General features: G+C 72.2%; 48 protein-coding genes (1 of these 48 only partly in view). 29 read left to right on the top strand and 19 right to left on the bottom strand.

What is annotated here, in order from left to right; genetic code table 11:
- Nucleotides 1–131: 131 nt before the first annotated feature.
- A complete protein-coding gene (locus WMF42_RS33930) occupies nucleotides 132–392 on the bottom strand; it encodes a hypothetical protein (protein WP_437687076.1) in 261 nt (86 codons plus the stop codon).
- The gene (locus WMF42_RS33935; protein WP_437687078.1) at nucleotides 367–933 is read right to left on the bottom strand and encodes a penicillin-insensitive murein endopeptidase; all 567 of its coding nucleotides are present in this window, start codon (nucleotides 931–933) and stop codon (nucleotides 367–369) included. The genes WMF42_RS33930 and WMF42_RS33935 overlap by 26 nt, the downstream gene beginning before the upstream one ends.
- Before the next feature lie 791 nt (nucleotides 934–1,724).
- Here WMF42_RS33935 and WMF42_RS33940 point away from each other — a divergent pair.
- Both WMF42_RS33940 and WMF42_RS33945 read left to right on the top strand, forming a co-directional pair.
- The gene (locus WMF42_RS33940; RefSeq protein ID WP_437687080.1) at nucleotides 1,725–2,582 is read left to right on the top strand and encodes a CvfB family protein; all 858 of its coding nucleotides are present in this window, start codon (nucleotides 1,725–1,727) and stop codon (nucleotides 2,580–2,582) included.
- 143 nt (nucleotides 2,583–2,725) lie between these two features.
- A complete protein-coding gene (locus WMF42_RS33945; RefSeq protein ID WP_437687082.1) occupies nucleotides 2,726–4,165 on the top strand; it encodes an ATP-binding response regulator in 1,440 nt (479 codons plus the stop codon).
- Nucleotides 4,166–4,195: 30 nt separating this feature from the next.
- Here the strand turns inward: WMF42_RS33945 and WMF42_RS33950 are convergent, their stop codons facing one another.
- A complete protein-coding gene (locus WMF42_RS33950; protein WP_437687084.1) occupies nucleotides 4,196–4,663 on the bottom strand; it encodes a Dps family protein in 468 nt (155 codons plus the stop codon).
- Nucleotides 4,664–4,787: 124 nt separating this feature from the next.
- Nucleotides 4,788–5,384 (bottom strand): YqgE/AlgH family protein, encoded by a 597-nt coding sequence (locus WMF42_RS33955; RefSeq protein WP_061606068.1) that lies wholly within the window; start codon nucleotides 5,382–5,384, stop codon nucleotides 4,788–4,790.
- 162 nt (nucleotides 5,385–5,546) lie between these two features.
- Between WMF42_RS33955 and WMF42_RS33960 the strand changes: the two genes are divergently transcribed.
- Genes WMF42_RS33960 through WMF42_RS33970 form a run of 3 tightly spaced genes read left to right on the top strand, consistent with a single transcriptional unit; the run spans nucleotide 5,547 to nucleotide 8,700 of the window.
- Nucleotides 5,547–5,957: a 6-pyruvoyl trahydropterin synthase family protein gene (locus WMF42_RS33960; protein ID WP_061606067.1), complete on the top strand. Its 411-nt coding sequence runs from the start codon at nucleotides 5,547–5,549 to the stop codon at nucleotides 5,955–5,957.
- Nucleotides 5,958–6,011: 54 nt separating this feature from the next.
- Complete coding sequence (locus WMF42_RS33965) at nucleotides 6,012–7,487, top strand: DEAD/DEAH box helicase family protein (RefSeq protein ID WP_061606066.1); 1,476 nt, start codon at nucleotides 6,012–6,014, stop codon at nucleotides 7,485–7,487.
- Nucleotides 7,474–8,700, top strand: a complete 1,227-nt coding sequence (locus WMF42_RS33970) for a DUF790 family protein (RefSeq protein ID WP_434042761.1) — start codon at nucleotides 7,474–7,476, stop codon at nucleotides 8,698–8,700. The genes WMF42_RS33965 and WMF42_RS33970 overlap by 14 nt, the downstream gene beginning before the upstream one ends.
- Before the next feature lie 115 nt (nucleotides 8,701–8,815).
- Here the strand turns inward: WMF42_RS33970 and WMF42_RS33975 are convergent, their stop codons facing one another.
- The 5 genes from WMF42_RS33975 to corA form a co-directional block, all read right to left on the bottom strand.
- Complete coding sequence (locus WMF42_RS33975; RefSeq protein WP_155798045.1) at nucleotides 8,816–9,175, bottom strand: hypothetical protein; 360 nt, start codon at nucleotides 9,173–9,175, stop codon at nucleotides 8,816–8,818.
- 43 nt (nucleotides 9,176–9,218) lie between these two features.
- Entirely contained in the window at nucleotides 9,219–9,425 is a 207-nt protein-coding gene (locus tag WMF42_RS33980) for a hypothetical protein (protein ID WP_437687088.1), read from the bottom strand.
- A gap of 54 nt (nucleotides 9,426–9,479) precedes the next feature.
- Nucleotides 9,480–10,529 (bottom strand): PEGA domain-containing protein, encoded by a 1,050-nt coding sequence (locus WMF42_RS33985; protein WP_437687090.1) that lies wholly within the window; start codon nucleotides 10,527–10,529, stop codon nucleotides 9,480–9,482.
- 91 nt (nucleotides 10,530–10,620) lie between these two features.
- Nucleotides 10,621–11,700, bottom strand: coding sequence for a CehA/McbA family metallohydrolase (locus WMF42_RS33990; RefSeq protein WP_437687091.1), 1,080 nt, complete (start codon nucleotides 11,698–11,700; stop codon nucleotides 10,621–10,623).
- A 228-nt stretch (nucleotides 11,701–11,928) separates the two neighbouring features.
- The gene (gene corA / locus WMF42_RS33995) at nucleotides 11,929–13,131 is read right to left on the bottom strand and encodes a magnesium/cobalt transporter CorA (RefSeq protein ID WP_437687093.1); all 1,203 of its coding nucleotides are present in this window, start codon (nucleotides 13,129–13,131) and stop codon (nucleotides 11,929–11,931) included.
- 203 nt (nucleotides 13,132–13,334) lie between these two features.
- Between corA and WMF42_RS34000 the strand changes: the two genes are divergently transcribed.
- Entirely contained in the window at nucleotides 13,335–14,729 is a 1,395-nt protein-coding gene (locus WMF42_RS34000) for a hypothetical protein (protein ID WP_437687095.1), read from the top strand.
- Between the two features lie 42 nt (nucleotides 14,730–14,771).
- On the opposite strand, the gene WMF42_RS34005 is transcribed toward WMF42_RS34000, so the two are convergent.
- Both WMF42_RS34005 and WMF42_RS34010 read right to left on the bottom strand, forming a co-directional pair.
- Nucleotides 14,772–18,731: a protein kinase domain-containing protein gene (locus WMF42_RS34005; RefSeq protein ID WP_437687097.1), complete on the bottom strand. Its 3,960-nt coding sequence runs from the start codon at nucleotides 18,729–18,731 to the stop codon at nucleotides 14,772–14,774.
- Between the two features lie 276 nt (nucleotides 18,732–19,007).
- A complete protein-coding gene (locus tag WMF42_RS34010; protein ID WP_061607605.1) occupies nucleotides 19,008–19,352 on the bottom strand; it encodes a DUF2934 domain-containing protein in 345 nt (114 codons plus the stop codon).
- 553 nt (nucleotides 19,353–19,905) lie between these two features.
- Here WMF42_RS34010 and WMF42_RS34015 point away from each other — a divergent pair.
- Together WMF42_RS34015 and WMF42_RS34020 are read left to right on the top strand one after the other, a co-directional pair.
- Entirely contained in the window at nucleotides 19,906–20,928 is a 1,023-nt protein-coding gene (locus tag WMF42_RS34015; RefSeq protein WP_233561358.1) for a sigma 54-interacting transcriptional regulator, read from the top strand.
- A 121-nt stretch (nucleotides 20,929–21,049) separates the two neighbouring features.
- Nucleotides 21,050–23,371, top strand: a complete 2,322-nt coding sequence (locus WMF42_RS34020) for an alpha-amylase family glycosyl hydrolase (protein ID WP_437687100.1) — start codon at nucleotides 21,050–21,052, stop codon at nucleotides 23,369–23,371.
- A 223-nt stretch (nucleotides 23,372–23,594) separates the two neighbouring features.
- Here WMF42_RS34020 and WMF42_RS34025 read toward each other — a convergent pair whose 3' ends face one another.
- The gene (locus WMF42_RS34025; RefSeq protein ID WP_434042782.1) at nucleotides 23,595–24,617 is read right to left on the bottom strand and encodes an NADP-dependent oxidoreductase; all 1,023 of its coding nucleotides are present in this window, start codon (nucleotides 24,615–24,617) and stop codon (nucleotides 23,595–23,597) included.
- 174 nt (nucleotides 24,618–24,791) lie between these two features.
- Between WMF42_RS34025 and WMF42_RS34030 the strand changes: the two genes are divergently transcribed.
- Both WMF42_RS34030 and WMF42_RS34035 read left to right on the top strand, forming a co-directional pair.
- Entirely contained in the window at nucleotides 24,792–25,277 is a 486-nt protein-coding gene (locus WMF42_RS34030) for a hypothetical protein (RefSeq protein ID WP_061607609.1), read from the top strand.
- A 107-nt stretch (nucleotides 25,278–25,384) separates the two neighbouring features.
- Nucleotides 25,385–29,485 carry a kelch repeat-containing protein gene (locus WMF42_RS34035; protein WP_437687103.1) on the top strand — a complete coding sequence of 1,367 codons (4,101 nt, stop codon included), beginning with the start codon at nucleotides 25,385–25,387 and terminating at the stop codon, nucleotides 29,483–29,485.
- Nucleotides 29,486–29,580: 95 nt separating this feature from the next.
- Here WMF42_RS34035 and WMF42_RS34040 read toward each other — a convergent pair whose 3' ends face one another.
- On the bottom strand, nucleotides 29,581–30,618 hold the full coding sequence (locus WMF42_RS34040; protein WP_061612775.1) for a D-alanine--D-alanine ligase: 1,038 nt from the start codon (nucleotides 30,616–30,618) through the stop codon (nucleotides 29,581–29,583).
- Nucleotides 30,619–31,594: 976 nt separating this feature from the next.
- Between WMF42_RS34040 and WMF42_RS34045 the strand changes: the two genes are divergently transcribed.
- The 4 genes from WMF42_RS34045 (at nucleotide 31,595) to WMF42_RS34060 (ending at nucleotide 35,878) form a co-directional block, all read left to right on the top strand.
- Nucleotides 31,595–33,247 (top strand): ATP-dependent DNA ligase, encoded by a 1,653-nt coding sequence (locus WMF42_RS34045; protein WP_437687105.1) that lies wholly within the window; start codon nucleotides 31,595–31,597, stop codon nucleotides 33,245–33,247.
- A 291-nt stretch (nucleotides 33,248–33,538) separates the two neighbouring features.
- Nucleotides 33,539–34,216 (top strand): hypothetical protein, encoded by a 678-nt coding sequence (locus tag WMF42_RS34050; protein WP_061612773.1) that lies wholly within the window; start codon nucleotides 33,539–33,541, stop codon nucleotides 34,214–34,216.
- A 551-nt stretch (nucleotides 34,217–34,767) separates the two neighbouring features.
- Complete coding sequence (locus tag WMF42_RS34055) at nucleotides 34,768–35,331, top strand: hypothetical protein (protein WP_233562611.1); 564 nt, start codon at nucleotides 34,768–34,770, stop codon at nucleotides 35,329–35,331.
- Nucleotides 35,306–35,878: a hypothetical protein gene (locus WMF42_RS34060; RefSeq protein ID WP_437687108.1), complete on the top strand. Its 573-nt coding sequence runs from the start codon at nucleotides 35,306–35,308 to the stop codon at nucleotides 35,876–35,878. Before WMF42_RS34055 ends, WMF42_RS34060 begins: the two co-directional genes overlap by 26 nt.
- A 25-nt stretch (nucleotides 35,879–35,903) precedes the next feature.
- On the opposite strand, the gene WMF42_RS34065 is transcribed toward WMF42_RS34060, so the two are convergent.
- The 3 genes from WMF42_RS34065 to WMF42_RS34075 are packed head-to-tail and all read right to left on the bottom strand — an operon-like array spanning nucleotide 35,904 to nucleotide 38,193.
- Nucleotides 35,904–36,395, bottom strand: a complete 492-nt coding sequence (locus tag WMF42_RS34065) for a hypothetical protein (protein ID WP_437687110.1) — start codon at nucleotides 36,393–36,395, stop codon at nucleotides 35,904–35,906.
- A complete protein-coding gene (locus tag WMF42_RS34070) occupies nucleotides 36,392–36,817 on the bottom strand; it encodes a hypothetical protein (protein ID WP_155799045.1) in 426 nt (141 codons plus the stop codon). Before WMF42_RS34070 ends, WMF42_RS34065 begins: the two co-directional genes overlap by 4 nt.
- A gap of 14 nt (nucleotides 36,818–36,831) precedes the next feature.
- A complete protein-coding gene (locus tag WMF42_RS34075) occupies nucleotides 36,832–38,193 on the bottom strand; it encodes a serine/threonine protein kinase (RefSeq protein WP_437687112.1) in 1,362 nt (453 codons plus the stop codon).
- Nucleotides 38,194–38,854: 661 nt separating this feature from the next.
- Here WMF42_RS34075 and WMF42_RS34080 point away from each other — a divergent pair.
- Nucleotides 38,855–39,679, top strand: coding sequence for a hypothetical protein (locus WMF42_RS34080; protein WP_437687114.1), 825 nt, complete (start codon nucleotides 38,855–38,857; stop codon nucleotides 39,677–39,679).
- 390 nt (nucleotides 39,680–40,069) lie between these two features.
- Here the strand turns inward: WMF42_RS34080 and WMF42_RS34085 are convergent, their stop codons facing one another.
- A complete protein-coding gene (locus tag WMF42_RS34085; RefSeq protein ID WP_434042797.1) occupies nucleotides 40,070–40,348 on the bottom strand; it encodes a cupin domain-containing protein in 279 nt (92 codons plus the stop codon).
- 72 nt (nucleotides 40,349–40,420) lie between these two features.
- Nucleotides 40,421–41,323: a nucleotidyltransferase domain-containing protein gene (locus WMF42_RS34090; protein WP_061612767.1), complete on the bottom strand. Its 903-nt coding sequence runs from the start codon at nucleotides 41,321–41,323 to the stop codon at nucleotides 40,421–40,423.
- Between the two features lie 111 nt (nucleotides 41,324–41,434).
- Between WMF42_RS34090 and aroA the strand changes: the two genes are divergently transcribed.
- The 11 genes from aroA to WMF42_RS34145 all read left to right on the top strand — a co-directional run bounded on the left by aroA (nucleotide 41,435) and on the right by WMF42_RS34145 (nucleotide 53,474).
- Nucleotides 41,435–42,808: a 3-phosphoshikimate 1-carboxyvinyltransferase gene (gene aroA, locus WMF42_RS34095; RefSeq protein ID WP_061612766.1), complete on the top strand. Its 1,374-nt coding sequence runs from the start codon at nucleotides 41,435–41,437 to the stop codon at nucleotides 42,806–42,808.
- Nucleotides 42,809–42,840: 32 nt separating this feature from the next.
- Nucleotides 42,841–43,659 carry a (d)CMP kinase gene (cmk, locus tag WMF42_RS34100; protein WP_081427049.1) on the top strand — a complete coding sequence of 273 codons (819 nt, stop codon included), beginning with the start codon at nucleotides 42,841–42,843 and terminating at the stop codon, nucleotides 43,657–43,659.
- Nucleotides 43,643–44,605 carry a hypothetical protein gene (locus WMF42_RS34105; protein ID WP_437687117.1) on the top strand — a complete coding sequence of 321 codons (963 nt, stop codon included), beginning with the start codon at nucleotides 43,643–43,645 and terminating at the stop codon, nucleotides 44,603–44,605. Before cmk ends, WMF42_RS34105 begins: the two co-directional genes overlap by 17 nt.
- 85 nt (nucleotides 44,606–44,690) lie before the next feature.
- Nucleotides 44,691–45,845 (top strand): hypothetical protein, encoded by a 1,155-nt coding sequence (locus WMF42_RS34110; RefSeq protein ID WP_437687119.1) that lies wholly within the window; start codon nucleotides 44,691–44,693, stop codon nucleotides 45,843–45,845.
- 129 nt (nucleotides 45,846–45,974) lie between these two features.
- The gene (locus WMF42_RS34115) at nucleotides 45,975–47,822 is read left to right on the top strand and encodes a 30S ribosomal protein S1 (RefSeq protein ID WP_267888159.1); all 1,848 of its coding nucleotides are present in this window, start codon (nucleotides 45,975–45,977) and stop codon (nucleotides 47,820–47,822) included.
- A 196-nt stretch (nucleotides 47,823–48,018) separates the two neighbouring features.
- On the top strand, nucleotides 48,019–48,537 hold the full coding sequence (locus WMF42_RS34120) for a hypothetical protein (RefSeq protein ID WP_437687121.1): 519 nt from the start codon (nucleotides 48,019–48,021) through the stop codon (nucleotides 48,535–48,537).
- Between the two features lie 195 nt (nucleotides 48,538–48,732).
- Nucleotides 48,733–49,284 (top strand): HIT family protein, encoded by a 552-nt coding sequence (locus WMF42_RS34125; protein ID WP_061613449.1) that lies wholly within the window; start codon nucleotides 48,733–48,735, stop codon nucleotides 49,282–49,284.
- Complete coding sequence (locus WMF42_RS34130; RefSeq protein ID WP_061613450.1) at nucleotides 49,281–50,750, top strand: AI-2E family transporter; 1,470 nt, start codon at nucleotides 49,281–49,283, stop codon at nucleotides 50,748–50,750. Before WMF42_RS34125 ends, WMF42_RS34130 begins: the two co-directional genes overlap by 4 nt.
- Before the next feature lie 144 nt (nucleotides 50,751–50,894).
- Nucleotides 50,895–51,842, top strand: coding sequence for a hypothetical protein (locus tag WMF42_RS34135; protein WP_437687124.1), 948 nt, complete (start codon nucleotides 50,895–50,897; stop codon nucleotides 51,840–51,842).
- A gap of 124 nt (nucleotides 51,843–51,966) precedes the next feature.
- Nucleotides 51,967–52,908, top strand: a complete 942-nt coding sequence (locus WMF42_RS34140) for a hypothetical protein (RefSeq protein ID WP_233562731.1) — start codon at nucleotides 51,967–51,969, stop codon at nucleotides 52,906–52,908.
- 140 nt (nucleotides 52,909–53,048) lie between these two features.
- Complete coding sequence (locus WMF42_RS34145; RefSeq protein WP_061613453.1) at nucleotides 53,049–53,474, top strand: HIT family protein; 426 nt, start codon at nucleotides 53,049–53,051, stop codon at nucleotides 53,472–53,474.
- A gap of 215 nt (nucleotides 53,475–53,689) precedes the next feature.
- Here the strand turns inward: WMF42_RS34145 and WMF42_RS34150 are convergent, their stop codons facing one another.
- Nucleotides 53,690–54,085, bottom strand: a complete 396-nt coding sequence (locus tag WMF42_RS34150) for a hypothetical protein (RefSeq protein WP_437687126.1) — start codon at nucleotides 54,083–54,085, stop codon at nucleotides 53,690–53,692.
- A 47-nt stretch (nucleotides 54,086–54,132) separates the two neighbouring features.
- On the opposite strand from WMF42_RS34150, the gene WMF42_RS34155 reads away from it, so the two are divergent.
- The 3 genes from WMF42_RS34155 to WMF42_RS34165 form a co-directional block, all read left to right on the top strand.
- Entirely contained in the window at nucleotides 54,133–54,801 is a 669-nt protein-coding gene (locus WMF42_RS34155) for a carbonic anhydrase (protein ID WP_437687128.1), read from the top strand.
- Nucleotides 54,802–54,851: 50 nt separating this feature from the next.
- Entirely contained in the window at nucleotides 54,852–56,471 is a 1,620-nt protein-coding gene (locus tag WMF42_RS34160; protein ID WP_437687130.1) for a SulP family inorganic anion transporter, read from the top strand.
- Nucleotides 56,472–56,607: 136 nt separating this feature from the next.
- Nucleotides 56,608–57,511 carry the 5' portion of an FAD-binding oxidoreductase gene (locus WMF42_RS34165; protein ID WP_437687131.1) on the top strand. It continues 701 nt past the right edge of the window, so 904 of the gene's 1,605 nt are visible here — the first part of the coding sequence; the start codon lies at nucleotides 56,608–56,610; the stop codon falls past the right edge of the window.

A 57,511-nucleotide genomic window follows, 5' to 3' on the forward strand; every position in this document is an offset into this window, starting at 1 on the left:
CGATCCACGCCCCGCCGGAAGCGCCACTTCCTCGCGCTGCGCTCCGGCTTGATTTGCCTACGCGTGGCGCGCTCGAAGGCGCGGTGGAGGTCCGGCACCGTCGCTGCCACGCCCGCGCCGGCTTGATTTACCTACGCGCGGCGCGCTCGAAGGCGCGGTGGAGGTCCGGCACCGCCGCTGATGCCGCGCTCGTCCATCACGGCTTTGTTGCGCGCCTCGCTCTTCGCGTACGCCGGGCGGGCTCTGACCCGCTCGGCATATCCGGTGAAGCTCGGGCGCGGCTCGAGCATCTTGAAGTCGAGCATGTACGCGATGGTGCCGCCGAAGATGACGTCGGCCATCGAGAACTGCTTGCCGAGGACGAAGTCACGGCCAGAGATGGCCGATTCCATCGTCGCGATCATGTCGTCGTAGCTGCCCCAACCGGCGGAGCCGGCGCGGAACTCCCAGCTGCCGGCCTTGGCCATCGAGCCGGGCTCGATGACCGAGGGAGCGAAGAGCGACCAGCGAAAACACGTCCTCGGGCCGCCCCGCGCCGTCGCGCAGCGGGACGAAGATGTCCACGCTCAGCCCGTTCTGGTGCGTGCGATGCGGCCAGAACGGGCCGCCCCGGCGGTGGCCCGTCTCGCCCACGACGAAGCGGCGCCCGAGCCTCGCTGCCGCGACCGCGGCGAACGCGTCGAGCAGCGCGTCGCGCACCGCGCCGTGCACGTACTGGCGCCCGAGGCTCGCTCCCAGGTACGAATACGTCACGTGGCCCGGCCCCGTGGGCGGGAGCGGGTGCCCGTGCACCAGGCGGCCCTGCGCCGGGCTGCCGGCGCTCTCCGAGGGCGCCGCGCCGTCGAGCCAGACGCGGCCGTGCGCCACGACGACGGGCCCGACGAAGAGGAGACCGGCGGCGAGCGCGAGGCGCTTCAGCGAGGGGCGGCGCATCGCAGGAGCGGCCCCACCGTTCCTTGATTCACGGATCCCTCGCGCACCGCGCGCCGATGCCGTAGTAGCGGCCGGCGGGGTCGCCGGGGAGTCGATAGCTCGTGCGGATCTGCCTCTCTGGATCTTCGAAGGACCCGCCGCGCATGCCCCGGTCCCCTGTGTCGGTCAGGTTCGCGCAGTCGTCCGTTCCATCCGGAGCGCCACCCGCTCTCGGGGAGCGCCGGGTGGTCTCCTGCGTTGTCCTCCGGCGGATCCGCCTGCGTCCGTTTCCCCGCCTCGACGAACTCGAGGAACCGACCGACCGTGATCTCGTAGGTATCCAGCCGGAAGCTGCTCACGACCGCCCGGCGCGCATTGGCAGGCTCCGATACGCCCTCGTAGCTCCTGTCGTAAGCGCCGCCGTCCACCGGCTTGCTGTCACAGCAGCTCGTCCTGGCCGGGCCGCACCGCACGTCCAGCGTGGCGCAGCTCGGGGGGACGGACGTGCCGTTGCCCCCCTCTCCGCCCGTTCCGGCGGCGGCGCCGCCTTGGCCGCCATCTCCGCCGCCGCCCGCGCGCGCATAGCTTTCCCAGTCCGCGCCGAGGAGGTCCGCGCAGCCGGCGCCGAGGGCGACCGCACCGAGGGCGCCGATCCACCCGATCTTCGCCCAGCTCCCGCTCCCCATGGCGCAGCAGGCTCATGCTTCTGCGCCGCCGCTGTCAACCCATTCCGCGAGCGATGCCCCCGCTGCCGCGCCGCCGCAGAGCGACAGCGACGACGCTCCGCCCGGCCTGTGCAAGACTGGCCGCCGATGCCCTACGACGACCTCCTCGGACGCGTGGTGACCTTGCCGATACGGCGGTTCGGCCCGCCCGGCGCCTTCCTCTCGCCCGATCCGAACGACTTGCGCCCGAACGCGCCGGTGCTCCTCCTGCCGGGCGGCGAGGTGCCCGAGGGCGCGCTGGAGGGAGACGCGATCGAGGTGTTCGTGCACCTCGACTCGGAGGATCGCCCCATCGCGACAACGCGCCGGCCGAGGCTCACGCTCGGCGAGGTCGCCTTTCTCGAGGTGACCGACGTGGCGCCGTTCGGCGCGTTCCTCGACTGGGGATTGCCGAAAGAGCTGCTCGTGCCGCGGGCGGAGCAGACCCGCGACCTGCGGGTCGGCCAGCGGCACCCGGTGGGGCTCCTCGTGGACAGGACCGGGCGCCTCGCCGGGACGATGCGCGTGACCGAGATGCTGCGCGACAGCGGCGATTTCGAGCTGGACGAGTGGGTCGAGGGCGAGGCGTGGCGCAACGAGCCGGATCTCGGCCTCTTCGTCATCATCGAGCGCCAGTTCGTCGGCCTCGTCCCCGCGGACGAGCCGCACCCGCTCTCGCGCGGCGAGGCGGCGCGGTTCCGCGTGACCAGCGTGCTGCCCGACGGGAAGATCGAGCTGTCGCTGCGCGGCCACGCGCACGAGGAGCTCGAGAACGACGCGCAGAAGATCCTGGCGCGGCTCTCGCGCCCGGGCGCGCCGAGGGTCGGCGACCGCTCGAGCCCCGAGGAGATCCGGGCGCTCTTCGGCCTCAGCAAGAAGGCGTTCAAGCGCGCCGTCGGCCGCCTCCTGAAGGAGCGCGCTGTCGCGATCGATCGCGACGGCTTCCTCGTGCACTCCCGGCGCTGATCCGGCGCTCTGTCCTTCGCCCTCGCGCGACACCTGCTGTGTCCGTCCGGTCATGAACGCTCGCGCGCGAGCCCACACGAAGGGCTCAACGCATCTGGGGCAGATTGACGCTACCCACCTTCACCTACTAGGATTGCCGCCGAATGAGCCTCCGTCCCGCGCGACGCCGCGTCTGGGTGGTCGACGACAGCCCTCTCGACGCCGAGCGGGCGCGTCGCGTGCTCGCCGGCGAGCACGACGTGGAGGTGCTCCTCGACGGGTCCACGGCGCTCGAGCGATTTTCCTCCTGCGCGGCGCCGGACGTGATGATCCTCGACTGGATCATGCCGGGCGTGAGCGGCCTCGAGGTCTGCCGATTCCTGCGCTCCGAGCATGTCGGGGCTCAGAAGCTCGGTATCCTGCTGCTCACCGCGCACCGCCACACCGATCAGATCGTCGAGGGGCTCTCCGCGGGCGCCAACGACTACCTCGCGAAGCCTTACGAGGACGAGGAGCTGCGCGCGCGCGTCGCGTCCCTGCTCCGCGCGCGGGCGCTGCTCGAGCGCGCGGAGCAGGCCGAGGCGGCGAATCGGAGGCTGCTCGAGACGGCCCCCGACCCGCTGCTCGTCATCGACGCGCGGGGGTGCCTGAGCTTCGTGAACGACGAGGCCGTCATCGCGCTCGGCGTCGCGCCTGACGCCGTGATCGGGAGGTCGATCTCGGAGCTGATCCCCAGCCTCCCCGTGAACGAGCCGGAGCTGTTCAGCGGCGAGTCCACATTTCCCATTCCCGACGTGGCGATCCGCGGCCGGGTCTTCTCACCGACCTTGCGGGTGCTCCCGGGGGGGGCCGCCTCGAGCACGATCGTCTCGCTGCGCGACGTCACCGAGCGGCGCCTGCTCGACGAGCGGCGGCTCGATTTCTACTCGATGATCGCGCACGACCTGCGCACGCCGCTGAACGCGATGACGCTGCGGATCGCCAACATGCTCGACTGCGAGGATCTCGCGAGGTCCCCTTCCCTGCACGAGGACGTCGAGAAGCTCGACGGGCGACTGCGATCGCTTGTGTTCATGATCAACGATTTCCTGGAGCTCGCGAGCCTCGAGGACGCGAAGCACCGCATGGAACGCAAGGAGGTCGACGTGGTGCGCCTGATCGCGGACACTGTCGAGGACTTCCGCCCGCTGCTCGAGAAGAAGGGCCACACCTTCTCCGGGCCGTCCCGCTGCGAGGGCGCCGCGGTGCTCGGCGATCGGCGGCGCATCGCCCAGGTGCTCTCCAACCTTGTCGGCAACGCCATCAAGTTCACGCCCCCGGGCGGCGCGATCGCCGCGCGTGTCGAGGTGGCGCAGCACCACGTGGAGGTCTCGCTCGAGGACACGGGCGTCGGCGTCGCGCCGCATGTCGCGGACACGCTGTTCCAGCGCTACCGGCGCGCCGACCACACCGTCGGCGGGACGGGGCTGGGGCTGATGATCGTGCGGGAGATCGTCGAGGCCCACGGCGGCGAGGTCGGCGTCGAGAGCCACCCCGGGCGGGGCAGCCGCTTCTGGTTCCGCCTGCCGCGCAACCCCCCGGCGGCGCGCTCCGCGCCTGGCTGAGCGCGCCGCGCGGTCGCCGCGGGGTGGGGGTTACTCGAGCAGGCTGCGCAGCATCCACGCTGTCTTCTCGTGGATCTGGAGCCGCTGGGTGAGCAGATCGCAGGTCGGCTCATCGTTGGCGCCCGCGGCCACGGGGAAGATCTCGCGCGCTGTGCGCGCCACGGTCTCGTGCCCCTCGACGAGGCGCCTGATCATGTCGGTCGCCTTGGGGATCCCGTCCTCTTCCTTGATGGATGAGAGCGCCACGAACTGCTTGTACGTGCCCGGCGCCGGGAGGCCGAGGGCGCGGATGCGCTCGGCGATGAGGTCCACGGCGAGCGCCAGCTCGTTGTACTGCTGCTCGAACATGAGGTGCAGCGTCTGGAACATGGGCCCCGTCACGTTCCAGTGGAAGTTGTGCGTCTTGAGGTACAGCGTATAGGTGTCGGCGAGCACACGGCCCAGCCCCGTCCCGATCTGCTCGCGGTTCTTGGCGTCGATGCCGATGTTGATCTCCATGATGTTTCCTCTCGGTTCGTGAGCTGGCCAGATGGGCCGGCGGCGGCGAAGCCCCGCGCGGCCCTCTGCGTGTCCTTGACGCGCTCCGCAAGGTTCGTCCTTGCGTCCCCCGCGTCAATCCGCCTCACGCCTCGCCGATGGTACGCATCGTCATGACCTCTATCGGGCGCAGCCCGAGCAGCGCATACGCCTGTTCCCACCGCCTGTCCGCGGCCACGTCGAACAGGACCCCCTCGTCCAGGGGCACCGGCAGCCACGCGCCGGCGGCGATCTCCCGCTCGAGCTGCCCGGGCCCCCACCCGCTGTAGCCGAGGAGCACCGTCCTGTGCCGCGGATCCGCGGCGACCGCGCCGCGCACCGCGTCGGCCGCGAGCGCGTCGAACGCGCTCCGCGACGACGTGACGCGCACCCGGGAGCCCACCGGGATCACGCCCGACTCGTCGCCCCCGAGCGCCGGATCGAGGCACAGGATCCACCCCGAGCTCGGCTGGACCGGCCCGCCGAGGTAAACCGGCGCCGGATCCTTCAGGTCGTTGCCATAGCCCGCGAACGACAGGAGCTCCCCGAGGGTCATCGGCGCCGGCCGGTTCACAACGAACCCCAGCGCCCCGCCCTCGCTGTGCACCGCCAGCAGCACGACCGTCTTGTCGAAGTTCGGATCGCCCAGGGGCGGCGACGCGATGAGGAACCCTGGGGCCAGCACGCTCGCTTCGCTGTTCATCCGCGATCCTCCCTCTCAACGGCCAACCGGTCACTGCGTCCCGCACGGACCCGCCCGCCCCGGCAGTGGGCTGATGGGGGACCGTCCGCACCTTACTCCCGCGCGCTGCGACAGGCGATTGGGATCTCCCTCCGGCGCCGTGACGACGAGTATAGTGCGGGCATGTACACGGTAGGCGTCCGCGATCACATCATGGTGGCCCACAGCCTGAAGGGGGAGCAGTTCGGCCCCGCGCAGCGCCTGCACGGCGCGACCTACACTGTCACCGCCGAGGTGGACCGCGAGGAGCTCTCGCCCCTCGGCCAGGTCCTCGAGACGAGCGTGCTGCGAGACTGCCTGCGCGGCGTGCTCGCCGAGATCGATTACCGCAACCTCGACGAGCACCCCGCGTTCGAGGGGAAGCGCTCGACGCCGGAGCTCATCGCGCGCCACATCCACCGCGAGCTCGGCCGCAAGCTCCCGGTGAACGCCGGCACCGCCCTCTCGGTCACCCTGCACGAGTCCCCCCTCGTGTGGGTACGTTACCGCGCGCCGATCCGCGGCGCCTCGATCATGCCGGCCGAGCTGGCCTGATCGCCGCTCTCTCCGCTTGGCACGCCGCCCCGCTCGCGGCAAAAGAGCGCGCCGATGACCGAGCCGGTCCGCACAGCGCCCATCGTCCTGACCTTCCAGGGCGGCACCCTCCGCATCGAAGGCATCGCCCCGCGGCCGGCGCTGGAGCCGGCCGCCTCCGATCTCGACGCGCGCCTCGAGGAGGAGGCCGACGGAGGCGGCGCGGGCTCGTCCGCCGAGGGCGCGCCGCTCGACCCAGCGTGCTTCCCGGCGTCGTGCCGCTGGGACGCGCGCGAGCGCGTCTACCGCGTGCCCGCGATCGACTACGCCGAGCTCGTCCTGAGGCTCCGCGCCCGCGGCGTCCCCTTCACCGACGCCGCGCGCAGGTACGAGGCGCTCCCGCTCACGCCCCTCGCCAAGCACGATCCGTTTCCCTACCAGCGCGAGGCGCTCGAGGCGTGGGCCGCGCGCCGCAGCCGCGGGGTCGTCGTGCTCCCCACGGGCGCGGGCAAGACGTTCGTCGCGACGCTCGCGATCGCCGCGCGGCAGCGCAGCACGCTCGTCGTCGTCCCGACGCTCGATCTCCTGAACCAGTGGTACGACGGGCTCTCGGCCGCGTTCGGCGTCCCGATCGGCCTGCTCGGCGGCGGTTACCACGACGTCCTCGACCTGACGGTGACCACGTACGACTCGGCGCACCTGCACATGGACCGGCTCGGCGCGCGCTTCGGCCTCGTGATCTTCGACGAGTGCCACCACCTGCCGAGCCCCTCGTACGCGCTCGCCGCGAAGATGTGCCTCGCGCCCTTCCGCCTCGGCCTCACGGCCACCCCCGAGCGCACCGACGGCCGCGGTTACGACGACCTCATCGGCCCGATCGTCTTCCGGCGGGAGATCACCGAGCTCTCCGGGCAGTACCTGGCGGCCTACGATGTCGTCCGGCTCGAGGTGCCGCTCTCGGACGGCGAGCGCGCCGCGTACGAGGCCGACCGCGCCGTGTACATCGGCTTTCTGCGCGCGAACGGCATCCGCATGCCCGAGGGGTGGGGGCAGTTCATCCTGCTGAGCTCCCAGTCCGACGCGGGCCGCCGCGCCTTCGAGGCGTACAGGCGCCAGCGGAGCCTCGCCCTGTGCGCGCCCGGCAAGATCGACGTCCTCGCCCGGCTGCTCCACGCGCACCGAGCCGACCGCACGCTCGTCTTCACCGAGGACAACGCCACGGTCTACCAGATCTCGCGGCAGTTCCTGCTGCCGGCGATCACGCACCAGACCAAGGTGAAGGAGCGCAGCGCGATCCTCGAGGCGTTCAACCGCGGCGCGCTGTCGGCGGTTGTCACGTCGAAGGTGCTGAACGAGGGGGTGAACGTGCCCGAGGCCAACGTCGCGATCGTCCTGTCGGGCAGCGGCTCGGTGCGGGAGCACGTGCAGCGGCTCGGCCGCATCCTGCGCCGGAGCGAGAACAAGACGGCGATCCTCTACGAGCTCGTGGCGCTCGGCACGGGCGAGCAGCGGGTGAGCGACAAGCGCCGGGAGCACGTTGCTTACCAGTGACCTCGTCCGGGTCCGCCGCCGGGGCGGGCTGGTCGTGCCGCAGTACCTCCGCGGCGCGGCGGCCGAGCGCCTGCTCCCTGTCGCGCGCGCGTACCTCGACATCCTGTCGCAGCGGGTGGGCGAGAGCCGCGACGAGGTGGAGGCCGCGCTCGACGCCGTGGAGGTGCCCGCGCGGGATCGCGTCGCCGCGCTCGGGCTGAGGAAGGTGCTCGAGGACGGCTGCGAGTACGAGGTGCAGGAGGGCGTCGACCCCGAGGCGCTGCGGCGCGCGCTGTTCCACGCGGCCGCGGCGGCGCACCGCGCGCTCGACGTGCGCGCCCGCTTCGATCGGGCGGCCGTGCTCGACGAGGTGGCCGCCCGGCTCGGCACGACGCCGGCGGCGATCGAGGCGGGGCTCTATGCCGACCTGCGCGGCGCCGAGATCCTCCGGCGCGCGGCGGCGGACCTGCCCGAGATCCTGCTGGATCGGTACAACCTGGCGCTGGCGCAGTCGATCTTGCTGCGGGCGACGCAGGTGACGATCCGCGTCGACGGGGAGAGCGCCGCGCGGTACCGGAAGATCTTCCGGGCGGCCCGGTTTCACGGGTTGATCCACGTGGTGCAGGGCGATCCGGGCTCGGGCTACACGATCTCGCTCGACGGCCCGTTCAGCCTGTTCGACGCGGTCCAGCGCTACGGCCTGCGGCTCGCGATGTTCCTGCCGTCGGTGCTCTCGTGCGCCTCCTTCCGGCTGCGCGCCGACCTGCGCTGGGGGCGCGACAAGGAGCCGTTCGCCGTCGAGATCGGCCCGGCGGACGGGCTCGTGTACCACGGGCGCGAGCTCGCGGAGACGACGCCCGAGCTCACGGCGTTCTGCGAGGGGTTCAGGAAGCTCGGGTCTCCCTGGACCGTGGCGCAGAACGAGCGGCTGTTCGCGCTGCCCGGAGAGGTGGTGTGCGCCCCGGACCTCGTGTTCCAGAACGCGGAGACCGGGGAGGAGGTCTATCTGGAGGCGTTCGGCTTCTGGAGCCGAGCCGCTGTGTGGCGGCGCGTCGAGCTGATCCGGAAGGGGTTCCCGGCGAGGATCCTGCTGGCGGTCGGCAAGCAGCTCCGCGTGAGCGAGGAGGTCCTGGGGGAGGACGACGCGGGGGAGATCTACGTGTACCGGGCGACGATGTCGCCGCGGGCGGTGCTGGCGCGGCTGGATGGCAAGCGCGGGGGGAGTGAGGGCTGAGGAGGCCTCTCGCACTCCACCCGACGCACGGGCGATGCCACCACGACGCGCTGAGGCTGCTCTGCGTCACCGGTGCGAACCCGCAGGCGCGCTTCAGGAGGAGCGACGTGAGGCATCACGTTCGTGCATTCTCTTCCAGCATGGCCTGAAGTTCCGGATGGGAGAGGAGCAGGGCCAGCAAGTTGGCTCGTCCCCCAGCAGCAGCGTACAGGAAGTACTCGCATGCGTCCGAGGGTTCCTCATGCCATGTGGTCACGACTTCCAGGGCGCTTCTAGCCTCGATGATGGTGTCGAGCGCATCATGAAGCTGTTCGGCTTCGTGCCCCACGCAGCAGAGCTCTACGCACCCGAGATCGATCAAGTCCTTCGTTATCGCCTCCGCTTGCTGCCGCTCCGGTGGGTTAAAGGCGGGCAGGAGCGTTACGAAAGGTCGCTGGATCGAGTGGTCGGCAGATGCTCCCAGCGAGCTGATCACCAGCTTCCGGTTACCTGCGAGGGTGGTACTACGCGCTGCCATATCAATCGCCCACTTTGAGCTTCTCGATGTTCTCCCCGAACGTCTGGATCTCCTTTTCGAGGTGCCTGATGCGCGACTGCTTATCAGAATCGGATCTACACCGTATTTTGTGGTGAAGATACGCTTTGAAGAAGCGCCGCAAGGTCTTCAGCACATTGAAGTGGAGCCCCGCCGGGCCGAAGCGGAAGCTGCCGCTGCCAGGCACCACGTGACGACCTCCGGCGCGCAGCGGGCCAGCGTCGCTAAGACACGACGTGCCTTGTCACCACGTGCCCTGAAGGAAGACCCCCGCCCGCTCTGCCGTCATCACCGGCACGACACGGACGCTCTGGCGGGCCGGCTCGCTCGCCCGGTACGACAGATCCGCGAGGAACGCGGCCGCCGTCACGGCCGCGAAGACGCCGCCCGCCGCCAGCGTCCCCACCCCGAGCTTGCGGAACAGGTCCCGCGCCTCGGCCGTGTCGCGGAGCTCGGCGCAGGCCGGCGGCGCGTCCGCACCCCCACACGCGGACGGGTCCCACGCCCCGCGGCGGAGCACGGCCTCCTGCGCGGCGAGGTCGTCGCGGAGGACGCCGGACCGCAGGAGGAAGACCGTGCCGGCCGCCACCGCCGCCGTCGTGAGCGCCACCCCACCGACGCGCAGCTCCGCCAGCGGGAAGGTCGACCCCGCCGGAGGCGCAGCCGGAGCCGCCGAAGGCGGCGCAGCAGCGGCCGCCTCCGGCGCGCGCGCGACGCGCTCCGGAAGGCGCCGCAGCTTGAGGACGATCGGGTGCGTCATGCCAGCCTCGGCGGTGAACGAGCTCACCGCCTCCTCGTGCCCCTCGAGCCGCGCCCGCGCTGTGTGCTCCCCCGGCTCCACGAACGCCTCCTGGACCGGCTCCGGCGGGTAGAGCGCCTGCCCGTCGATCAGGACCTCGGCGCCCGGCGGGTTGGTCGTCACGTAGACCGTCGCCACGCGCTTCGCGGCGCGCTGCAGGCCATCATCGACCCGGCCGCGGAGCCATCCGCTGATCACGCCCCGGTGCTGGAGGCACTGCGCCAGGTGGCTCGCCGCGTCCCGATGCCGCCCCAGCGCGAGCTCGACAAGCCCGAGCTCCCCGGCGATCGTCGCCCGCTCCGCGTCGGTCGTCCACGCCCCCTGCGCCGCCTCCAGCGCCCGCTCGTAGGTCGCCGCGGCCGCCACCAGCCGCCCGTCCGCCTGCGCCTGCCTGGCGCGGCGCAGCAGCCCCGCCGTCATCGACGCCGCGCGCGCGTCCGGATCGGCGTAAGGCTCATCCGCGCTCGCCGCATTCCCGACACCGGCGACGGACATCGCGAGAGCGCACGGCAACAGCCAGGAGATCAAGAGACGCACGCACTCTGAGATACTTGCTGAGGCGATCCCAAGTCAATTGGCAGCTTCGTCACTCCACCGCCGCGTACGCCTGCGTCCACGCCCGCTTCCCGTCCGGCCGCGTGATCCGCGCCCGCACGTAGCGCTCTCCGCCGCGCAGCCGGTACATCGCCCGCCCCGCCACGGGCCGCTGCTTCTCCAGCACGCGCCCGCCGGCCCCGATGAACTCGACCTCCGCGTCCGGCGCCTTCGGCCACACAGAGAACGCGTCGTCGGCGACCGCGATCCTCCGGAGCCTCGCGCCCGTCGACGCATAGAGCCGGCCCCAGGCGAGCGCGCTGCAGATCGCGGCGCTCGACACCTCGCGAGAGAACACCTCGATGAAGCCGCGGCCGGGCCCCGACTGCGGGGCGCTCGATCCGGGCACGAGCTGGTGCAGGTCGTCCACCGCGACCCCCGCGATCGCCCCCCCGGCGACCCCCCTCGCCGTCAGCACCGTATCCCACAGCGCCTCGTGCGACGGCCGCTTCGCGTCGCCGTCCGTGTGCACGTACGGGTGCCCGCTGTGGATCTCCAGCAGCTCCGCCGCGGGCGCCCCCAGGAGGTCGGCCGCCGAGAGCGCCCAGTCGAAATTCGGATGGTTGATCAGCGCCACGCCGCCCTCGGCCCGCACGCGCTCGATCGCCCACCGGAGCGCATCGCCCTTGGTGGGAAAATTCCCACCGCCGATCGTCGCCTGCGCGCAGAGCGCATTCACGTGCACAGGCCGCCCCTCGGCCGTCATCGTGATCTCCTCGCCCGGGATGACGACGAAATTCGATGACGCTTGCAGGCCCTGGAACATCGCAGGATCGACCCGGTGGTTGTGGTCCGTCAGGGCCACGAACGCATACCCGTTCCGGCGGTACCAGCGGACGACATCGCGCGGCTCGCTGTCACCGTCGCTCAGCGACGTGTGTGTGTGAATGTTCCCGCGCTGGAACACCGACACGTCGAGCGATTTCTCGAAGCGCAGGCGGCCCGGCGGCCCTTCCAGGCCGGCGGCGGCGGCGTCGGAGGCGGCGGAGAGGCTCCCCTTCCAGCAGGCGAAGCCGAGGAGCGCCGCTCCACCGACGAGCAGGCAAGCGATCCAGCGTTGGCGAATCCTCATCTCGATAACCGAGAGAGTATACCGCCGCCAGCGGGCGCGACCAATTCAATGCGACGCATTTCCGCGGGCGCAACGCGCGTGTCCCCTCCGGTGCGCCTTCCGTGGGCCCCCTCCCCTTTCCACGCCTGCCCCGTCCACCCCAGCCGCCTTCCGGGCCTTCCGGCCGTCCCCCCGCCGCGGCCGCGACGCAGCGCAGCGGCCGACGCGCCCCCCTGCCGCTGCCGCAGCTCAGCGGCTGTCGCCGTCCTTCCCGAGCCAGCCCTTGCGGCGGTAGTACACGAGCAGGCCGATGACGCTCGCCAGCATCAGGCACCAGACGAGCGGATAGCCGTAATACCAGTCGAGCTCCGGCATGTTGTACGGCGAGCTCTCGTGGTGGAAGTTCATCCCGTAGATGCCCGCGATCGCGGTGACCGGAAGGAAGATCGTCGAGATGATCGTCAGCACCTTCATGATCTCGTTCATCCGGTTCGACATCCCGGAGAGGTGGAGATCCATGAGGCCCGAGCTCAGCTCGCGGTAGGTCTCGACCATGTCCATGAGCTGCACCGCGTGATCGTACGTGTCGCGCAGGTAGAGCCGCGTGTCCTTGGCGATCATCGGGTTGTCCTCGCGGAGCAGCACGTTGACGAGGTCGCGCTGCGGCCAGATGGCGCGCCGCAGCGTGAGCAGGTCCCGCTTCAGGTCGTGGATCGGCTTCGACATCGAGCGCTTCGCGTCAAGGACCTCGACCTCCAGGTCCTCGATGCGCTCGCCGAGCCGCTCGAGCACCGGGAAGAAGCCGTCGACCACCGCGTCGAGCAGCGCGTACGCCAGGTAGTCGGCGCCCCGCTGCCGCACCGCGCTCCGGCCGACGCGGATGCGCTCCCGCACGACCTCCATCACGTCCCAGTCGGCCTCTTCCTGCACGGTCAGGACGAAGCTCTTGCCGACGAGGATCGCGAGCTGCTCGGTGCGCAGCTCGCAACGCTCGGTGACCTGCGCCATGCGCGAGATGATGAGGACGTGCTCGCCCCCGTAGACGTCCGCCTTCGGCCGCTGGGGCACGTTGACCATGTCCTCCAGCGCGAGCGGGTGGACCCGGAATATCTCGCCCAGCCGCTCGAAGGTCGGCTTGTGTCCGAGCCCTCGGACATCGACCCACGTGATCGAGGGCCGATCGTCCGTGAGGTACGGGATGCACTCGTCCAGGGACTGGACCTCCTTCTCGGACACGACGTCGGCGTCATAATCGATGACGAAGACCTTCGGCCGCCGCGTGTCGTGGATGACGAGCGTGCCGGGCGGCGAGGCCGGCGGCGGCTCGTGCATGAGCCGGTCGCGCCTGGGTCGCTGCGTCCGGTCGAGGTCGGCCCTCTCCTGCGCCCAGGAGGTGCGCATCGGCGGCTCGCTGTTGCTCTGCGACTCGGGGGGTGGCGTGGTGCTCGTCACGGGGGCGGGATGGTAGACCAAGATCCCGGGGCATCGAGCGCGCTCGCCCCGAAACGCCGCGTGGCGTATGCTGATCTGCTGCGGAGGGGGGGCGGGCGCTCGCAAGGCCATCTCTTCCTCCCTGTCCCGCAGGCCGGGGGAGCGCCGCGAGGCGCGCCGGCCTGCGCCGCGCGCCGCCGCGCGCCTTGCCCTGCCGGCTGCCCATGGGAACGACCCTCGACATCGCGATCGGCCTCGTCAGCGTCTTCTTCCTGCTCAGCGTCCTCTGCTCGGCCATCCACGAGGCGCTCGCCGGCGTCTTCCGGCTGCGCGCGCTGAACCTGGCGCAGAGCATCGAGATCATGCTGGCCGACCACGCGCTCGACCCGCACGTGCTCCGGTCGCTCGCCGCCCGCGACGCCGCCGCCCGCGACGCCTCCGCCCGCGGCGTCGCCCCGAGCGAGCCCGTGATGAAGCGCCTGATCCGCGGCGCCGCCGATCACGTGCGCACCCGGCTGATGCCGGGGCCGCCCCCGAGCCCGCTCGCGGCGGCGTTCCGGCAACACCCGCTGATCAAGGATCTCAAGTACGGCTGGGTGGGGCCGTCCTACATCCCATCGCACACGTTCGTGGCCGCGCTCATGGACACGCTGCGGCACATCGACTGGTCCAGGAGCGGCGCGCCGTCGCTCCCGCAGGCCGGCGCCGCGGCGGCGGCCCCTCCCCCGACCGCCGCGGGCTCCGCGCCCCTCTCCGCGGTCTCCGCCCCCGCGCCGCCCGCGAGCGCCGCGGATCCCCCGCCCCCGCCGGCCAGCGCCGTCCCCCCGCCGGCCAGCGCCGCCCCCCCGCCGGCCAGCGCCGCCCCCCCGCCCCCGCCGGCCGGCTCCGCCGCGCCGCCGAGCTGCGACGACGCGCCGCTCGGCGAGCTGCGGAGCATCATCGAGCGCATGCCCGGGGAGAGCGACCTCCGGCGCGCCCTCTCCACGATCGTCGACAGCACGGTCAGGGACATGCGCGAGGCCAACATCCGGCTGGAGCGGTGGTTCAACGACGCCATGGACCGGGCGGCCGGGCGCTACAAGCGCCGCGCGCAGCTCATCATCACCGCGACGGCGCTCGTCCTCTGCATCGGGTTCAACGCCGACAGCATCAAGCTCGCGGGCGCCCTCTCGCGCGACGCCGTGGTGCGCGCCGCCATGATCGCCGCGGCGCAGGAGATGGCGAAGACGCCGCCCCGCGCCGCGCCGCTCGACGGCGGCATGGGAGAGGACGAGGACGTCATGGCCGCGCTCGCCCAGGGCGGGGGCGCGCACAAGCAGCTCACCGGGCTCGACCTCAAGATCACCTGGGGCGTGCAGGCCCCCGAGCAGATGAGCTTCCCCACGCTCTGGAAGTCGCTCGCGGCGATCCTCGGCCAGGGCATCGTCGCCTGGATCCGCGGGGTGCTCGACCGGCTGGTGAGCCCCGGCATCCTCATCACCACCGCCGCCGCGTCCCTCGGCGCGCCCTTCTGGTTCGACCTGCTCAACAAGCTCGTGAACCTCAGGGCCGCCGGCAAGAGCCCCGAGCCCTACGAGCCCCCGAAGGGCGCCGGCCCCGACGCCAGCGTGAACCGCTGACCGGCGCGGCCGCCGCGCCTCACCGCGCGGCGCGGCCGCGCCTCACCGCTCGGCGCGGTCGAGCCACGCGCGCGCGTCCTTCTCCAGCAGCGGATCCCCGAGCCGCACCGACAGCTCGAGCAGGTCCTCGAACTCGCGCCGCGCGAGCGCGTCGTTGCGCGCGTTCTTCAGCAGCATCGCCGCCGCCCAGCGGCCCTGCAGCACGTCGTGCCAGTAGCCCTGCTCCTCCGCCCGCGCGATGAGCTCCTTCAGCCGCTCGCGCGCGTCCCCCGCCCCCTGCACGCCGTCGAGGTACGCGATGTACATCCGGTTCGAGGCCGCCACCCGCTCGTACCCCGCCTCGTCCGCCCGCTCCAGCGACTCCGCGAAGAGCGCCCGCGCCCGCTCGTTGTCGCCCAGCCGGACGCACGCGTACGCGAGGTTGTGCAGGTTCGCCACCCCGTCGAAGCGGAGCCCGAGCGCCCGATCCAGCTCGAGCGCGCGCTCGCACGCCAGCACCGCGGCCCTGAAATCGCCGGTGTAGAGCTCGATCATCACGAGCAGCTTCGCCCGCACCGCCTCCGCTGTCCGGTCGCCCGGATCCGACATGAACTCCGAGCGCACGAGCGCCTCCATCGCGCCGGGCCGATCCCCCGACGTCGCCCGCGCCAGGGCGACCGACAGCAGCGCCCGCGGGTCGTCGATGGGCCCGAGCGCGTCGAGGTCCAGCGCCGCGCGGCGCGCGCGCGCGAACTGCCCCTGGAGGCACGCGACCTCCAGGTCCACCCTCAGCGCCTCGCGCAAGAGCTCGCGGTCCCCGAGCGCCATCTCGAAGACGCCGTCGAGCAGGTCGTGCGACATCCGGAACAGGTTGGTCGCGCCGAGCGCGCGGGCGAGCTCGATGCGCGACTTCACCCGCAGCTCCAGCGGCGAGACAGCGTCGACGCGCGACAGGATGCGGTCCGAGGCCACCGCCAGCGACGGCGCGCGCCGCGCGTGGCCCACCGCCTTCGAGAGGGTCTCCACCCACCGGCCGAGCTCCGCCGGATCGCGCCGCGACACGTCCGCCAGCTCGAACGCCCGCGTCATCGCGCCGACCGCCCCGTCGAACTGGCCGGCCCGCGCGCGGATCGCCGCCGCGCGCGCGAGGTGCCCCGCCGCGGCGTCGGTGTTCCCGAGCGCGATCGCCTCCTCCGCCGCGCGGCCGAGGTGCTGGTCCAGGAGCGCGAGCGCCGCCGGATCGTCCCCGCCCACGCGCTCCAGCCAGTCGGCCGCGAGCCAGTGCCCGAGCGCGCGGTCCGCGTCGGTCAGCATCTCGTAGGCCGCGTCGCGCACGAGCCCGTGGCGGAACGCGTACTCCGCCTCCCCGCGGAGCGTCGCCTCGGGCCGCGGCACGATGAGCTCGCGCTTCTCCAGCGTGAGCAGCCACGACTCGAGCTGCGGCACCTGCCCGCCCCCGCCGAGCAGCGCCTCCAGCCCCCCTCGCCAGAACACCTCGCCGAGCACAGCGGCCGCGCGGAGCACCCGCCGCGCCTCGGGCTCGAGCGCCGCGAGCCGCGACTGCATCATCGCGAGCACCGTCTCCGGCACCCCCCGCGGCCGCTTCTCCACCGTCGCGCGCACGAGCTCCTCGAGGAAGAACGCGTTGCCCGCCGACCGGTCCACGATCGCCGCGAGCTCGGCCGCCGGCACCGCCTCGCCGAGCACCTCGCGCGCGATCCGCTCGCACGCCCGGCGCGACAGCTCGCCGAGCCGCATCTCCGTCGCCTCGCGCTCTTCCCAGAGATCCGGGAACGCCTCGCGCACCCCGGGGCGCGCCAGCGCCAGCACCAGCAGCGGCTGGTGCCGCAGCATCCGGAGCGCCGCGTCGATGTACTCCACCGTGCTCCGGTCGCCGAAGTGCAGGTCCTCCAGCACGATCAGCACCGGCTGCGCGTCGCACTCGGCCCGGAGGAAGTCGAGCCACGCCCGCCGCGTCTGCTCGTCCATCACCGCCCGGTCCTGCCGGGCCGCGCGCAGGCCCGGGCTCTCCGGGAACGGCGCCCCGACCACCTCGCCGAGGAGCTCCGTGACCCGCGCCCGCGCTGCCTCGCCGACGTGCCGCGCGACGCGCGCCGCGAGCTTCTCCTGCCGCGCCTCGAGCGGCTCGCCGTCCGCGATCCCCGCCGCGCGCCGCACGATCTGCGCGAGCAGCCCGAGCGACGCCCCCGCGCGCATCGGATCGCCGTGCGCGCGCCACACCTCGACCGGCTCGCTCCGCGCCTCGACCCGCCGGACGAGCTCGTAGCCGAGGCGCGACTTGCCGACGCCGGCCCCGGCCGTGACCAGCACAACGCGCGCGACCCCCTCGGTGGCGCACTCGTCGAGCAGGTCCTCGAGCGCCCGGAGCTCGCGCTCGCGGCCCACGAAGGTCGTCGGCTTTCCGAGCACCTTGCGCCCGCCCTCCTGCGGCTCGCGCGCGCCGAGCAGCGTGGGCCCCTGGCTGCCCGCCGCTGTCTCGAACCGATCGCCGAGGAGCGCGGCCGTCATCTGGTCGATGAGCACCGGCCGGCCCGAGGACGGATCCTCCGAGGCGTGGCGGACGCGCGCGTCGAGCAGCGCCCCGGCGCGGTCGATGACCTGCCCGACCGCCTGCGTCCCGGCGATGACGTCCCAGCCCGTGGCCAGCGCCACCCACGCGCCCGGCAGCAGCGCGTGGATCGAGAGCGCGCAGCGGGCGGCGTTGCCGGCGAGGTCGGTCGGCGAGCCCGCGCCGGCGACGACCGCGGCGACCGAGCCGTCGGCGAGCACCTCGAGGACGGCGCCGTGCGACTGCGCGGCCTGCCGGACCTCGTGGAACGGCGCTGTCGGCGGCGGGGCGGGCCGCGCCCGCACCGACGGCGCGGGCGCGAGGAGGTCGCCCGCGAGCGCGCCCTTGCTGCCGGACACGACGGTGGGGTCGTGGCCCGACAGCATCGTGTCGTTCACCCGCGCCGGGGTCTCCATCGCCTGCGGCCGGGCCGACGGCGGGCCGCGCTTGCCCGCGCTCATCTCGGCCGCGAGCACGACGCTGACGAGCCGCCGCTCGCTCTTCGTCAGCGCGGGCGTCGGCAGGCCGTTGCCGCTCGACATGTTGCCCTCGACGACGCTCAGCATCCGGAGCTCGGCGGCGATCTCGCCCGCGTCCGCCGGGCGCTCCGCGGGGTTCTTCGCGAGCAGCCGGGTCACGAGCAGATCGAGCGACGGCGGGATGTTGGGGCAGAAGGTGCTCGGGCGCGGCGCGGCCTCGAAGAGCACCTTCGCGAGCACGGACAGCGGGTGCTGGGCGACGAACGGCGATCGCCCGGTGATGCACTCGAACAGGAGGCACCCGATCGAGTAGAGGTCGGCGCGCGCGTCGACGTCGAGATCGCCGCGGACGCGCTCCGGCGCCATGTAGGCGGGCGTGCCGATGGCCGAGCCCGTCAGGGTGAGCTCGTACGTCGCGTCGGCCTGGCGCGCGATGCCGAAATCGATGAGCTTGGCGCTGCCGATGTCGCCGCCCGGCAGGAACACGTTGGTCGGCTTGAGGTCGCGGTGGACGATGCCGCGCGCGTGGACGGCGGCGAGCGCCTCGGCGACGCGGCCGACGAGCATCAGGCTGTGCTCGATCCCGAGCGGCCCGCGCGACAGCCTGGCGCCGAGGTCCTCGCCCTCGAGCCACTCCATGGCGAGGTAGTAGAGCCCGTCGGCGGTGACGCCGTGGTCGATGTAGCGGGCGACCACGGGGTGCTCGAGCTCCGCGAGCAGGCGCGCCTCCCGCTGGAAGCGCACGACGTGCTCCCGGCCCTGGTTGAAGATCACCTTGAGCGCGACCACCTGGCCGCTCTGCCGGTCGAGCGCCCGCCACACCGCGCCCATCCCGCCGGAGCCCGCGAGGCGCTCCAGCAGGAAGCGGTTGGCGATGACGTGGCCTGAATGCATGGAGAGCTTCCGGGTACGGACCTTCGCGGGCCAGGCGACGCGCGGCGACGACGACGACGAGACGGCGAGCCGTGGGCTCATCGCCCACGTCCCATCACGAGGATACCCATCCCGCGGCGCGGCTACGAGCCTCGAAGACGCCCGGCGGCGCGCTCGGGCCGCGGGGCGAGGCGGCCGGGCGTCGTCGAGGCTCGCCGCGCGGGAGCGGCTGGTCGTGTGGGAATCGTGGGCAGATGCAGGGGCTGGGCGGCGTCGCGCGGCCCTCCCCTTCCTTCCGCGGACACCTTTGACACCTTCGCTGGATCTCGCGCCAGCGCGCCTGTCGCGCGGGCGGCGCTGGCGCCGCCGCGGGAGGCCTCAGCTCGCGAGGCGCTCGAGCCGCGCGTCGACCTCGCGCTCGGCGTTGAGCCAGTCGTCAACGGGGTTGCTCCGGAAGCCGGCCCTCTCGGCATATCCATAGGCCACCTTGGCGATGAGGCGGTGCCGCTCATCGCGCGAGGGCCGCGGGGGCGTCGGCGCGGCCTTCGGCGCCTCGACGCGCGCGCGCCCGGCGGCGAGCTCCGCGGACGCAGACGGCATCTCGACAGCGGCGGGGGCAGAGGACGCGCCCTTCGGCTGCACGGCGCTCGGCTTCTCCGAGGCGACCGGGGTCGGGACCTTCGTGGTCTTCGTGCGGGCCGGGGTCTTGCGCTTCGAGCTCATCTCGTCGTGTCTCCTTTCGGGTGCACGGGTCGACTAACCCAGGTCCGCGCTCACGCACAAATTTCGAGCACGTAGTTTCTCGCCGCCCGGCCCCGTCCCGTGGGGATCTCCCTTCCACGAGAGCGCCGTTCGCGGTAAAGTGGATGTGGCTGGCCGGAGGACAACTTCCGGCATCTGTCCACCGCCGTCCTCGTGGTCACTCCGCCGGTCGCGGGCCGTCCGCCGCCGTCGCTCGTCGGGGTCCACCCCTGGTGACGGCCTGCGCCGGGTACAGCACGGCATGTAGAAAATGGCAGACACGGCGCTCGCCGTCTGCCCACGAATGAAAATGGCAGACACGGCGCTCGCCGTCTGCCCACGAATGAAAATGGCAGACACGGCGCTCGCCGTCTGCCCACGAATGAAAATGGCAGACACGGCGCTCGCCGTCTGCCCACGAATGAAAATGGCAGACACGGCGCTCGCCGTCTGCCCACGAATCAGGAGATGCGATGTGGAAGACAGCGCAGCCCTTTCCTGGCGCACGGAACACCTCCGCTCCCTCGGCGGCGGGATGATGACGCGCGTCCTCTGGGTCGAGGATGACAGCGAGGTGCGCCTCGTCGGCGCCTCGGAGCGCTGGACGCGCGCGATGGACGAGCTGCGGCGGCTCACCGCGCACGAGCGCGCGCCGCTGCTCATCACGGGCGAGCCTGGCACGGGCAAGGAGCTCTGCGCGCGGTACCTGCACGGGGCGAGCCCGCGCGCGGGCGGCCCGTTCGTGGCCGTGAGCGCGGCGCGCCTCCCGGCCGAGCGCCTCGGGGACGAGCTGTTCGGCGTGGAGGCGCGGGCGGACGGCCGCCCCGCGGCGCGCCCCGGGCTGATCGAGCTCGCCCAGGGAGGCACGCTGTTCCTCGACGAGATCGGCGCGCTCCCGCTCGATCTCCAGCAGCGGCTCGTGGGCGTGCTCGACGGCGAGCCGCTCTGCCGGATCGGCGGCGAGGGCTCGCAGGTCGCGGACGTGCGGGTCATCGCCGCGACGAGCCGCGACCTCCGCGCGCAGGTCATCGAGCGGTCGTTCCACCCCGATCTTCACCAGCGCGTCGGCGCGCTCGGGCTCTCGCTCCCGCCGCTGCGCGAGCGCGACGGCGACGTCCGCCGGCTGGTCGAGCACTTCCTGGAGCGCCAGCGCGGCGCGACGGGGCTCGCTGGCGGCGTCTCCCCGGGCGCGCTCGCGCAGCTCGAGGCGTATCCCTGGCCGGGGAACGTCCGCGAGCTCCGGAGCGTCGTCGAGCGCGCGTTCCTCCTCGCGCACGGCGCGCCGCTCGACCTGGAGCACCTGCCGCCCGAGATCGGCGCGCCCTCGCTGGCGAGCGCGCCGCCGCGGCCGGGCACGCTGCGGCCGTCCCCTCCGGCGCGCGGCAGCGCCTCGCTCGGGGAGGCCGTGCGCCGCCACATCCTCGCGGTCTACGCCGCCCAGGGCGGCAACGTGACCCGCACAGCGAGCGCGCTCGGGATCACGCGCGTCTCGCTCCGCCGGCACCTGCGCCAGTACCTCGCCGCGGAGGCGCGCGGCAAGGAGCCGCTCAGCGACTGAGCTGCTCCTGTTGGCGGCGCGACAGCGTGGGCGGAGCCTCGCTGTTCTCCGCGGTTCGCGCGGGGATTCCTGGCGATGCGCGCGCTGACAGGCCTCTCGCGATCGGATACTGCTCGAGGCCATGTCGCGCCGCCGATTTGCATTCCTGATCACATGGGTCTCCACCGCCGTGCTCCTCGCGATGCCGCTCGCGTGTGGAAACGATCACGAGCTCGACGGGGGTCACGGAAAGGGCACCGGCGCGGCCGGCGCGGCCGGCGGCGGTGGCGGTGGCGGCGGACAGGCCGCCGTGCTTTGCCCGGCGTCGTTCACGTTCGCCGCGCCCCCCGGGGCGACGGATGTCCGTGTCCCTGGCGAGTGGAACGGCTTCGATCTCGACTCTGCCCCTCCGATGGTCGAGGGCGACGCGCCGGGCGAGCTCGTGGCCACGGTCGACCTGCCGCCGGGGCTCCACGGCTACAAGATCGCGGTTGGGTCCGGCAGCGAGGTCTCGTGGGTGTTCGACCCTGCGGAGGGGCGCCGCAAAGTTGTCGGCGGCGTCGAGAACTCGGCGATCAAGGTCCCTGACTGCCGTCTTCCGTCGTTCTCGATCGCCTCGAGCCAGGTGACCTGGGCCGCGGACGGCGAGGGCGCCTACGAGGCGCGGCTCGTGTATCAGGACGGCATCGAGGGCGCGGGGCCCGAGGCGTCCGCGTTCGAGGCGGTGCTGCAGGACCCGGAGGGCGAGGCGCGCCCGCTCACCGAGCAGGAGATCTCGGTCGACGCGCGCGGCGACGTGCGCATCGACCTCGGGGGCCTCGCCGACGGCAAGTACCGGGTGACCCTGCGCGGCGCGACCCGGAGCGGCCGGGTCGGCGAGCCGCTCCGGCTGGTCTTCTGGGTCGAGGAGGAGCCGTTTTCCTGGGAGGATGCGCTCATTTACATGGTCGTCACCGACCGTTACCGCGACGGCGATCCCGACCTGAACGCGCCGCCCACGCCGGGCGCCGATCCGCGGGGCGACTGGCTCGGCGGCGACCTCGAGGGGCTGCGGCGGTCGATCGAGGACGGCACGCTCGACGAGCTCGGCGTGCGGGCCATCTGGCTCACGCCGTTCCAGGAGAACCCGGCCGGCGCGTACCCTGCGAGCGATGGAGTCCACCAGGTGACCGGCTATCACGGTTACTGGCCGATCAAGGCGCGCGAGGTGGATCCTCGGCTCGGCGGCGCCGACGCGCTCCGCGCGGTGGTGGCCGAGGCGCACCGCCACGGGATCCGCGTGCTCCAGGACTTCGTGGTGAACCACGTCCACGAAGATCACGAGTATGTCGCGTCGCACCCGGGCTGGTTCAGGACGGGGTGTGTCTGCGGCACGGACGGGTGCGACTGGACATCGCACGCGCTCGACTGCATGTTTGCGGGGTATCTCCCCGACGTCGACCACACGGTGCCCGAGGCCAACGCCGCGTTCGTGGACGACGCGATCTACTGGCTCGACGAGTTCGATCTCGACGGGCTCCGGGTGGACGCCGTGAAGCACGTCGAGGAGATCGCGACGCGCAACCTCGCCGCGGAGGTCCGGGCGGCGTTCGAGCCTGCGGGCACCCGTTACTTCCTGATGGGCGAGACGGCGATGGGCTGGAGCGACTGCGGGCAGGGCGCGTCGTGCAACGACGAGAATTACGGGACGATCGCGAAGTACATCGGTCCGCACGGGCTGGACGGCCAGTTCGATTTCGTCCTTTATCATGGCGTCTCGTACCGCACGTTCGCCTGGGGTGACGAGGGCATGCTGCACGCCGCTTATTGGGTCGAGGACGGGCAGCGGCGGTGGCCCGAGGGCGCGATCATGACGCCGTACCTCGGCAGCCACGACACGTCCCGGTTCGCGACGCTCGCGGACTACAGCGACGCGGAGGGGGCTCGCAACCGCGATGTCCCGAACCGCCAGTGGACGGACACCGCGTCGGAGCCGGCGTCCGCCGACGTCTATGCGCGGGTGCGGCTCGGGATGGCGTGGTTGCTCGGGCTGCCCGGGGCGCCCTTGCTCTATTACGGAGACGAGTACGGCGAGTGGGGCGGCGTCGACCCGAACAACCGCAGCCTGTGGCGACCGGAGGCGGAGCTCACGCCGGAGGAGGGCGAGACCCTCGATTTCGTGCGCGCGCTCGGCGCTGCGCGCCGGGACATCCCTGCGCTCCGCCGCGGCGCCTACGTGAACCTGACAGCCACGGAGGACACGCTCGTCTTCGGCCGCCGCCTCGCCGAGGGGAGATCGGCGGTCGTGGCGCTGACGCGGGCGGGCGCGGCGCAGAGCATCTCGGTCGAGGTCGCGCAGGCGCTCGGCCTCCCGGCCGGCACGGAGCTCACCGACGCGCTCAGCGGAGAGACAGCGGCGGTCTCCGCGGCCGGCATGCTCTCGATGACGATCCCGCCGGGCGGCGCGGTGATCCTCGCGCCGTGATCCCTTGAGCCATCACCGGCTCCGTGATGATGAAGAATTGAACCACAGAGGCACAGAGGGCACAGAGGTAGAGAGAAAGAACAGGGAACAGAGACAGAGATATAGAGCACAGACACAGAGAGACAGACCGCAATCCCTCCCTTCTCTTCTCTCCTCTGTGCCCTCTGTGCCTCTGTGGTTCAATCTCTTCTCATGAAACCTCGTGCCCCCTGACAACCGCCGCTCAGGACGCGACGCGCACCACCAGCTTGCCGAAGTTCTCTCCCTTGAGCAGACCGATGAACGCCTCGGGCGCCTTCTCCAGCCCCTCGACGACGTCCTCGCGGTACTTGACGCGCCCCTCGCGGATCCAGCGGCTCGTCTCCTCCAGGAACTCGCCGCGCTGCTCGGCGAAGTCGCCGACGATGAAGCCGCGCAGCATCAACCGCTTCGAGAGCACCTGTCTCATCAGGTCTGGCAGGCGGTCCGGCCCGGGGGGCGGCGCGACGTCGTTGTAGTGGGCGATCAGGCCGCAGACCGGCACGCGGGCAAAGGGGTTCAACAGCGGCAGCACCGCCTCGAACACGGCGCCGCCGACGTTCTCGAAATACACGTCGATCCCGTCCGGGCAGGCCGCCTTCAGGCGGTCGGCCATGTCGGGGCCGCGGTGGTCGACGCAGGCGTCGAAGCCGAGCTCGTTCACCACGTGATCGCACTTGCGCGGCCCGCCCGCAACGCCGACCGCCCGGCAGCCCTTGATCTTGGCGATCTGCCCCACGAGCGAGCCCACCGCCCCGGAGGCCGCCGCGACAACCACGGTCTCGCCCGGCTTCGGCTGGCCGAGGTTGAGCAGCCCGGTGTAGGCCGTCATCCCCGGCATCCCCAGCACGCCGAGCGCCGTCGAGACAGGGCCGAGCGCGGGATCCACCTTGCGCAGGCCGCTCCCGTCGGTGATCGCGTACGCCTGCCAGCCCGTCCGCCCCTCGACGATGTCGCCCGGCGACAGGCCGGCGACGCCCGACCGGACCACCTCGCTCACCGCGCCGCCGACCATCACGTCGCCGATCTCGACAGGCGGCGCGTACGACTTGCCGGCGTTCATGCGCCCTCGCATGTAGGGGTCGAGCGACAGGTACAGCGTGCGCAGCAGCGCGCGGCCCTCGCCGGGCTCGGGGATCTCCTCCTCGATCAGCTTGAAATCGGACGCCTTGGGCTCGCCGGCCGGCCGCGCGGCGAGGACGAATTTGCGGTTGCGCAGGGGGGTCATGGTCCAGCGATCCTGCTCGACCCGCCCGAGATTTCCAGCGGATAAGACCCGCGCGCAGCGGCCCAGGCGAGCTGAGCGAGCGCGCGCTTCCGCGGGGCCAGGCAGCGAAAGGCGGTTGAGCCCGCGCTGCACGGTTGAGCTCCGCGGCCGTCGAGGTTATGCCGGGACGGCACGATGGCGTCCCACAGCGCGACCCAGTTGCCCGAAGAGCTCCGCGAGCCGCCCCCGCGCCCCTGGGCGGCCCTGCGGCACGCTCGGCACCAGATCGCGGGCGTGGGGTACGCGCTGCTCGTCTGGGCGGGGATCCTCGCCGTCGGCTGGTATTACCGGGACAGCGATCTCGCGTCGATGGTGGTCGCCTTCTCGTATGTCGTCATGCCCCTCGTGCTCCTGTATCAGGCGCTGGGCAGCTACACGGCCTGTCGCCTGGCGCTGCGCGGCGCGCCGTCGCCCGCGCAGATCTACGAGGGTGTCGTCGTGACCCGGTTCGGGACGGTGAACATCTGGCACGTCGTCGTCGCGGGCGAGCACGTGCGGATTCGCGCGGATGCGCCGCTCGTCAAGAGCATGGTGGTGCTCGTGACGCCCGAGACCCGGAGAGGGAAGCGCAGGGTCGGCGTCTATCATCCCAAGATCGGTATCTCCACGTCGCTCGTGTGAGCTGCACCGCGCCGCGCGGCGCGGGCGGCAGCGCGCTCGCGGCGCTGTTGTGACTGGCGGACCGGCGTGAGACATTCGACGCCATGCGAGCTGGGTCGGCTTTTCGCGTGCTGGCCGTGGTCATCCTGGTGACCGTGGCGGGGTGGATGAGCGCGCTCGGGTGCGCGACGGGGCACGACCGCGCCGCGGCGGCCGCAGCGGCAGCGCAGGTGCAGCGCCGGTTCCCAGCGCAGGCCGCCGAGGTGCTGGGCGGCAGCGCGCACGACGCGCCGTCGGCGACGGAGGGCGGCTTCGCGCTGGGCGCGGCGGGCCCGGCCGGGCGCGGGCGGCGGCTCCAGGCCGAGCTGCCGCGCGACGGCGGCGGCTGGGTGCGGCTCTCGGGCCCGGGCGGCTTCGAGGTGCGGGTGCGGGAGACAGGCGCCTCCGGCCCGGGGGCGATCGTGGACGGCGCGGTGATCTACGGCCGCGCCGGCGGCGCGTCGTTCTGGAGGGCCGCCGCCGGCGGCATCGAGGAATGGCTCACCGTGGAGCCCGGCGCCGCGCCGGCCGGCGCCCCCGCGGCCGTCTGGGAGGTCGACGGCGCGGCGCTGCGGCAGCGCGGCGAGGCCGTCGAGGTGGTGGACGCCGCGGGGACACCGCGGCTGCGCGTCACCGCGCCGCGAGCGTTCGCGGAGGGTGGACGGCCGATCGCGGTGCGCCTCGAGGCGCGCGGGTCGGAGATCGCGCTGCTGGCCGAGGCGTCGGGGGAGTTCCTGCTCGTGGATCCGCTGTGGCGCCCCGTCGGGGCGCCGGCCGAGGGGCGGGACGGGGGGCACACGGCCACGGGGCTCGGCGGTGACGATGGGCGGGTTCTTGTCGCGGGCGGCAGGCGCGGCGACATGTATCTCGCGAGCGCGGAGCTGTACGACCCGGCGGACGACGGCTGGGCGCCGGCGCAGCCGATGAGCGGCCCGCGCTACGATCACGCCGCCCTGCTGCTGGACAGCGGGCGAGTCCTGGTCGTGGGCGGCTCCGGCGCCTCGGGCGCGCTGGCGAGCGCGGAGCTGTACGACCCGGCGGAGGACCGCTGGACACCGGCGCGGCCGATGAGCGCCGCGCGCGAGCGCCCCACGGCGACGCGGCTCGACAGCGGGTCGATCCTCGTCGTGGGCGGCTGGAGTGACGGCGCCCATCTCGCGAGCGCCGAGCTGTACGACCCACGGGAGGGCACCTGGACCGCGGCGGCGCCCATGAGCACCGGACGCTACGGGCACACGGCGACGCTGCTCGGCGACGGGCGGGTCCTTGTCACGGGCGGCTACGACGGCCTGGACGCGCTGGAGAGCGCGGAGCTGTACGACCCGGCGGCGAACCGCTGGACGCCGGTGCGGCCGATGAGCTCGGCGCGCCAGCGGCACGCGGCGACGCTGCTCGATGACGGGCGCGTCCTGGTCACGGGCGGCGCCGAGATCTACCGGGGAGAGGAAGAAGAGGAGGAGGAAGAAGAGCGCGAGTTCGCGAGCGCGGAGATCTATGATCCGGTGAGCGGTAGCTGGGCGCTGACCGCGCCGATGACCATCGGGCGCTCTCAGCACACGGCGACGTTGCTGGTGGACGGGCGGGTCCTCGTCGCGGGCGGGTCCGCTGTCGAGGGCGAGTCCGATCGGTCCCGGTACCTCGCGGACGCGGAGATCTACGACCCGACGGCGGGGTCGTGGTCGGATGCACCGGCGATGGCCGTGGGCCGCACCGGTCATACAGCGACGCGGCTCACGAACGGCGACGTGCTCGTGATGGGCGGCAATCGGGGCGTCTATGCGACCGCTGAGGTCTACGACCTGTCGGGCGCAAGCCCGTGGTCGAAAGCAGCGCCGATGATGGACTCGCGCCAGTTGCATACGGCAACGCTGCTGGCCGACGGGCGGGTCCTTGTCGCTGGCGGCTACGGGGCCGGCTACTTCCCCCTCGCGGGCGCGGAGATCTTCAGCCCGGCGGATGGAACCTGGACCGCGGCGGAGGGGATGCTCGACGCGCGCTACGAACACACGGCGACGCTCCTCGACGATGGGCGGGTCCTTGTCGCCGGCGGCTACGGGGCCAGCTACTTCCCCCTCGCGAGCGCGGAGATCTTCGACCCCATGACGGGCAGATGGACGGCGGAAGCACCGATGCTCACCGCGCGCGACATGCCCACGGCGACCCTGCTGAACGACGGGCGGGTCCTCGTCGCCGGCGGCTACGGGGCCGACTACGTCCCCCTCGCGAGCGCGGAGATCTTCGACCCCGTGGCGCGCAGCTGGACGGCGGCAGGACCGATGATCACCGCGCGCCAGAGGCACACGGCGACGCTGCTGAACGACGGGCGGGTCCTTGTCGCCGGGGGCGAAGGAACCGACTACGTCCCCCTCGCGAGCGCGGAGATCTTCGACCCCATGACGGGCAGATGGACGGCGGCAGAACCGATGGTCATCGCGCGCTACATGCACACGACGACCCTGCTCGACGACGGGCAAGCCCTTGTCGTGGGCGGCTACGGGCCCGACTACGTCGACCTCTCGAGCGCAGAGGTGTACGACCCGGCGACCCACCGCTGGACGGCGCGGGCCCCCATGAGCACCACGCGCTACCTGCACAGGGCAACGCGGCTCCTGGACGGGCGGGTCCTTGTCGAGGGCAAGGCCGCCTCCGCGGGCCTTGGCGCCGCGAGCGCCGAGGTCTACGACCGGGCCACGGACAGCTGGTCTCCGGCAGCGACGATGTACTCCGAGCGATCTGGCCACGCAGCGACGCTGCTGCGCCATGGCAAGGTCCTGGTCACCGGCGGCGATGGCCCCGGCGGCGCCCTCGCCACCGCCGAGCTCTACTCCCCCGTGCTCCCCGGCGCTCCCTGCGCCGCCGACGCGGACTGCGCCGGCGACTCCTGCGTCGACGGCGTCTGCTGCGACGCTCCTTGCGCGGGCGCCTGCATGGCCTGCTCCGCCGCGAAGAAGGGCGCCGGCCCCGACGGCAGGTGCGGGCCCATCCAGGCCGGCGCCGATCCGGACGGCGACTGCGCCGCGGAGCCGGCCCCCACCTGCGGCGCCACCGGCTTCTGCGACGGCCGCGGCTCCTGCCAGCTCCGGGCGCCGGGCACCCCCTGCGGCGCGGCCTCGTGCAACGGCGCCACCGAGCTCGTCGAGGCCCCCCTCTGCGACGGGCTCGGCGTCTGCGCCGACGGGGACACGCGCTCCTGCGGCGATCACCGCTGCGTCGCGGGCGCCTGTCTCGCGGGCTGCGCCTTCGACACCCAGTGCGCCGACACCGCCTATTGCGCGACGACCGGCGGCGACTGCCTGCCGAAGAAGCCCGTCGGCGCCGCGTGCGCGCTCCCGAACGAGTGCCTCAGCGGGCTATGCCTGGCCGGCGTCTGCACGCTCGACAGCGACGCTGACGGGATCGCCGACCACGAGGACAACTGCCCTTCGGTCCCGAACACGTCCCAGGCCAACACCGATGGAGGCCTGTCCGGGGGCGACCCGCTCGGCGACGCCTGCGACGACGACGACGACGCCGACGGCCATGGCGACGCGGCGGACAACTGCCCGCTCATCGCGAACCCCGACCAGGCCGACGCCAACGGCGACGGGATCGGCGACGCCTGCGATTGCGCGAGCCCGCGCAAGGCCGACGGCAGCCCCTGCGACGACGGCAACGCCTGCACGCAGACCGATACCTGCCAGAACGGCGCCTGCGTGGGCAGCAATCCCTTCCTCTGCCCGCAGCCCGACGCCGCCGTCTGCCGGGTCGCCGTCTGCGAGCGGGCCACCGGCAACTGCGGACAGCGCTACAAGCTCGACCGCGCGCCCTGTCCGGGCGGCGAGTGCATCGCCGGGGGCTGCTTGCTCGCGGAGGCCACCGACGGCTCTGGCGGCGGCGCTGGCGGCGACGGCGGCTCCGGCGGCGCCGCCGCGTCGACCGGCTCTGGCGGCGCCGGAGGCTCTGGCGGCGACGGCGGCTCTGGCGGCGACGGCGGCGCGCCGCCCAGGCCCGCCCCGGAGGGGAGCGGCCCGCCGCACCTGCGCGGAAACGGCTGCGCCGCCGCGCCCGACGCCGGCCCTGGCCCCGTCGGCTCGGCCGCGCCCTGGCTGCTCGCCGCAGCCCTGGCCGCCGCGCGGTGCCGGCGCCCTGGCCGCAGTCGACGCGCGGCGCGGCCCCCTGCTACCGGGCCTGCGATCCAGACTTCGCGCTGATCTGCCCCCGAGGGCAGCGAGGTGGGCTTCTTACCCGGTGCTGCGGGGCGCCCCGTGCGGGCGCCCGCGTTCAGCCCCGTGCCGGGCGCCGGCGCTCAGACCGCCGACTTGACGAGCCGCAGCCGGCTCGGGGACTGTCCCCGCTCGTTGAGGCGGAGCTCCGAGGCGGCGGGGGCGCGGCGCCGCACCGGCTGGTGCAGCCGGGCGCTCGCCAGGATGGCCTCGCAGAGGTCGCCGAACTCGTAGCCTGCCGCCGCCGCGATCTTCGGCAGGAGGCTCGTCTGGGTCATGCCCGGCAGGGTGTTCACCTCGAGCACGTACTCGTTCTCTCCGCCGGTCACGAGCAGGTCCACGCGCACGGCGCCGGTGCACCCGAGCGCCTGGGCCGCCCGCTCCGCCAGGTTGAGGACCCCGCGGTAGCGGGTCGGCGGGAGGCGCGCCGGCATGTGGTACTCGGTCATACCGGGTGTGTACTTGGCCTCGTAGTCATAAAGCCCCTTCTTCGGGACGATCTCGATCGCGCCAAGGACCTTCCCGTCCAGGATCCCCACGTTGACCTCGGTCCCGGCCACGAACCGCTCCACGATGGCCGCGTCGTCGAACTCGAACGCCAGCGCGAGCGCCGCCTGGAGCTCCTCGAGCGACCCTGCCTTGGCCACGCCGAGGCTCGACCCCTCGCCGCGCGGCTTCACGATGACAGGGAACCCGAACGAGCCGTGAATCGCGTCGAGCTCTTCGAGGTCCTGGTGAGCACCCACAGTGTAGTAGGGAGGCGTCGGCACGTTGTGCAGCCGGAACATCTCCTTGGCCTTCAGCTTGTCCATCGCGAGGGCGCTCGCGAGCACGCTCGACCCTGTATACGGGACCTGGGCGAGCTCCAGGACGCCTTGCACGCACCCGTCCTCACCGAGCCGTCCGTGCAGGGCCAGGAACGCCGCGTCGAGCTGCGCGCGCTGCAGCGTGGCGCAGAGCTCCGCGCCGAACCGGTCACCGAGCGTGATCCGGACGACATCGTACCCGCGCGCCTCGAGCGCCTCGGCGACGGCCGCGCCCGAGCGAAGGGACACCTCGCGCTCACCCGACGAGCCGCCCATCACGACGCCGACCCGCTTCCGGACTTGCCGCTCCACCATCGAAGAACCTCCGTCGCCTTCCCGTGCGGACACCAACACAACGCCAGCCTCTTCCGGTACAGTCAGACTGCCGGAGAGACACTGCGCAAAAACCAAGCCAGCGGCTCCCAAGGCCCGATCATGGCGGCCTTGCAGCGAATGGGCGGTATTCCTGAGCTGTGGTTGAGGAAAACTGCGCCCGCCCGCCGTGTTCACCTGCCCACGACGCGCTGACCGCCAACCCGGTATCAAGGCCAGCGGCGGAGGTCAACTAAACGGAGCGATCGCGCCGTCGGGGGAGGCGGGCGCGGCGGAGGGCCTCTCGCGGGGTGTTCGGCGCCGCGGGGCGAGGAGATCGGCCCCTCGCGCGGTGCCCGTTCCGGGGCGCACCGCAGGCGCGTCATGCCGTTCGCGCCCCTGCATCGCACGAGCGGCGCGCGAGCGCGTCGAGGCGTGTGCGAGGCGCTCTTTCACCATCTCGCTGCACCCCGCGCCGACCGGCCGGCCGCAGGGGCTGATCGGCGCCGGAGCGCTCGACTCGGAAGGGAGGAGAACGACGTGAAAGGAGGTGCGCCGGACTCCCCTCCTCGGCGAGGCGCTGGAGAGCGCCCGATCGCCGCGCCGCTGCGAGGCGACGCGGCCGACGCGACGAAGGACGCTCGATCCGTCGGCCAGGCGGCTGGAGCCAGGGTATCTGCTGCTGTGTTTCCGGCGATGAAGGGGAGTCGCGAGAGATAACGTGATAATTCCTCTGCGCTCCCCGTAAATGGCCGCACTTGGACGTGGCGACAATCCGGCCCGAAAGCGCTCTTTTCTGCCCCGCACTCTACCACCCTTTGGTAGTCTCCCGCTCAGCCCATGCGGAGAACACTTGGCGCCTGTGGGTCAGGTCCGATCCTGCGGAGTTCCTCGGCTCGGTTGTAGAGGACACATCGCGGCGGCCTCATCACTGACCCGTCGAGCGTGCGCTCGAGAGGTGCCAGGGTAGGATACTTGCGTGCTCGTCTCCGATCTCGTCGCCACTTCCGAGCGTGTCGCCACGACGTCCAGCCGTCTCGAGAAGATCGCCGCCCTCGCCGACCTCCTGCGCCGCCTCTCGCCCGAGGAGGTGGAGATCGGCGTGGACTGGCTCGCCGGCCGGCTGCGCCAGGGCCGCATCGGCCTCGGGCCGTCGATCGTCACCGAGGCGCGCCGCGCGGGCCCTGCCGCGGCCGAGCCCGCGCTCACGCTCGGGGAGACCGACGCTGTCTTCACGGAGATCGCGCGCACAACGGGATCTGGCTCTGCGGGTCAGCGCCGCGCTGCGCTCGGCCGGCTCTTTGCCCGGGCGACAGGGGCCGAGCGCGACTTCTTCGCGCGGCTCCTTGTCGGCGAGCTCCGCCAGGGCGCGCTCGAGGCGGTGATGATCGAGGCGGTGGCGCGCGCCGCCGGGCTGCCGCCGGCCTCGCTGCGGCGGGCTGTCATGCTGGCCGGCGACGCGGCCGAGGTCGCCAAGACGGCGCTCCTCGAGGGGGCGGTCGGCCTCCAGCGCTTCTCGCTGCAGCTCCTCCGCCCGGTGCAGCCGATGCTGGCGCAGGCCGCCGACGACGTCACGGCGGCGCTCGGCGAGCTCCGCGCGATGGCGCTGGAGTGGAAGCTCGACGGCGCGCGCGTGCAGGTGCACAAGGCCGGCGACGAGGTGCGCGTCTTCAGCCGCAGCCTCAACCCCGTCACGAAGGCGGTCCCGGAGATCGTCGAGGCGGTGCGGGCGCTCCCGGCCCGCTCGCTCGTGCTGGACGGGGAGGCGATCGCGCTGCGGCCGGACGGCGCGCCGCACCCGTTCCAGGTCACGATGCGCCGCTTCGGCCGCACGCTCGACCTGGCCGCGCTGCGGGCCGAGCTGCCGCTGCGCGCCCTCTTCTTCGACGTGCTGCACCTCGACGGCGAGGATCTGCTCGACCGGTCTGGCAGCGAGCGCGCCGCCGCGCTCCGGCAGGTGCTCGACAGGTCGCTGCGGGTCCCGCGGATCGAGCTCCCGACGGCGGCCGAGGCCGAGGCGTTCTTCGCGGACGCGCTCGCCCGGGGCCACGAGGGGGTGATGGCCAAGTCGCTCGCCGCGCCGTACGAGGCCGGGCGGCGCGGCAGCTCGTGGCTCAAGGTGAAGCGCACGCACACGCTCGACCTCGTCGTGCTGGCGGTCGAGTGGGGGAGCGGCAGGCGCCGCGGGCTGCTCAGCAACCTGCACCTCGGCGCGCGCGACCCTGCCGCGGGCGCGTTCGTGATGCTCGGCAAGACGTTCAAGGGCATGACCGACGAGATGCTCACCTGGCAGACCCAGCGGCTGCTCGAGCTCGAGATCGCGCGCGACGCCTATACAGTCCACGTGCGGCCGGAGCTCGTCGTCGAGATCGCCTTTGACGGCGTGCAGGCGAGCCCGCAGTACCCTGGCGGCCTCGCGCTCCGCTTCGCCCGCGTGAAGCGCTACCGCCCCGACAAGGCCGCCGCCGACGCCAGCACGATCGACGAGGTGCGCGCCATCCACGCCGGCGCGCTCGCGCGCGAGGCGGCCGAGGGGAGCGCCCCCGCGCGCGAGGCCGCGGGCGGCGACAAGGCGGAGGGCGAGCCGGCGGCGCGCGAGGCGCCCGGGGGCAGCGAGGGGCCGGCCGGGTGAGGCGACGCCTCGGAGACGCTGTGGCCGAACATCGGGGCAGCGGCAGCACGCCCCGTGTCTGCTTCGTCGCAAACGACGGTTTCCATTCACCATTCGTGCGAAGACACGCGGCGATCCGCTCCCGAACAACGTCCCAGGGCGCGCAAGCTACGGACGGAATCTAAGGCTTCGTTGCCGGGAACCAGCGCGCTCGCTCCGCCATTGAGCGTTGACCGGCGCGGAGCGGTGCTGGTAGGGTAGCCCACGGTCCGCGCGGGGGTGGACTGTCGATCTTGGAGGGGGGGAAGACCGATGAACACTCGGCTGGGCGGTGCCCTGGTGACCGTGCTCGCCTGCGGCTGCTCTATCGTGGATCCCAGCGACCGCGACGAGCTGAGAGACAGGATCGCGGCAGCGCCGCCGGAAACAGCGGAGTACCTCACACGGCTGGCCATGAACGGCGCGGCGGTCAAGTGGCTTCAAGGCAGGCCACCCGAAGATCAGGTGGGCAAGCTCCAGTGCCGCTACCAGGCCGGTGGTCAGTGGACCGCCTGGGCTGATCAGGAGCCGCGGCTCACCGTGGATTATATGCGCGACTGTCTCCTGAAACGACCCTTCAATTTGACGTACGTCATGTGCAAGGACGAATGGTATTACCTGGAGCGTCAGGCCAGGATAACCGACCTCCAGAACAGTCTACCAATCCCGGGTGGAGCGACCGTCGAGTGCCGCTTCGTGTGGGACTTCCGCTATGACCCCGAGACCGGACCGGCCGCGCTCACGGATCCCGACGCAGTCAAGCCGGACGACGTCATCAGCTCCCTGATCGTGCTACCGGCGCCGCCTCCCGGATGGGCCCTTCCTGAGCTCGTCCCGCTCCTCTGCCCGCTCGGCGCCGGGCCTGGCTGGGGCTGCCCGCCGAGGCCCACCGACTTGCCGGGCGAAGAGCCCACGGTTCCTGAGGACAACGAACCGGGAGATCGGCCGTGAGATGGCTGGCGAAGTTCCCGCCGGGAATCCTCATGGCGCGCGAGGGAGCTCACGGATACGGGCTGTTTACAACCAAGGATCCTGGTTCATGGAATTGGGACCTTGAAAATCTGGGCCAGGTATGCGCCGAAGCATGGGACGATGGCCTGCTCGAGGAGGACCGCGCATGGGCAGAGCGACGCCGCGAGAAGTTCGCGCGGTGGATCGACGATTCGCGACCCCCGGGCGTCGGCCAGGGCAACGCAGGCGCTCCCCCGAGCCCCCACGGACGCTTCGACAGGCAGCCGGCTCCGCCCTGGCCGATGCTCCTCGAGGCCGTCCAGAGCGCGTTCTTTGTCATGTTCGAGGCCCTCAAGAAGGAGCGCCCCGGCACAGGCGAGCTCGCTGAGGCAGACCCGACGTCTCGCCTCCACCGGACCTATTTCTGGCGAATGCTGACGTCCGACGACACGGCCGAGGAGCTCCGGGCCCAGGCGCTCCGCGCTTTCCGGAGGGGGTTTCGGATCGGGCGTCGCGGAAAACCGAAAACGCTGACGAGGCCCATTCCCCCGATGCTGAAGCCGCCCGTCGGCTGGGGCGCCGCGCACGAGCTCCCCGGGCCGAGCGCCGCGCGCGACCGCGCGATCAGGGCCCTGCCGCCGCCGGCCAGTCGAGAGGAGCTTGCTTCACGCGAGGAGGAGCTCCGCGCGCTCTATGCGAGCGCATGGCGGGAGGACGTCCCGGAGGAGGACCGCATCTGGGCCGCGATGTACCGCGACACCTGCACGATGTCGGTCAACTACCGCTGGCAGAGGGCCCTCGCGCAGAGCGCCTACGAAGGCTTTCTCCAGAGCAGCGATGGACGCTTTGGCGGGGAGCCCGCTCGACCGTGGATGAGCCTGAGCCACCGCACCTCGGAGCCATGGTGCTCTTTCGTGGATCGCGTCGTGGAGGCGCCCGAAGGCGAGAGCGATCCGGCCACAACCGAGGCGGCCGTATGGGAATACTGGGACACGCTCTACCGGGAGGCGCCGCCGTGGGACAGCGACCCGGACCAGGCGCACTGGCTCGCGGCGCTCCGCGCTGCTCGGAGAAAGGCGCAGGCCGACGATGGTCCGCCGGAGATGGCCAGGTAGCGCGCTGGCGGGGCCGTGCGCCGGGATCATCGCGCTGTCGTTCGTGTCCACGGGCGCCCGTGCGGAAGAGGGCGCGCCCCCGCGATGGCAAGTCGACGTCAAGGCCGCCTATGTCGTGCTGGGGGCGAGCGCCACGCGCGCGACCGGCGGCATCATGCCGTCGGTCACCGGCATGCATCGATGGCCCCTCCGTGATGCCGTGGACGTCGGCCTCGGCGCCGACGCGGGGCTCTTCGGTCTGGGCGGCGACGCGCGCTGGCTCGGCTTCCTGGGAGGCCCGGCGGCGTCGGCCCGCGTCGTGCCGTTCCGCGCGCCCGTCTCCCTCGAGTTCACGGCGCGGCTCGACTTCGGGCGCATCCCCGTGTGCAACGCGTGGGGGTTGTGCCTGCGGTACCTCGGTTTCTTCCCGGCCGCGGAGCTCGGGGCCGCCTACCTGTCGACGCAGCACGTGGCGGTCGTGGCGACGTGCGGCGTGCGCTTCATCAGGACGCTCGCGTGGTCCGGTGTCAGCGTGGAGCCCGCAGCGGCGGGTCGGATCTTCTGGTAGGCCCGACCGCCCGGCCAGGCCCGGGCTAGTCGGCCCCGCTGCAGTCCGAGACGTGAAAGGTCGCTGTCACGAGGCGCGCCTTGCTGCCGTCGAAGTTCCGGATGATGTCGCACGGCCCCGCCGCCACGTCGGCCTCGTACGGGTCGCCTCGCTGCTCCTGGACGATGATCTCGCATGCGCCCTGGTACAGTTTTCCGTCGATTTCCGCGGATACGTGGGGCAGACCGGTCTGGTCCATCAGGTCAAAGAACGAGAAGGCGGCGCCCTCCTTTTGCACCGTCACGCTGAGCTCGCTCTGATTGCGCACGATGCATCCTCCCGCGACTTCGCCGCTTGCATCCACGACCCTGGTTCCGTTGCTGCCCGTGTCGAGCACCAGCTCTTCGCCTTCCCGCGTGATGATCACCTTGCCCGAGACCTCCGGATGGGCGATGCATCCGCTGGCCGAGGTGCATACGGCGACACCGAGCAGCGATAAAAGCGCACGTGCGCTGGTGGTTGCCTGCTGCTCGCTCATATCGTGCATTCACCGTAGCTTTGAGGAAGCACGGTCGGCGGGTTGCCCGCAGGAGTGCAGCACATCACATGCTCCTCGCCATCTCCTTCCAGATAGATCGCACGGTCCTCGTATCCCTCCCAGCAGATCTCCTCCACCTCCGTCGGGATGACGCAAAGGATGTACCCGTCCGGGATGTTCTCTCGAACAACGCCGGCGCAGGCGCGCGCGAATGCAGGCGAATCCGGGGCGGTGGAAGAACCTTCTCTCCAGCCGTCCCAGAGGACCTCGGTCCCTTCCGCGCAGCTTTGCGCCTCGTTCTGCGTGCCCTTCGAGAGCCATACGGCGGGGTCGCCCTCGTGGGGGCCTGAACCGGGGCAGTCGAGATCGGGGCCACAACCCAGCCCAGCACTCATGCCGATGAACAGTAGAACGCTTCGCATCGACAGAAGCCCTCCTAGTACAGCGCAGGACCACAGCTCACATCACCGGACTCGCAGTACGGCCGGTGCAGACCGGCTCTCGCCGCCACGCCCAGTCGCGGCGAGAGCACAGCACGCGGGCGGCTGCCTGCTTCCTTCGAGGTGATTGGCGGCGACGTCGGCGGCGGAGAACGCTGCTGCTCACGTAACGGCGAGCCCCGCTCCACCAGGGTCGTCGCGAGCTTCTCCGCGCGGAGGACGGCGCCAGCCGGGCGCAGCAGGCAGAGCGCGCCTGCACACAGCGCAGCTATCGCAGCGACCGAAGCCGCGATGCGGCTCGCGAGCCTCCGGGGCGACGTGTCGGCAGGGTTGCTCCGCGCCATCATCGTCTCTCGCCCTGGTCCTTGGATGAGGGAGGGCGGCGGTGGCAACATCAGATCCTCCGGAGCGGGAGCCATCCGCGACGGCACGTCAAGAGGGGGGATCTCGGGCAGCGGAAGCCCACCGTCATTCGACAGCGAAGCGACCGCTTTGACCTCGGACGAGCGGGCGTCCGGCTCTTCTGTGACCGACGCTGGCGAATGAGGCCCCTCCAGGTGGGAGCTGCGCAAGGTCGACGGCACCGTGCCGGCGACCGAGGCCGGCTGCTCGCCGCTGCTCGGCGCCCGGTCCAGCTTGGACCAAGCGTCCACGAGGCCCTCGAGTTCTGTAATGAGGTGGTCCACATTCCTGTACCTGCGGCGCGGATCCTCTTCCAGGCCCATCTCGATGACCGCAGCGACGGAGCGCGGTATATCGACGGGGATCACAGGCCTGTTCCGCCGCGCTCCCAACGTACCGGACGGGCCGGCTTCGCACGAGCGACGGCAGAGGAGCTCGTAGAGCAGGGTCCCGAGGCCATAGACGTCCGCCCGGGGTCCCACCCGGTCGCCGCTCAACAGCTCAGGAGGCGCCACCAGCGGCTCCCGCGCGGCTTCGTGCGGCTCGATCCGGAACAGCCGGACCAGGCCGAAATGGCTGATGCTATAGTCCCGCTTCGAGGTGATGAATACGCGGTCCGGCCCGAGCGCACCATGGCACCAGCCGAGCGCGTGGCTTCGCTGGAGCGCGCGGGCGACCTCGACCACCATCTGCAGCGCGGTCGCCCCGAGATCGGCCCTGCGGGTCGCGTCCTTGATGCTGATGCCGTCGCTTCGCCGGCACGCGACCCAGGCAGAGAGGCCGCCCGCGTCGCCATAGAGAACGGGTTCGATCTGCGGTACCGCGCGCGAGACATGCTGCAGCCGTTTCAGCTCGGAAACGAACGCGGTCCTGTCCATGGGTTGGCCCTCGCGGAGGTGCAACCAGACCGTCGCTCCCTCATCGCCTACCTGTCGGGCCAGGAACGTGCGGTCCATACCATCGTGAACCTCGCCGAGGATCCGGTGGCCTTCCCAGACGGTACCAGGCTCTACCACGAGAACCGCACCTCCGCGCCCGGCCCAACGTGAGGATCGGACGCCGCGCTGGCGCCGATCCGGCGCGACATCGCTCTTCCCGCCCAGCCTCGGCCGGCACGGCGTCTGCTCCTCGCGCAGAGGTGACTTACCATGGGACTCCTGGCGCTGTGAACCCTGGATGACCCCGATGTACGGCCCGCGAGCGCATTGCGAATCATGGGCAAAAATTCTCACCCATCGATGGCTGTCGCGCTCGCCCTGGAGAACCGCGCGTCGCCAAGGCGGCGCCCCCGCGGCGGCGTGGCTCCATGGGGTCGAGGCGCACGTCGGCCAGCAACGAGGCGGCCACAGCGCGCCCTTGCTACCCGCGGCTCGCCTGCGAGGCGACGTCCTCAGCTCGCCGCTCGCACCGGTCGTCCTCGCTGGCCCTGATCGAATGCGGAGCGGACGCGGGCGTCGACGAGAACGAGGAGAACGCCGGCGGGTTCGGGGCGGCCGTGCGGGTCGAGGTCCTCCGGCCGCAGAGCAAGACTGCGACGGCCGACAGCGCGCCCGGCAGGTTGCGTCCAGTCAATCCGGGACCGACACTCCGGGCGCCCCTGACCAAGGAGGGTATCTCATGGGTTATCGCAATCTCAGCCCCCAGGCGATGGTCAATATCTCCGGCCCGTGGCTCGATCCGGAGCAGGACCGAAAGGCCTTCACGTCGTTACCATTGCTCGCGCCGCTCCTGCCCGCGGTCGCGGAGGCGCACGACCGGATCAGGACAACGCAGCGGCTCGGCTCCAGCCTGCAACAGCAGTCGAAGGCGCTCATGGAGAAGGCCCTCGCGCTCGACGCGACCCACGATCGCAAGCTCCGCGGGGCGTACAACTACCTCGGCGCGCTCGCCGAGATGACCGACGACCCCGCGTTCGCGGCGGCGCTCCTCGACCTGCGCGATCGGCTCGCGCCGGCGGGGCTCAAGGCCATCGCGCGGAGCTATGGCGACCAGGCGGGCGACGCCAAGCTGCTCCGGTCGCGGCTCGACGACGCCTCGGAGAAGCTGCTCAAGAAGCTGAAGACGCCCGAGGGCCCGCTCGCGCAGGTCGTGGACGCCTGGGTCGCGGCCGCGCTCGAGATCGAGAAGGTGGAGGCGCAGCGCGAGCAGCTCGCGCTGAGCGCCCCGTCGAACACCGACGGGGCGACGCCGCGCGAGGTGCTGAACGCCCGCAACGCCTGGATCCGCGTGGTCCGCGCCGTCGAGACGAACCTCGCCCTCGAGAAGGCGGCGACTGCAGAGATCACCGAACGCCTCCTGGGCCGGCTCCGCCGCGAGTCCGCCCGCGCCGACAGGCGCGGCCGCAAGGGCGGCGCCGAGGCCGCGGCCGACCCCGCGCCGGCCGGCAACGCCGTGACGCCCGGCGAGGCCGGCGACGACGATTCTCCCTTCGACGACGCCTGAACCGGGCGACCCCCTGATCCCGCGCCACGGCGGGTCCCCCGCGCCGGGGCGCGCGGCGCAAGCCAGCTTGCTCGATCCGCCGCCCTCCACCCCACGAAAGTAAGCCATCTTCCTTTCGTCGCCGCCTGCCAGCCGATGCGCGGTAGTTCACTCGCTCGAAACGGGTGGCGGGCGGCCATCCGGGTAAGATTTCTTACTCCCAGGCGCTCCCGGCCAGCGATACTCGGTAAGAATCCTTACATCAAAGCGCCATCGACCGGCATTCCGGAGCAAGATGGCTCACATCGAAGCGCCGCCGGGCGGCGAATGCCGACAGTGGACTCGCGCCGAGCGCCCCCCGGCGCCGATCTCGCGTAAGCCGTCTTACTTTAAGGTGCCGCCGGCCGCCGATCAGCCGAACCGGTAGTGCTTGCGCACCGGGGAGCGGACCTCCCACGTGCAGCTCAGCCCCGCGGGGAACGTCACGAGGTCTCCCGCCTGGATGCGCACCGGCGCGCCCCCGCCGTCCGCCGGCGTCACGATCACGTCGCCCTCGAGGACGTAGCAGGTCTCCGGCTCGTCGTAGTGCCACGAGAAGGTCGACACCTCCTTCGTCCAGATCGGCCACCCGCGCGCCCCGAGCTTCGCGAGCTGCTCCTCCGACGGACCGTGCTCCAGCTTGATCTCCATGGCTCCTCGTCCTCGCGCGATGCGCCTCCAGGCCCGCCCCCGCGGCGTCCTCAGCCACCGTCGCGGCCGATGCTAGCAGCTCGGCGCGTCCAGGCGGCACAGGTCGCGCGCCTCGCGCGCGAGCGCCTCCATGCGCTCGAGGCTCTCGAGCAGCGCCTCCGCGCCCTGGCCGGGCGCCGCCAGCGCCGCCTCCACCCGGTCGGCGAACCCCTCGGGGCACCGCGCGAGCGCCCGCGTCCTGCGCAGCGCGCCCTTCTCGTTCGACACGTAGCGCTCGTTCAGCGCGAAGAGCGCCTGCACCAGGCAGGCCGCGGCGCGGAAGAGACACCCGCTCACGTACAGCACGTCGCCGCGCTTCCCGGCCTTCTGCGCCGTGTCGAGCGCGAAGCCGGCCTCCCACAGGAACCTGTCGATGAGCGCCCGCCGCAGGCGCGGCGGATAGGGCGTCGCGAGCGCCTTCAGCGGCCCGAGCACGCCGTCCGGGTCGAAGAGCGGCCGGCCGTCGTGGATCTCGGCCAGGTAGATGGCGTTGAGGAAGCCGTGGGGATGCCCGGGCTGGTAGTCGCACGTCACCTGCCCCGCGCGGCACGCCTCGATCACGCGCCGCACGCGGGCGAGATCGCGGTAGAGCCAGTCGACCCGGCGCCCCTCGACCTCCAGCCACGCGCCCCCGTTGATCCACGGCCCCCAGGCGCCGATCGGCGTCACGACGTCCTCGGGGACGTTCCCGTGGAGCTCCTTCGCGAGCGGCGCCACGCTGTCCGCGGCGCCGCCGCCGCAGAGCTCCCGCGCGAGCGCGCGCAGCGCCTCGAGATCGGGCGGGCGCTCCGGCTCGTAGTAGATGCCCAGATCGATGTCCGAGTCGGGGAGCCCTTCCCCTCGGGAGCGCGAGCCGCCCAGCACGACCGCCGCCACGCCCGGGATCGCGCCGAGCCGGGCCGCCACGCGCGCCGCCACGTCCAGTGCCTCGTCCACGCCGCCTCCTCCCGCTCCGCGCCTCACCCAGGTGGAGCCGCGCGCCGACGGTAGCATGGCCCCCGCCCCGTTCGCTGTGCCCGACGCCGCCGTTCTGCTACACGGCAACGCGTGCCCGACCTGATCGTCCACCCGGCCGAGCGCCCGCTCATCGGAAGCGTGCCGGTCCCCGCGGACAAGAGCATCGCCCACCGCGCGCTCCTCCTGGCTGGGCTCGCCAGCGGGCGGAGCCGCATCCGGGGCGCGACGCAGGGCGGCGACATCCGCTCGACCGTGGGCGCGCTGCGCGCCCTCGGCGTCCGCGTCGACGAGCCGTCGCCGGACGAGCTCGTCGTCGAGGGCGTCGGGCTCTCCGGCCTCCGCGCCCCGAGCGGCCCCATCGACTGCGGCAACTCCGGGACCACGATGCGGCTGCTGGCGGGCATCCTCGTCGCCCAGCGCTTCCCCGCCCGGCTCGTCGGCGACGCCTCGCTCTCGCGCCGCCCCATGGAGCGCGTCGCGAAGCCGCTCCGGCTCCGCGGCGGGCGCATCGAGGGGCAGCTCGACCCGCGCAAGATCGGCGAGATCACAGCGCCGCTCGACGTCGGGGCGCTGCCCGAGCCGCACGTGCTCTCGTCGATCGAGGTCGAGCTCCCCGTCCCGTGCGACCAGGTGAAGAGCGCCCTGCTGCTCTCCGGCCTCTTCGCCGACGGCCCCACCTTCGTCCGCGAGCCGACGGTCTCGCGCGACCACACAGAGCGCATGCTCACCGCGCTCGACGTGCCCCTCGACTCGGTCGGCGCGATGGTCTGCCTCGACGCGCTGCGCTTCTCCGGCGCGCTCCCGGCGTTCGAGCTCGACGTGCCCGGCGACCTCTCGGCCGCCGCGTTCCTCCTCGCCGCCGCGCAGATCGTGCCGGGCAGCCGCGTGACGGCGCGGCGCGTGGGCCTCAACCCGACGCGCACCGGCCTGCTCGAGGTGCTGCGCGACATGGACAGCGCCGTCGCCGTCGAGTTCAAGGGCGAGGCCCTCGGCGAGCCGACAGGCGACCTGCACGTCGCCTTCAACGCCGGCGCCGGCCTGCGCGGCGGGCGCGCCGGCGGCGAGCTCGCGTCGCGCGCCATGGACGAGCTGCCCATCCTGCTCGCCCTCGGCGCGCGGGCGCGCGGCGTCACCGAGGTGTTCGACGCCAGGGAGCTGCGCGCGCAGGAGACCGACCGGATCGCGGCCATGGTGTCCGTGCTGGGCGCCTTCGGCCTTCGCTGCGAGGAGCGCACCGACGGGCTCCTCGTCGAGGGCAGGCCCGACGGCCCGCTCGACGCGGCGGACGTCGACAGCTTCGGCGACCACCGCATCGCGATGACGGCCGCCGTGCTCGGGCTCGCCGCGCGCGGGCCCACGCGCGTGCGCGACGCGGGCTGCATCGCGACGAGCTTCCCCCTCTTCGTCGGGACGCTGCGCGCCCTGGGCGCGCGCATCGAGGTCGACAGCGCGCGCGCGGCGTGAGCGAGGGAGCGGATGACCGAGGAGGAGCGCAGGTGACGGAACGGCAGAGACAGGATGACGCGCGCCACCTCGCGGCCGCGGGCGAGCCCCGGCGGCTGCGCGTCGCCATCGACGGGCCGGCCGGCGCCGGCAAGGGCACTGTCGCGCGGGGGCTCGCCGAGCGGCTCGGCTACCTCCTCGTCGACACCGGCGCGATCTACCGCGCCGTCGCGCTCGCGGCCCACCGCGCCGGCCTCGCGTGGGACGAGGCGGGCGCGATCGGCGCGCTCGCCGAGGACCTCGCCAGCGGCGGGCGCATCGCGCTGGAGCGGCGCGCGCCCGGCGCGGACCCCGCCGCCGCGGCCGGCGACGAGGCGGCGGACGACGCCCCGGCCCAGTCGAGCGTCGGGGGCAGCGGCATGCAGGTGCTGCTCGACCGCGAGGACGTCTCCAGCGCGATCCGCGCGCCCGAGATCAGCCTCGGCGCGAGCCGCGTCTCGGCCATCCCCGCGGTGCGCAAGGCGCTGCTCGCGATGCAGCGGCAGGCGGGCGCCGTGGGCGGGGTCGTGCTCGAGGGGCGCGACATCGGCACCGTCGTGTTCCCCGACGCCGAGGTGAAGTTCTTCCTCACGGCGCCGGCCGAGATCCGCGCCAAGCGGCGGTACGACGAGCTCGTCGCGCGCGGCATGGCCGTCAGCTTCGAGGCGACGCTCGCCGACGTGCTCCGCCGCGACAGGGCCGACAGCGAGCGCGCCGTCGCGCCGCTGCGCAAGGCCGACGACGCGATCCTCGTGGACTCCGGCCACAGCAGCCCGGAGGAGATCATCGACGAGATGGCGACCCTCGTGGAGATCCGTGCGCGCGGCGGCTGACGTCCGCGCCGCCGCCGCTGGCCTGGCCATCGGCCTCGCCCTGATTGCGCTCGCGCTCCCGGCCTGCGGGGACGCCGCCCCGCGGCTCGCCGGCGACCGCGGCGCGCAGGCCCCCGCCGGCCCGCGGATCGTCCGGCGCGTCGAGCCGGCCGATCTCATCCCCGCCGATCTCGATCTCGTTGTGCGCGTCGACGTCGCCCGCATGCGCGCCGGCCTCGGCCAGGCGGCCGCGGACGCGCTCGCGCGGCGCGCGCTCGACGAGGCGCCCGACGCGCTGCTGGAGAGCGCGCTCCCGCGCGCCGACGTCGTCTGGCTCGGCCTGCGGCTCGCCGATCTCGAGGAGGGCGACAGGGTCGTCGTCCTCGAGGGCCGGATGGCCGGGCTCGCGCCCGATCCCGACCGCTGGGAGGTCGCGCCGTCCTCGCAGGGCGGCGTCTCCGTCTTCGACCGCCGCGGCAGCGTCGGCGCGCGCGCGGACGCGGCGCGGATCGTCGCGCTCGGCGACCGCGCCGTCGCGCTCGTGTCCGCGGTCGAGGTGAGCAGCGTCGCGCGCGTCCTCCGCGACGGCCCCGACGCGCGCCGCGGCGACCCGGCCGCCGAGGGGCTCGTGAGCCTCGACCTGCGCGCGCGCCGGCTGCCTCCCCGCCTCGAGCGGCGCTTCCCCTCGATCAGCGCGCTCGTCGCCGGCGTCGAGCGCGTGCGCGCCGTGGCGTCGCTCCACGACGAAGGGGTGCGCGTCGACGCCGAGATCGTCGGCGTCGACGCGGCCGGCGCCGGGCGCGCGCTCCGTTTCCTCGAGGTGCTCCGCGACAACCTCGAGGAGACGCGCCACGCCGAGCTCGTGGAGGCGCTCTCGATCGAGCAGGTGGAGCGCGCCGTGCGGCTCCGCTGGCTCATCCCTGCGCCCCTCGTGCTCTCCCTGCTCTCCTCGCGCTCGCCCGGCTGAGCCGACGCGTGACACGGTCCGATTTTGTCTATGTAGTAGGGCTGTTTGTCCCCCTGGCTGCCCCGGCGCCCGCCCGGCTGAACCGATGCCCGACACCCTGATCGAAGAAGAAGAGCCGATCCGCCCCACCGTGACCGACGACGCCGCGGCGCCCGCGCCGGCGCCCGGGGGCGACCCCCCCGAGGCGCGCGCCGGCGACGGCCCGCCCGCCGCCCCGCCGCGCCCGGGCCCGCCGCGCCGGCCGCCGATCGCCGCGTGCCTCCTCGCCGCGATCGCGCTCCTCGCGCTGCTCGGGGGCGCCGCGCTCGCCGTCTACTTCTTCCTCTGGCGCTACGAGCCGACGGCCCGGCGCCACATCCCGGGCGACGCGAACATCGTGGTCCGCCTGGAGGCCGCCGAGCTCGCGCTCTTCGGCCCCGTGCGCCGGCACTTCCTCCCGCTGCTCGACGAGGCGGCGTCGGACGCGTCGCGCGCGTCGCGCAAGGCGCGCATCGAGGCCGCCACCGGCCTCGATTTCCCCTCGGACCTGCGCGAGATCGTGATCGCGTCGACCGACGCCGCGAGCTGGGTCGCGCTCGCGGGCGGGCGCATCCCGAAGGGCCGGTTCGTCGCCGGCCTGGAGAAGATCGCGCGCGACGAGGGCTGGACCGGCTGGCGCCGCGAGGGCGAGCTCCTCGTGGTCCTCGACGGCGCGCGCCCGCGCGTCGTGATCGGCCAGGCCGACGACGGCACGCTCGTCCTCGGCACGGACGTCGAGATCGTGAACGCCGCGCTGCCCGCGTCGGACGAGTGGCAGCGCCTCGATCTGCCCGAGCAGGGCCCGGTCACCTTCGCGCTCACGAGCCCCGCGTGGTCCGGCGCCGCCGGCGCTGTCTCCCCCGTGCTGCCGCGCGCCGCAGCGCTGTTCCGCCGCATCGATCACGCCTCGGGCGCCCTCACCCTCGGCGCCGAGCCCGCGCTCGCGATGCGCCTCGCGCCCGCCTCGGGCGAGGCCGCGGCGGCGCTCGCCTCGGACGCCCAGGCGCTCCTCGGCAGCCTCAAGCTCCCCCTCGCGCTGGTGCCGGACGTCGCCGGCGCGAAGACAGCGATCGAGGGAGCCCAGGCAGCGGCGCAGGGCGATCGCGTCGAGATCCAGACGAAGTGGCCCTACGAGGGCCTCGATCGCGCCTGCGCAGACCTCGCACAGCGCGTCGCCAGCGCCGCCAACGCGCCGCCCCCCGCGCCGCCCGCCGCGCCCTGAGGACCGCGCCTCTTTGAGCCGGCGAGCTCGTCATTTCTCAGGAAAGCGACAAAAACTGCCCGTGGCTCGGTCGTTGCATTGACAGAGGCCCTTCCTCAGACTACAGGCTCGCCTCTCCCGAGGGGCCGGGTGCATCGGTACTCGTGTGCCTGCCCCTCCGTCGCTCGTGCGTGGCACCAAGGGTCCACGCCTACGCCCGCAGCGGCGAATCCCAGGGAAGGAAAGGAAACAAGAACGAACAACATGACTAGTAACATCCAGATGGAGGCAGGCTCGTCCGGGGCGAGCATGGAGAGCTTTGCCGCGCTCTTCGAACAGAGCGTGGAGGGGGGCGATTTCGCGCGTGAAGGAGAGATCATCTCCGGCACCGTGGTCGCAGTGAACCGCGACTCCGTCGTGGTCGACATCGGCGGCAAGAGCGAGGGCGTCATCGCGCTCCGAGAGTTCTCGGATGCCGGGGGCCAGGCCGCCGTCAAGGCGGGCGACAAGGTCGACGTCTACATCGAGAGCCGCGAGAACGACGACGGCCTCGTCACCTTGTCGAAGGAGAAGGCCGACAAGATGAAGGTCTGGGATGAGATCTCGAACGCCTGCGAGGCGGACGAGCTCATCGAGGGCACGATCAGCCAGCGCGTGAAGGGCGGCCTCTCGGTCACCATCCGCGGCGGCGTGAAGGCCTTCCTCCCGGGCTCTCAGGTCGATCTTCGCCCGATCCGCAACTTGGACAAGCTGATCGGCCAGACCTACAAGTTCAAGGTCATCAAGTTCAACAAGAAGCGCGGCAACATCGTGCTCTCGCGGCGCGTGCTCCTGGAGCGCGAGCGCGACGAGATGAAGGCCAAGACGCTCGAGACGTTGACCGAAGGGATGACCGTCAAGGGGACCATCAAGAACATCACCGAGTACGGCGCCTTCGTCGACCTCGGCGGTATCGATGGCCTCCTGCACATCACGGACATGTCGTGGGGCCGCGTGAACCACCCGAGCGAGGTGTTCCAGGTCGGCGACGAGGTCCTCGTGAAGGTCCTCAAGTACAACGCCGACACCGAGCGCGTCTCGCTGGGCCTCAAGCAGACCCAGGAGGACCCGTGGAACCACGCCGAGGAGGCGTACCCCGCGGGCAAGAAGGTGCGCGGCAAGGTCATGTCGATCACCGACTACGGCGCGTTCGTCGAGCTGGAGCCGGGCGTCGAGGGCCTCATCCACGTCAGCGAGATGAGCTGGACCAAGAAGGTCAAGCACCCGTCGAAGCTGCTCGAGGTGGGCCAGGAGCTCGAGTGCCAGGTGCTCGAGGTCGACGCGCGCGCGAAGCGCATCAGCCTCGGTCTCAAGCAGCTCGAGCCCGATCCGTGGATGCTCTTCACGGACAAGTACCACCCCGGCGACAAGATCGCGGGCAAGGTCCGGTCCCTCACCGACTACGGCGTGTTCGTCGGGATCGAGGAGGGCGTCGACGGCATGGTCCACAAGAGCGATCTCTCGTGGTCGGTGCGCGTCAACAACCCGAGCGACCTGTACCACAAGGGCGACGACGTCGAGGCGATCATCCTCTCGATCAACCACGACGAGAAGAAGGTCTCCCTCGGCATCAAGCAGCTCTGGGACGATCCGTGGCCGAGCATGCTGACGGAGTACCCGCCCGGCCGCGTCATCGACGACGCCCAGGTGGTGAGCATCGTCGACTACGGCGTGTTCGTGCGGCTGCGCGAGGGCGTCGAGGGCCTCATCTCGCAGAGCGACGTGCAGGAGCCCGAGGAGGGCAAGCTGAAGGTCGGCGACAAGGTCAAGGCCGAGATCTCCTCGCTCGACACGGTCGACCGCCGGCTCTTCCTGACGATGAAGAACATCGGCATGGAGCGCCCCGCCCCGGTCCGGCAGCAGCAGCAGAAGCGCAAGGACGACGACGACAAGCCGGTGGCCGGCACGATCGGCGATCTCATCAAGGAGAAGTTCGGCACCAAGCTCGACCTGAAGTGACGTCGCCCGGCGCGCGGCCTCTCTGACGGCCGCGCGCCAGGCGCTCACGCCGCCGCGTCAGGTGCGGCGGGCCGCGGCGCCCCCGGTGCCCTCGGCTCGCCGTGTGGACCCGATGGTACGGATGTGAAACGAGAGGCGAGGCTCTTCCAAGGGCCTCGCCTCTTGCTTTTTCCGCGGCGCCGCGGACGATCCGGCGATGAGAGGCTTCCTTCCGCGCGCCGCCCTCGCGGCGCCGGTCCTCGCCGCCGTGGCGCTCGGCGCTCCGCCTGCCCGCGCCGACGGCCCCGCCCGGACCGACGACCCCCGCCCCCGCGCCGCCGCAGGCGCGCCCCTGGCCCGGCCCGGTAGCGCTCCCCTCCCCGCCGCGGGCTCCCGCGCCGCAGGCCCGTCGCCCTGGCTCGGCTCCGCGGCGCAGCCGCTGACGCGCGGCCCCGACCCGTGGTTCGGCGAGGACAAGGCGCGCCACTTCTGCGCGTCCATGGCGCTCGCCGGCGGCGGATACGCGCTCGGCGCGCTCGCGACCGACGACCTCCGCGGGCGGGTCGCGCTGGGAGCGGCGGTCGCGCTCGGCGCTGGCCTGGCCAAGGAGGCGCACGACGCCGCCGGGCACGGCACCCCTTCTTTCCGCGATCTCGTCTGGGATGCGCTCGGCACGTTCGCCGGGCTCGGCCTCTCGGTCTGGTTCGATCTCGCGGCCACGCCGATCCCCTTCTGAAGATCCGCGGCGGGAGCCGCAGCGCGCGCGGCGAACCCCGGCGCGGGGCGATGCAAGGACGGTGCGGGCGCGAGGCGGCGCGCGACAGCGCCGGCGCGGCGCGGCGCGGCGCGACGCGACGCGATGCGACGATGCCAGGACGATGATCGCGCGGTGGTCCCCCGCGCGTGGCCGCCGTGCTAGCGTCTCCGCGACATGGGTAACCCCCTGTGGGCGCCCTGGCGCATCGAGTACATCCTTGCGCCGAAGGGCCAGGCCGACTGCATCTTCTGCGGCATCCCCCGCGCCTCCGAGCAAGAACAGCGCGACCGGCTGGTCGTGGCCACGACCGGCCGCGCGTTCGTCATGCTCAACCGCTACCCGTTCGCGTCGGGGCACCTCCTCGTCGTCCCGCACGCGCACGTCGCCTCGCTCGACGCGCTCGATCCGGCCGACCATGAGGCGCTCTTCCGCCTCGTGCGCGAGTCGGCGACCCGCCTGCGCGCCGCGCTCAGGTGCGAGGGCATGAACATCGGGATCAACCTCGGCACAGCGGCGGGCGCCGGGATCGCCGAGCACCTGCACGTGCACATCGTCCCGCGCTGGCCCGGAGACACCAACTTCATGCCGGTGCTCGCCGACGTGCGCGTCGTCCCGCAGGCGCTCGACGCCACGCGCGACCACCTGCAGGGCTTCTTCGCCGACCTCCCCGCGTCGCTCATCGACGGCGGCGCCGCGAGCGCGGCCGGGCGCGGCGAGGCCAAGTGAGCGAGGGCATCTCGCGGCGCACCGTGTTCCTGACGGTCAGCGCCGTCCTCACGGTGACGCTGCTCGTCGTCGCCCACGCGGTGCTGCTCCCGTTCGTGCTCGGGCTCGTCGTGGCCTACGTGCTCACGCCGTCGGTCGTCCGGCTCGAGCGCGCGCGCATCCCGCGGTGGGCGTCGATCCTCATCGTCTACGCCGTGGTGCTCTCGGGGATCGCGGGCTTCTTCGCGCTCAGCGTCCCGCGCCTCGTCGCCGAGGGGAAGGCGCTCACGGTCGAGGCGCCGCGGCTCGCCGCGCGGCTGCGCGAGGAGTACCTGCCCGCGCTCGACGAGCGGCTCCGCCGCTGGTCGGGCCGCGAGGCCGACCCGGCGACAGACGCGCCACGCGTCGGCGACGCCGCGCCGGGGGGGGAGCCCGACGAGATCACCGCGCTGCCGCCCGACGCGATCGCGCTGCCCCGAGAGGATGACAGCGAGCGCCCGCCCGTCCGCATCACGCCGGGGCCGGACGGCTCGTTCGACGTGCGCATCGCCGACGACATCGAGATCCGGGAGGCCGGCGACGGCGTCTGGCAGATCGCGCACGGGCGCCCGAAGCACCCGCTCTCCAGCGCGAACATGCTCCAGGAGGGCTACGAGAAGGCGGCCTCGTACCTGAAGGAGAACTCGCTCACGGTCCTCAGGATCGGCCAGGCCATCGCGACCGCCATCTCGCGCGGCATCTTCAACCTGTTCATGACGCTGATGCTCGGCGGGTACATCATCCTGACCCACGAGAAGATCCTGCGCTTCTTCCGCGACCTCTGGCACCCGAGCTCGCGCGACTCGTTCGATCGCTTCCTCCGCCGGCTCGATCGCGGGCTCTCCGGCGTCGTCCGCGGGCAGCTCCTCATCTGCCTCGTGAACGGCGTCCTCTCCGCGATCGGCTTCTGGCTCTTCGACCTCAAGTACTGGCCGATCCTCTCGGTCGTCGCGGGCGTGATGTCGCTGATCCCGATCTTCGGCTCGATCCTGAGCTCGATCCCGGCGGTCGCCATCGGCCTCACGCAGTCGTTCGGCACGGCGGTCGGCGTGCTCGCGTGGATCGTGGGCATCCACCAGCTCGAGGCGAACTTCCTGAACCCGAAGATCATCGGCGACTCCGCGAAGATCCACCCGGTCCTCGTGGTGCTCGCGCTGCTCATCGGCGAGCACTTCTTCCAGATCACCGGCGCGCTCTTCGCGGTCCCCTGCCTCTCGATCGCGCAGACGATCTTCCTCCACTTCCGCGAGTCCACGCTCGGCCTCGCCGACCCCACGGCCTCGATCCCGCCGCAGCGCGGCGCGACGCTCGTCACGCCGTCGATCGAGCCGCTGCCGCCGCTGCGCGGCTTCGAGGCGGTCCACCCGGCGTCGACCCCGGTCCCCGCCTCCGGGGCCGAGGGGGAGCCCCGCCCGCGCGCCGGCGACCCCGACACCGCCGCGGGCTGATCCGCTCGTCTCATCCATCCCTCGCCGGGGGCCGGGCCGCCAGCACCAACCGCCCCCGGCCGCCCGCCGGCGCTGGCCGCTCCCGCGCAAGCCGGCTATGAGACCCCGCGCCCCCGCAGCGGGAACGTCAGATCCACGACCCCGATGAAGACCCCCGGCAAACCCACCCCGAAGAAGCAGAGCCCCAAGCAGCAGCGCGAGCAGGCCATCGCGGCGCTCCGCAGCGGAAAGCCGCCGGCCGACCCCCTCTCCCAGCTCAACCCGCGTTCGCTCGCCATCCGCGTCGGCATCCCGGCGCTCATCGTCTGGGCCATCGCCCTGGCCATCCCGGGCGTCTGGCCGAAGGTGGTCGCCGGGATCCTGACTGTCGTCGTCGCGGGCGTCATCGTGTGGGCGCTGCGCTTCGCGACCCGGTCGCGCGCCGTCGCGCAGATCGTGCAGACAGCCGACACCGCCGAGGCCCGCAAGGACGCGATCGCGAAGCTCGACACCGAGTTCAAGAAGGACGACGCGGCCGCGGTCTTCGCCAAGGCGCAGCTCCAGATGCAGGAGGACCCGCGGGCCGCGCTCCGGACGCTGGAGACCATCAACCTCGACAAGGTGATGGCCCCGATGGCCGACGAGGCGCGCGCCCAGCGCGGCATGATCCACCTCATCCTGAGCGAGACCGACGAGGCGCGGGCGCTCGTCGACAAGATCGACATGACCCGCCACAAGGAGCCGAAGATCCGCGCCATGATGGCCGCCATCGTCGGCGAGGCGTGGGCCAGGACCGGCCAGGCCGCGAAGGCTGTCGAGCTGCTCGAGACGTTCGACCCGAACGACGAGGCGTTCGCCGATCTCAAGCCGCAGCTCCTCCGCTCGCGGGCGTTCGCCTACGCGTGGGCGAACAACACGAAGCAGATGAAGAACACGCTGCGGAGCCTGTACGGGCTGAACCCGCAGTACCTGAGCGGCTTCGTCACGCGCAAGAAGAGCCCCATGGGCGTCCCGCCGCGCGGCATCCACCCGATGCTCGAGAAGGAAGCGTTCGAGATGCTGATGCGCTCCGGCGCCGTCCCGCGCAAGATGCAGCAGATGCGGCGCGGCTGAGCGAGCGGCCGGGCGAGGCCCGCGCCACGCCGCCGCCGTGATCGCCGCGCCTGCCGCTCGTTCGACGGGGAGCGGCCTCTTGTCTTGACGAGCGGCGCGCCGAGCCGCTCAGATCCCGGCCCTGATGAGAGGGACCGCGCTGATCTACAGCTCGCACAACCGCTGCAACGTCATCCACAACGACCACATCGCGCAGCGCGCGCTGCAGGGGCAGGACAACAAGCGCATCCTGTTCCTGCCGATGTCCGAGGCGCCCCGCGACGGCAACGAGCTGGAGCGCCAGGAGTTCGCGTACGGCAACTTCCGCTGGTTCTTCCAGCACTACGAGCGGTTCGGCCTGGAGCACGTGCCGTTCTACTGGAGGAGCGACCTGCGCGGGGAGGATGTCGACCTCCTCTGGCGCTACCTGGCGTCGTCCGAGGTGGTGATCCTCGGCGGCGGCTACAGCACGACGGGCCTCTGGCGCTACAAGCAGCTCGGCGCGCTGTTCGACGGCGAGCCCGGCAAGTTCGGGCGGATCCTGCACGAGCGCCGCCAGCGGGGCCTGCTCACCGTCGGGTTCTCCGCCGGGGCCGATCAGCTCTGCCAGCACCTCTTCCGCCGGGTGTGGGACAGCCCGGGCGACAACGACGCGTTCGGCCTCGCGCGCAACACGCTGGTGACGCTGCACCACGAGCCGAGCCGCAACGGCGACCTCTGGCACGCGGCGCGGCGCATGCCCCACTGCCTCGTCTTCGGGCTCCCGAACGACTCCGGGCTCAACGTGGACTGGGGCGTGCTCCCGTCCGGCAACCTCTGGCAGGTCTACGAGCTCATCGTCGATACGTCCTGGGACAGCCCGGCCGACGCGCTCCACGTCAAGACGCGGCAGGGCGCGCTCATCGACCACTTCGACAACACGGGCCGCCACTGGGCGTTCCACGGCGGCGATCACCTGGTGCGGATCACGTCGCAGGACGGCCGCTACGACCGGATCTGGATGACGGCCGGCGGGCGGCTGCTCGATTACTGGACGCACGAGCCGGCCGGCCAGGGGTCCATCAGCGACGTCCTCGCGAGCCACTGACGACGCCGCCGCCGGCGCGGCCCGGCTCGCGCGCTGCTCAGGCTGCCGCGCGAACCGGGCCGCGGCGGGCCGCGCGACAAAAGGTCGCAGCCGGCCGGCATTGACGCCGCGCAGCGGGCGCGGCATCTCGCGGGCTGCCTGTGGCCGCGCGTTCTTGCGTCTTCTGCAGCATCGTTCGGGGCGAAACGCCGGCGTTCGTCGTTCTCGACGAGCCGGACGTCATGGCGTTCCTCGACAGCCGCCCGCTGTTCCCCGGCCACTGCCTGCTCATCCCGCGCGCCCACCACGAGGTGCTCACCGACCTCCCCGCCGCGCTGGTCGGCCCGCTCTTCACGACAGCGCAGCGCCTCGCGCGCGCCGTGGAGTCGGCGCTCTCAGCAGACGGCTTCTTCGTCGCGATCAACAACCGCGTCAGTCAGAGCGTCCCCCACCTCCATGTCCACGTCGTCCCGCGCCGGCAGAGGGACGGCCTCAAGGGCTTCTTCTGGCCTCGTTATAAATATGCGGGTGAGCAGGAGATGCACGACACGCGTGACGCCATCGTGACAGCGTTGGCCCCAGGTTGAATCCCGACTGCAGAGCGGTTATCTGCGTCGGGCCCCAGCCTGGTCAGGCGCCGTGAGTCCGTCCTCGATGGTGACATTCTGCCACAAGCGGCCTGTACCCCATCAATGTTGCGCGACACACTAGCCGTCCTGCCAATTTGAGGAATATACTGCGTTCCATCCTGGTTCGAGCGACCGACGAACTCTTCAATCCCCGAACCATGCTGAGCCTTCGGTCATTTTTCCCGCGGATCGCGCTGCTCTTCGCGCTGCTCCTCGCGCCGCTTACGCTGGCACGAGTGAACATCAGCGTTATCGAAACGAGCAATACCGATGTTTCGGGAACGTTTCGATCTGGGGCCATCGAGGTCGATCACGCCGACCTCGAGGTGGTGCAGCCGCTGCAGCGGGGAGCGACGTTTCGTGCACGCGCGATACAGCGGGCCGGGATCGGGGGCGATCTGCCGCCTCGCGTTATCCTCGTCGCCGACCTCCGACCCGCGCGCCTCGCGTCTCCTGTCCTCCGCCCTCCTCTCCGTCGTCCCCCGGCCCGCTTCCTGAATTGATCCGTCAGCTCCGCGCCCGCGGCCGTTCGCCGCGAGGTCGGAGGAGCTGGAAAGGGTGGTGTTCACGACGACAGCCGCGCCAGAGCCGCGCGGTAACGGAGAGGGTTTGTTCAATGCAGAAGCTAGCGACCGGGTTGCACAAGTTCCATGCCGAGGTTTGCCGCACGCACGAGGATCTCTTCAAGAACCTCGCGAGAGGTCAGCGGCCCGAGGCGCTGTTCATCACGTGCTCGGACAGCCGGATCAACCCGAACCTCATCACGCAGACCGAGCCGGGCGACATCTTCATCGTTCGCAACGTGGGCAACATCGTGCCCCCCTACGGCGCGAGCAACGGCAGCGAGGCCGCGGCGATCGAGTTCGCTGTCGCGCACCTCGAGGTCAAGCACATCATCGTGTGCGGTCACACGCTCTGCGGTGCGATGCGCGGGCTGCTCGATCCCGGGAGCCTCGAGGAGATGCCCGGGGTCAAGAGCTGGCTCCAGCACGCCGAGCTGACGCGCCGGCTGGTGCAGGAGAACTACCCCCACATCGAGGGGGAGGATCGGCTGACGATCACGGTGGAGGAGAACGTCCTCGCCCAGATCGAGAACCTCAGGACGCACCCGACGGTCCGGGCGCGGCTCGCGCGCGGCGAGCTCTCGCTCTACGCGTGGGTCTTCAAGATCAAGACCGGGCAGGTCTTTCAATTCGAGGCATCGAGCGGTCAGTACGCGCCCATTTGCGACACGGCGTCGCCGTCGGCGCTCCCGGAGACAGCGGTCTTCCGGCGAGCGGTCTGAACGCCTGACAGGCGCTGACCCAAGACCTCACTCGAAAAGAGGACCGTTCGATGCAGCTCGACAATGTCATTCAAGCAAGCAATGGGCCGGGACAAACAGACGCCCGCACCCAGATCACTGACGTTCCTGGCAACGCGACAGCGCTCCCGGGGGCGCCGGCGGACGGCGCGCCGCCGCTCGATCCGCGCCTCACCGCCAACCTCAAGTACGACATTCCGGCCGGCGTGGTCGTCTTCCTCGTCGCCCTGCCGCTCTGCCTGGGCATCGCGCTCGCGTCGGGGGCCCCCCTGCTGTCGGGCATCGTCGCCGGCATCGTGGGCGGGCTCGTCATCCCGCTCGTGAGCCGCGCCCCGCTCAGCGTGAGCGGCCCGGCGGCGGGCCTCGCGGCCATCGTGCTCGCGGGCATCACCAGCCTGCAGAGCTTCCAGGCCTTCGCGATGGCCGTGGTGATCGGCGGCGTCCTGCAGCTCGCGCTCGGGTTGCTGAAGGCCGGCGCGATCAGCCACTTCTTCCCCTCCTCGGTCATCAAGGGGATGCTCGCGGCCATCGGCGTCCTGCTCATCCTGAAGCAGCTCCCTCACGCCATCGGCTACGACAAGGACAACTTCGCCTCCGAGTCGTTCCAGGCCGAGGGCGGCAACACCTTCACGATGCTGGCCCAGGCGCCGCAGGCGCTCGAGTGGGGCGCGTTCCTCCTCAGCGCCATCTGCCTCGTCATCCTTGTCGGCTGGGAGAAGTCGCGCCTCGCGAAGATCTCCTGGCTGCCCGCGCCGCTCGCCGCCGTGCTCGTCGCGACGCTCGGCAACGAGCTGTTCAAGGCGGCGATCCCGTCGCTCGCCCTCGAGCAGAAGCACCTCGTGACGCTGCCCACGGGCGACCTGCTCAGCGCTTTCCAGCTCCCGGACTGGTCCGCGATCATGCGGCCCGAGGTCTGGGTGCTGGGCGTGACGCTCGCGATCGTCGCCAGCCTCGAGACGCTGCTCAACCTGGAGGCCGTCGACCGGATCGATCCGTGGCAACGCAAGTCGCCGCCGAACCGCGAGCTCGTCGCGCAGGGGCTCGCCAACATGGTCTCCGGGTTCGCCGGCGGGCTCCCGGTCACGTCGGTCATCGTCCGCAGCAGCGCCAACACGAACGCCGGCGCGCGCACGCGGGTCTCCGCCCTCACGCACGGCGCGCTCCTCCTGCTCGCCGTGGTGTTCGCCGGGGCGATGCTCTCGCGCATCCCGCTCGCGTGCCTCGCGACCATCCTGCTCGTGACCGGCTACAAGCTCGCCAAGCCCAAGATCTTCGCGGAGATGCACAAGCTCGGGTGGAACCACTTCATCCCGTTCGTGGTGACGATCGTGGCCATCGTGCTGACCGATCTCCTGAAGGGCATCGCGATCGGCCTGGCGGTCGGCGTCCTGTTCGTGCTGAGGACGCAGATGTCCCGCGTGTTCGACGTGGTCCACGAGGGGGCGCGCGTGACGATCCGCTTCAACAAGGCGGCCTACTTCTTCACGCAGGGCAAGCTCGTCTCGCTCTTCGAGGGGCTGCCGAGCGACACGCACGTGGTCGTCGACGCCCAGGGCGTATCGTACGTCGATCACGACGTCGCGGAGCTCATCCGGCGCTTCCAGCAGTCCGCGCCGCGGCGGAACATCCGCGTCGAGGTCCTCGGCCTGTAGGCCCGGCCCGACGAGCGGGGCGCGGATTTGCCCCGGCGCCCCGCTCGAGCGACGCTGCCAGGATGCGTCCTGCGCTCGATAGCACCGGCACGACAGGCAGCGTCCCCCTCCCTCTCCTTCCCACCTCGGGTTGACCATGACCGCTGGATTCGCCGGCGGGTGGCGTTCGCGCTCGCCGCGCGCGAACGAAGGCGCGGGCGCCGGCCTCGCCCACGTCCGGGGCGCCGCGCCCCCGCCGCGCATCGACGAGATCCCGCGGAGGCCGCTCTGCCTCCTCCAGGGCTATGGCGGGCTCCACCATTCGTGTGGAGACCTGTACTTCCCGAGATCGGTCGAGCAGCTCAGGGCGCTGTTCCGGATGGCGAAGCAGACGGGGCGCAGGATCACGTTCCGCGCCGGGGGCCAGTCGTTCGACGGGCAGGCGCTGAACGACGACGTCATGATCTCGATGAGCCGCTTCGACTCCATCGAGGTCGACGCGGAGCGCGCCCGGATGACCGTGGGCGCGGGCGCCACGTGGGGAGCCATCGCCCGCAAGCTCGCCGCCCGCGGCTTCGTGCCGTACACGGCGGTATCGACGAGCTATGCGACCGCGGGGGGCACTGTCTCGGGGGGCTGCCTCTCTCGCTTCTCGGGCACCGCCGGCAAGGAGGGGAGCTACGTCGAGCGGCTGACGCTCCTCACCACCGACGGGCAGCTCCTCTCGCTGAGCCGCGACGAGCCCACGAGCGCGCTGTTCCACGCGGTGATCGGCGGGCTCGGCTACCTCGGCGCGGTGATCGACATCACCTACCGCGTCGCGCGCGTCGCCCCGGCCGGGACGCCGATCCGGGTGGTGACGCAGGCGACGCGCTACGCGTCGTTCGAGGAGCTCGCCGAGGCGCTCGTCCCGCCGCCCGAGCTGCTCTTGCCGGCGGAGGGGGGCACCGCCGACGAGGCCGGATGGATCCCCGAGGCGCTCTTCTCGGTCGCCTTCCAGACCCTCGAGGGGAGCAGGAGCATGGTCCTCCGGTCGCGGTACGTCGCGGGGACGTCGCTCG

Origin of the sequence: Sorangium sp. So ce176 (assembly GCF_051519835.1) — a bacterium.
In the GTDB taxonomy this organism is placed as follows: domain Bacteria; phylum Myxococcota_A; class Polyangia; order Polyangiales; family Polyangiaceae; genus Sorangium; species Sorangium cellulosum_G.

Coding starts and splice junctions, on each gene's coding strand:
- WMF42_RS33990 (WP_437687091.1), bottom strand. CDS start 11,700: ATGAGGATTCGCCAACGCTGGATCGCTTGCCTGCTCGTCGGTGGAGCG.
- WMF42_RS33955 (WP_061606068.1), bottom strand. CDS start 5,384: ATGAACAGCGAAGCGAGCGTGCTGGCCCCAGGGTTCCTCATCGCGTCG.
- WMF42_RS34135 (WP_437687124.1), top strand. CDS start 50,895: ATGAAGACCCCCGGCAAACCCACCCCGAAGAAGCAGAGCCCCAAGCAG.
- WMF42_RS34125 (WP_061613449.1), top strand. CDS start 48,733: ATGGGTAACCCCCTGTGGGCGCCCTGGCGCATCGAGTACATCCTTGCG.
- WMF42_RS33930 (WP_437687076.1), bottom strand. CDS start 392: ATGGAATCGGCCATCTCTGGCCGTGACTTCGTCCTCGGCAAGCAGTTC.
- WMF42_RS33965 (WP_061606066.1), top strand. CDS start 6,012: ATGACCGAGCCGGTCCGCACAGCGCCCATCGTCCTGACCTTCCAGGGC.
- WMF42_RS34065 (WP_437687110.1), bottom strand. CDS start 36,395: ATGAGCGAGCAGCAGGCAACCACCAGCGCACGTGCGCTTTTATCGCTG.
- WMF42_RS34005 (WP_437687097.1), bottom strand. CDS start 18,731: ATGAGCCCACGGCTCGCCGTCTCGTCGTCGTCGTCGCCGCGCGTCGCC.
- WMF42_RS33960 (WP_061606067.1), top strand. CDS start 5,547: ATGTACACGGTAGGCGTCCGCGATCACATCATGGTGGCCCACAGCCTG.
- WMF42_RS34120 (WP_437687121.1), top strand. CDS start 48,019: ATGAGAGGCTTCCTTCCGCGCGCCGCCCTCGCGGCGCCGGTCCTCGCC.
- WMF42_RS34015 (WP_233561358.1), top strand. CDS start 19,906: ATGATGACGCGCGTCCTCTGGGTCGAGGATGACAGCGAGGTGCGCCTC.
- WMF42_RS34085 (WP_434042797.1), bottom strand. CDS start 40,348: ATGGAGATCAAGCTGGAGCACGGTCCGTCGGAGGAGCAGCTCGCGAAG.
- WMF42_RS33935 (WP_437687078.1), bottom strand. CDS start 933: ATGCGCCGCCCCTCGCTGAAGCGCCTCGCGCTCGCCGCCGGTCTCCTC.
- WMF42_RS34140 (WP_233562731.1), top strand. CDS start 51,967: ATGAGAGGGACCGCGCTGATCTACAGCTCGCACAACCGCTGCAACGTC.
- WMF42_RS33940 (WP_437687080.1), top strand. CDS start 1,725: ATGCCCTACGACGACCTCCTCGGACGCGTGGTGACCTTGCCGATACGG.
- WMF42_RS34160 (WP_437687130.1), top strand. CDS start 54,852: ATGCAGCTCGACAATGTCATTCAAGCAAGCAATGGGCCGGGACAAACA.
- WMF42_RS34060 (WP_437687108.1), top strand. CDS start 35,306: ATGGTCCGCCGGAGATGGCCAGGTAGCGCGCTGGCGGGGCCGTGCGCC.
- WMF42_RS34050 (WP_061612773.1), top strand. CDS start 33,539: ATGAACACTCGGCTGGGCGGTGCCCTGGTGACCGTGCTCGCCTGCGGC.
- WMF42_RS34000 (WP_437687095.1), top strand. CDS start 13,335: ATGGGAACGACCCTCGACATCGCGATCGGCCTCGTCAGCGTCTTCTTC.
- WMF42_RS34110 (WP_437687119.1), top strand. CDS start 44,691: ATGCCCGACACCCTGATCGAAGAAGAAGAGCCGATCCGCCCCACCGTG.
- WMF42_RS34155 (WP_437687128.1), top strand. CDS start 54,133: ATGCAGAAGCTAGCGACCGGGTTGCACAAGTTCCATGCCGAGGTTTGC.
- WMF42_RS34080 (WP_437687114.1), top strand. CDS start 38,855: ATGGGTTATCGCAATCTCAGCCCCCAGGCGATGGTCAATATCTCCGGC.
- WMF42_RS34075 (WP_437687112.1), bottom strand. CDS start 38,193: ATGGACCGCACGTTCCTGGCCCGACAGGTAGGCGATGAGGGAGCGACG.
- WMF42_RS34025 (WP_434042782.1), bottom strand. CDS start 24,617: ATGACCCCCCTGCGCAACCGCAAATTCGTCCTCGCCGCGCGGCCGGCC.
- WMF42_RS34040 (WP_061612775.1), bottom strand. CDS start 30,618: ATGGTGGAGCGGCAAGTCCGGAAGCGGGTCGGCGTCGTGATGGGCGGC.
- WMF42_RS34055 (WP_233562611.1), top strand. CDS start 34,768: ATGCTGAAGCCGCCCGTCGGCTGGGGCGCCGCGCACGAGCTCCCCGGG.
- WMF42_RS34030 (WP_061607609.1), top strand. CDS start 24,792: ATGGCGTCCCACAGCGCGACCCAGTTGCCCGAAGAGCTCCGCGAGCCG.
- WMF42_RS33950 (WP_437687084.1), bottom strand. CDS start 4,663: ATGGAGATCAACATCGGCATCGACGCCAAGAACCGCGAGCAGATCGGG.
- WMF42_RS34020 (WP_437687100.1), top strand. CDS start 21,050: ATGTCGCGCCGCCGATTTGCATTCCTGATCACATGGGTCTCCACCGCC.
- WMF42_RS34070 (WP_155799045.1), bottom strand. CDS start 36,817: ATGCGAAGCGTTCTACTGTTCATCGGCATGAGTGCTGGGCTGGGTTGT.
- WMF42_RS33985 (WP_437687090.1), bottom strand. CDS start 10,529: ATGTCCGTCGCCGGTGTCGGGAATGCGGCGAGCGCGGATGAGCCTTAC.
- WMF42_RS34010 (WP_061607605.1), bottom strand. CDS start 19,352: ATGAGCTCGAAGCGCAAGACCCCGGCCCGCACGAAGACCACGAAGGTC.
- WMF42_RS33945 (WP_437687082.1), top strand. CDS start 2,726: ATGAGCCTCCGTCCCGCGCGACGCCGCGTCTGGGTGGTCGACGACAGC.